This is a genomic window from Bradyrhizobium sp. 155, from assembly GCF_023101105.1.
Taxonomy (GTDB): Bacteria; Pseudomonadota; Alphaproteobacteria; order Rhizobiales; family Xanthobacteraceae; genus Bradyrhizobium; species Bradyrhizobium canariense_D.
Map to the genome: position 1 here is coordinate 5387452 of NZ_CP064704.1, position 57234 is coordinate 5444685.

The window sequence follows — 57234 nt, forward strand, 5'->3', positions numbered from 1 at the left end:
TGGCGCTGACTTCCTCCGGCTTCTCCTGCTGCGTCCAATGGCCGCTGTCGCGGACCAGATATTTTTCCAGATCGGGGATCAGCTTGTCCATGCCATCGGCGGAAGACGGCGGCAACACCGCGTCGTTCTCGGCCATGATCATCAGCGACGGCACGCGCACCGTATGATCGAGCCCTTCGGCGCGCATCCAGTTGCGGGACATATTGCGGTACCAGTTGATGCCGCCGGTGAAGCCCGTCCTGGTGAAATTGTCCACGAACACCTTTTTCTCTTCCGGCGACAGGATCGGCGTGCGAGGATCGTGCTTCGCATCGTAGCCCGCGATCATCTGCGGAAATGCCAGGTTCAGTCGCGGGGAGGCACCGACACCCGCGACGACTTCCTCCGCCGGAGCATCTGCCGGGCGCGCTACGGGCTTGCGCATGAAGGCATCGAAGGTCTGCTCGACGCGACTGCCAAAGATCTTGTCGGGCTCACGCGCGGGATCCTGGAACTGCACGATATACATCTTTTCGCCGAAGCGCGCGCGCAGGAGCTCGATCGGATCGGCCCAGGCGCGGTTGGTATGAGGCGTATTGATGCCGACCACGCCGGCGACCCGGTCGATGTGCCGGAGTGGCATCTGCCAGACGATAAAACCGCCCCAGTCATGGCCGACGAAGATCGCCTTGTCGATCTGAAGATGGTCGAGCAGGCCGATCAGATCGCCGGTCAGGTGCTCGATGTCGTAGTCCTCGACCGGCTCTGGCCGGTCGGTCGCGCCGTAGCCGCGCTGGTCCGGCGCGATCACGCGGATGCCGGCCTCGCTCAGCGCCTTGATCTGGTGGCGCCAGGAAAATGCGAGTTCGGGCCAGCCATGGCACAGCACCATCGGCGGCTTGTCTGTAACCGGGCCCGCCTCGTAATAGCCCATGCGGATTCCGTTCGTCTGTACGAACTTGAGCGGTGGCATTTCAATCATCGGAACATTCCTACTCAGCGGCGCCCTTGATGTCCGCCGCGGGCGAAGCATAGGCAGCCTCGAGCGCGGCGAATTCTTCCGGCAGCATGTCGCACATCACCTGCACGTGCGGAATGATGTTGGCGCCGACGATGAAGCCGAAATCGAGCTGGTCGCGATAGCTCTGCACGGTGATGTTGAGCGCCTGTCCGTGCGTCGAGATCGATACCGGGAAGATGTGCAACAGCTCCGCGCCCGCGGCGTAGAGCGTCTGCCGCGGCCCCGGCACGTTGGACACCGTAATGTTCGCAGCCGGCGGCAACACATTCGACAAGTCGGAGCGGCTGTAGAGCAGCGCCATGATCTGCACGACAATCGGCGCGCCCAGCATCGAGATATTGGAGATCTGCGGCATCAGAGCCCGCAGCGGATGCGACATCTCCTTGGACTTGGTCGATTGCGCGATAATGGCTTCCAGGCGTGCCTTGGGATCGTCGATGTTGGTTGCGATCGAGCAGATCATGCCGAACACCTGGTTGTTGGCGTCGGTGTTGCCCTCCTCGCGCAGCGAGATCGGTACGGCAGCGGTCAAGGACTTCGCCGGCAACGTTCCATGTTGCTGCAGGTAGCGCCGGACCACCCCGGAAGCGAGCGCCAGCACGACGTCGTTGAGTTTGCCGCCGGCCTGCTTGGCCAGCGCCTTGGATCGCGACAGCGAAATCGAGACACCGGCGAAGCTGCGCTCGGACGAGATCGATTTGTTGAGCATGGTCGGCGGCGAGACCATGCTGGCGAGGCTCTCGCGCGATTTTGGATCGGATATCTTGCCGAGCACGTCCGAGACGCTCTTGACCATGGTTGGGATGTTGCCGGCAAAGCGCACCGCACTCTCGATCTGGTACATCGCATTGTCGAACAGGATCGAACCGATATCGCTCTTGCCGGTGCGTGGCAGCTGCAGATTCTTCGCGGCCGCCGATGCATCGAGCGGCTGGGTGAAAAGCTGCTGGTAGGAATCGACCAGGTTCGCTGCGATGTCGCGCGGCTCCTGCCCGGGCTTCGCTCCCGCGGTCGGCGGATCGACCTTCCGCGGGATCGGCGAGATGTCGTAGATCATGTTGGTCAGCGCCGCACCGGCGCCGCCGTCGATGGCGGCATGATGCATCTTGGAATAGAGCCCGACCTCGTTGTCCTTCATGCCCTCGAACACGTAGAACTCCCAGAGCGGGCGGGCACGGTTCAAGAGCTTGGCGTGCATCCAGCCCACGATGCGTTCGAGCGTAGCGCGGTCGCGCGGCTGCGGCAGGCTGGCGCGGAAGATGTGACGGTCAATGTCGAACTGATCGTCCTCGATCCAGGAGGGATGATCGATATCGAGCGGCGCCTTCTCCAGCCGCGCTTTGAGGATCGGCGCGATGTGCAGGCGCGAGACGATCATCGCCTTGAAATCTTCGAAGAAGTCGCCCTTGTAGTCGTCCGGCAGACGAAAGATCGCCATGCTCCCGACATGCATCGGCATTTCCGGCGTTTCCAGATAGAGAAACGACGCGTCCAGCGATGACAGCTTCTTACCGTCAGCCATAGTTCCCTCCCGAGTATTTGACGGGCGCCTTAGGCGGCGCTTCTCGTCAGGCCGATACTGCCTGTTCCGGCGGGGCATATGCAATGGCAAACGGCCCTGCCCTGTCAAATGGCCAGAACTCTCCCTCCGGTTGCGCAAGGCGGTCCGCCACGGCCCACAGCGCCGCGGGATTCACCCCAAGCCCGATATGGCTCGCCAGGTGCACCTCGATGTTCTCGGCACGGTCGGAGGGACGCAGCAGGCAGGTCCGCCAGTTCACAATCCCGTCGGCGCGCGAATAGATCGACGTCGCCGGCACCGGAAGATCGCCGGCGATCGCCACGCGCAGCTCGGCGAAATCCTCGACACGCTCGCCGGACATCATCTCGTAGAGCCGCGTCGCATTGGTCGCCCGTATGTCATTGGCAAAAGGGCTGCCGAGCGTGATGGCATTGCGGACCATGTCGGGCGCCTGGAGCGCGAGATCGCGCGCATAGACGCCGCCGAGACTCCATCCGACCAGGCTGACCTTGCGGCCGCTCGCAGCATGGATTTCGGCTAGACGGGCGCGCAACGAATCCCGCATCCGTCCGAACCCGCCGAAATTTCGGCCCATCCGCCAGGCATGTGCCTCATAGCCAAGCTCGCTGAGATAGCGCCGCATCGGCGCCATCGAGAGATCGCTGGCGAGGAAGCCAGGCAGCGCCAGCACCGGATGGCCGTCGCCTTTTGGCGCCCGCATCAGGACCGGCGACAGCAGCAGGCTGGCGTTGAGTTCGAGCAACCCACGGGCTTCGGCGAGCAGCAAAGCAAGGCCCGGCGGACGAAGCCGGCCTGAGGTCTGCGGCCCGTCCGGACCGGGCGGCATTATTTCTTCTTATCGCCGCTGCGCGTGCCGCCGAGGCCGGCCATGGTGACGAACATGTCCTGAAATCGCTCGGCAAGCTTTGGATCGAAGGTGAACCAGCTCTGGATGAGCGATTCCGGCGAGACCTTGTCGATGTTGCTCAGAACCTGCTGCTGCAGCTTGTCCATGACCGCCGTCTGCATTGGTGCCAGGTCGGGCAATCCGATGAACTGACGGGCTTCGAGGGGGGTACAGTCGATTTCGATGTTAACTTTCATGTCCCCTCCAGATGAGATTCGAGCGGCCTACTGCAGTATCGCCGCGAGGCGGTGTACAACGCAAGCGACCTGAAGCCGGTGGCGGCGCTCCGGCTTCCCCGATCGGCGGATATGGTCAATCAAAATCGGCCGCGGCCGCGCCCGTCCTCCCGTCATGCCGGTCAGCATTGCTGCACAGCGGTGCAACTTGGCGCGTTCCTTGCTGGAATGGCGCTTGCACGGGTCGAGAACTCTGGGCAACATGGTTCGATCAGCCCCGCCGAACAATCAAAAATGACGGTGCGGGCGAGTGGAGAGGTCAAGAATGTCAGTCGGACGAAGTCTGTTTGCGGCGACGCTCGCCAGTATGCTTGCGTTGGCGGTCTCGCCGGCGTCGAGCCAGACGCTGCGCTACGCCAACCAGGGCGATCTCAAGTCGCTTGATCCGTATTCGCTGAACGAGTCCACCACGCACGCTCATCTCGGTCACGTCTATCAAGGCCTCACCGCGCGCGACAAGGACCTGAAGATCATCCCGGCGCTGGCTGAGAGCTGGGAGACACCGGAGCCGACCCGCTGGCGCTTCCATTTGCGCAAGGGCGTCAAATTTCATAACGGCGACCCCTTCACCGCCGACGACGTGCTGTTCTCCGCCGATCGCGTCCGCAACAAGAACTCGAACATGCAGACCCGGCTGGCGCCCAACGTCAAGGTCGTCAAGGTCGACGACTACACAGTCGATTTCGTCCTGCCCTCGCCCAATCCCATCCTAAATTCGTCGTGGGATGTCTGGTACATCATGGACAAGAAATGGGCTGAGGAGAACAAAGCGGTCGAGCCGACGCCGGTGTCCGCGACCTCTCCGAGCTATGCCTCGCTTCACGAGAACGGCACCGGTCCCTTCATCATCGAAAGCCATCAGCCCGGTGTGAAGACCGTGTTCAAGGCCAATCCCAACTACTGGGGCAAGATGGAAGGTAACCTGAAGGAGATTATCTTCACCCCGATCTCGTCCGATGCCACCCGCGTCGCCGCGCTGCTCTCGGGTGAAGTGGACGTGATCGAGCCGGTGCCGATCCAGGACATCTCCCGCGTCGATGCGAGCCCGAATGCCCAGGTGCTGAAGGCCCCTGAGTTGCGCACCATCTTCATCGGATTCGATCAGACGCGTGACGAGCTGCTCTACTCCAACATCAAGGGCAAGAACCCGTTCAAGGATGTCAAGGTCCGCGAAGCCTTCTACAAAGCCATCGACATCGAGCTGATCAAGACGCGGGTGATGCGCGGGCTGTCCACGCCCTCGGCGCTGATGATCGCTCCGGAATTGTTCGTGCTGTCCAAGGAGTTCACCCGGCCGAAGTTCGATCCAGATGGTGCCAAGAAGCTCCTGGCCGAGGCCGGGTACCCCGAAGGCTTCGAGGTCACCATGGATTGCCCGAACGATCGGTACGTCAACGACGCGGCGATCTGCCAGGCCGTCGTGGGCATGCTTGCCCGCATCGGCGTCAAGATCAATCTGCTGGCGCAGCCCAAGGCGCAATACTTCGCCAAGGTGTTGAAGCAGGGCGGCTATCAGACCTCGTTCTACATGCTGGGCTGGACGCCGAGCACGATGGACTCCCATAACGTGCTCTACGACATCATGGGCTGTCGCGACGATGCGAAATCATCGCGCGGCGAGGCCAATCTCGGCGGCTATTGCAACAAGGAATTCGACGCCATCACCGACAAGGTGCTGGTCGAAACCGAGACCACAAAGCGCAACCAGCTGATCAAGCAAGCGTATGAGATCAGCATCAAGGACTGGGCTTATATTCCGCTGCACCAGCAGGCGCTGGCCTGGGGCGTATCGAAAAAGGTCAACCTGCCGCAGCGCGCCGACAATCTGGTCATGTTCCACTGGGCGACCAAGAAGGAATAGCGTCAGTTGAACACAAGGTCCCGGCAGCGTCAGGCTACCGGGACCTTTCCTTTTTCGGCTGACAAAGACGTCGGCCAGACGCACACTCAAGGAAAGTGGAAGGCATGCTCGCTTTCACTCTTCGCCGGGCCGTTCAGGCCATCGGCGTCATGTTCGCCGTCGGCATCATCGCGTTCTCGATGTTCCGCTTCGCCGGCGACCCCATCAACCAGATCGTCTCGCTTGATACGCCGGCGGCCGAACGCGCCGCCCTGCGCAAGTCGCTGGGCCTCGATGATCCCGTGCCGGTGCAGTTCGTGCGCTATTTCGCCGATGCGGCGCAATTCAAGTTCGGCGTCTCCTATCAGTTCCGCCAGCCGGTCTCGACGCTGTTGATGGAGCGTATGCCGGCAACGCTGGAACTTGCGATCTGCGCGACCGTATTTGCAATGATCTCCGGCATCCTGATGGGCGTCTATTCGGCGCTCAGGCGCGACACCCTGCTCGCCAAATTATTCCAGGCGGTTTCGCTGATTGGCATCTCGCTGCCGACTTTCCTGATCGGCATCCTTCTGATCTACCTGTTCGCAGTGACGTTGGGCTGGTTGCCCTCGTTCGGCCGGGGCGAAGTCGTCAAGCTGGGTTGGTGGACCACGGGCCTGCTCACATTGTCGGGCCTGAAGGCGCTGATCATGCCCTCGATCACGCTCGGCCTGTTCCAGATGACCCTGATCATGCGGCTGGTGCGCGCGGAGATGCTGGAAGTGCTTCGGACAGATTATATCCGCTTTGCCCGCGCCCGCGGGCTGACAACCCGTGCCATTCATTTCGGCCACGCGCTGAAGAACACGCTGATTCCGGTGATCACGGTAGCCGGCCTGCAGTTTGGCTCGGTTATTGCATTTTCGATCATCACCGAAACCGTGTTCCAATGGCCCGGCATGGGACTTCTGTTCGTACAGGCCGTGCAAAACGTCGATATCCCGATTATGGCCGCCTACTTGCTGATGGTCTCACTGATTTTCGTCACCATCAATCTGGTGGTCGACATCCTCTACACCGTCGTCGATCCGCGCCTGCGCGCGACCGTCGGCCGCGCCACATAAGGCAGCCTGTATGTCCGAAGTGGTCGCCTCTCATCCCGACAAGCCGAGCACGCTGCCGACGCATGCCGCCCGCAGCTGGTTCAGTCGCGCACTCAACAGCGACATCTTCTATTCGTTTCGCCGATCCAAGCTGACCATGGTGGCGGCAGTCATTACCGTGCTGTTCTTCCTGCTCGCGATCTTTGCCTCCGCGCTCGCGGTGCAGGACCCGTTCGATCCGGCACAGCTCCAATTGATGAATTCCCGGATCTCACCGCTCTGGACCGCCGAGGGGCAGAGCCCGTTCCTGCTCGGCACCGACGAGCAGGGCCGCGACGTGTTCTCCGCCATTCTCTACGGGCTGCGCATCTCGCTCGCCGTCGGCGTGGCCGGCGTGATCTTCGCCGGCGCGCTCGGCATCGCGCTTGGCCTGGTCGCCGGCTATTTCGGGGGCGCGGTGGACGGCGTGATCATGCGGATCGCCGACGTGCAACTCACTTTTCCCGCCATCCTGATCGCGCTGCTGGTCAACGGCATCGCCAAATCGATCCTCGGCAACCGGCTGGATGCAACCAGCATGCTGGTGGTGCTGGTGATCTCGATTGGCCTGAGTTTCTGGGTCGGGTATGCCCGCACGGTGCGCGGTTCCGTGATGGTCGAGAAGAACAAGGATTACGTGGCGGCCGCGCAATTGATCGGCCTTCCCGCACCAAAGATCATGTTCCGCCATGTGCTGCCAAACACGATGGGTCCGATCCTGGTCATCGCCACGATCAACCTTGCGCTCGCCATCATCACCGAGGCAACGCTGTCCTTCCTTGGCGTCGGCCTGCCCGACACAATGCCCTCGCTCGGCACGTTGATCCGCATCGGCAACAACTACCTGTTCGCGGGCGAATGGTGGATCGTGGCCTTTCCTGGTATCGCGCTCGCTGCCTTGATCCTGTCGATCAACCTGCTCGGCGACTGGCTGCGCGACGCGCTCAACCCGAAGCTCCGATGAGCAACATTTCGATGGGCAAGACTCGGATGAGCAAGACTTGGATGAGCAAGACCTGGACAAGCATGATTCGGATGAGCAAAACCTGGATGAGAGCGTCTCGCTCATGACCGACCCCATCCTCTCCGTGCGTAATCTTCAGGTCGAGTTCGCCTCCCGCCGCGGCACGCTACGCGCCATCGATGGCGTCTCCTTCGACATCGCCAAGGGCGAGGTACTCGGCGTGGTCGGCGAATCCGGCGCCGGCAAGTCCGTGACGGGCTTGGCTGTGATCGGCCTGATCGATCCGCCGGGCCGCATCGCCGGCGGCGAGATTCGCCTTGCGGGCCTGCGCATCGACAATTTGCCGGCGGAGGAGCTGCGCCGTATCCGGGGAAAACGGATCGGCATGATCTTCCAGGACCCCCTCACCTCGCTCAATCCGCTCTACCGCGTCGGCGACCAGCTCATCGAGACGATCAGAACGCATCTGAACCTGTCCGAGACCGCCGCCCGCCGCCGAGCCATCGACCTGCTCGCCGAAGTTGGAATCCCGGCTCCGGAAAAGCGCATCGACGGCTATCCGCACGAATTCTCCGGCGGCATGCGCCAGCGCGTTGTGATTGCGCTCGCGATCTGCGCCGAACCGGAGCTGATCATCGCCGACGAGCCGACCACCGCGCTCGACGTTTCCGTGCAGGCGCAGATCATCTCGCTGATCAAGCGTCTCGGCCGCGATCATGGCACTGCGGTGATGCTGGTGACCCACGACATGGGCGTGATCGCCGAGACCTCCGACCGGGTCGCGGTGATGTATGCCGGCCGCGTCGCCGAGATCGGTCCGGTGCAGGACGTGGTCAGAAACCCGCTGCACCCCTACGCCAAGGGCCTGATGGGCGCGATCCCGACCCTTGCCGGCGACGACAAGCGTCTGGTGCAGATCCCCGGCTCCATGCCGCGCCTGTCGGCGATCCCGCGCGGCTGTTCGTTCAATCCGCGCTGCGCATTCGCATTCGACCGATGCCGCGTGGAGAGGCCGGAGCCGCTGCCGCGCGGCACGCAATCCGTCGCCTGCCATCTCTATGACGGCGTGCCGGCCGAGAGCGCGGCATGAGCACTCCCTTCGTCCAGGCCACGAATCTGCGCCGCGTCTTCGACGTCTCGAAACCCTGGCTCAACCGCATGCTCGAAGGCGGGCAGCTCGAATATCTCAAGGCCGTCGATGGCGTCACCTTCGATATCAGGAAGGGCGAGACCTTTGCACTGGTCGGCGAATCCGGCTCGGGCAAGACCACGGTGGCGCGGATGGTCGTCGGCTTGCTGCCGCCAAGCTCCGGCAACGTCTTGATCGACGGCATCTCAATGACCGATCCGCGGCAGGCCCAGGCGCGGCGGAAACTGCGCCGCCGCATCCAGATGATCTTTCAGGATCCCTATGCGAGCCTGAACCCACGCTTCCGAGTCGACGCCATCATCTCCGAGCCAATCCGCGCGTTCGACCTGATCGAGGGCGAGCGCGACATCCAGGCGCGGGTCGGAGAGCTTCTCACCCTCGTCGGGCTGCATCCCGACGACAGGTTGAAATTTCCGCACGAATTCTCGGGCGGCCAGCGCCAGCGCATCGCGATCGCGCGCGCGCTCGCCTCCGACGCCGAATTCATCGTCTGCGACGAGCCGACCTCCGCGCTTGACGTCTCCGTGCAGGCGCAGATCCTGAACCTGATGCGCGACCTCCAGGACAAGTTCGGCTTGACCTACATGTTCATCAGCCACAACCTCGCCGTCGTCCGCCACATGGCGAGCCGCGTCGGTGTGATGTATCTCGGCCGCATCGTCGAGATCGCGGAAGGGCGCGAGCTGTTTGCCCATCCGCGCATGCCCTATACCAAGATGCTGCTTGGCGCCGTGCCTGATCTTGCCATGAGCGGCCGCCAGCGCATCCCCGTGAAGGGCGAGATCCCGAACCCGATCAACCCGCCGTCCGGGTGCGCCTTTAATCCGCGCTGCCCGCTGGCGTTCGATCTCTGCCGCAGGGAAGCACCTGAATTGATCGACGGCGTCGCCTGCCACGCGGTCAACACCGCGCCGGTACCGGCGTGACGCGCGCGTGCCATGCAGCCTGCGCATTTGGCGGCGGCCTGGCCCTGTGATCAATTGCGCGCGCCGCAAATGAGGTAGTCCATGGCCAGCATCGTCAATCCCGATCCCTTCACGACACGCCCCGAGATCGAAGGCACCTTCGGGGTCGTTGCGACCACGCACTGGATCGCGACCGCTATCGGGATGGCCATTCTGGAAAAGGGCGGCAATGCCTTTGACGCCGGCGTCGCCACCGCTTTCACGCTCCAGGTGGTCGAGCCGCATCTGAACGGCCCCGGCGGCGACGTTCCGATCATCGTGCACGACGTGAAGCGCGGCCGCACCGAGGTGATCTGCGGCCAGGGCCCGGCACCGGCCCGCGCCACCATCGCGCATTACAAGAGCGAAGGCCTCGACATGGTGCCCGGCACCGGCCTGCTCGCGGCCTGCGTCCCCGGCACCTTCGAATCCTGGATGATGCTGCTCCGTGACTACGGCACGATGCGCGTGCGCGATGTGCTGGAGCCCGCGATCTCCTATGCGCGCGACGGCTATCCGCTGGTCGAGCGCGCCTGCGCCACGATCCAGACCGTCGAGCAATTATTCCGCACGCACTGGCCGACATCGGCCGCCGTCTATCTCCCGAACGGCGAAGTGCCAAAGCCCGGCACGCTCTTCACCAACAAGACACTTGCGGCGACCTATGCGCGAATCCTGAGCGAGGCCGAAAGCGGCGGCGGCGGCCGCGATGCCGAGATCGAGCGCGCACGCAAGGCTTGGTCGCAGGGCTTCGTCGCGGAAGCCATCGACAAATTCTGCCGGACGCAGGACGTGATGGACGTCAGCGGCTCGCCGCATCGCGGTGTGCTGTCGGCCGACGACATGGCGCGCTGGCAGCCGACGGTCGAGGCTCCGCTCACCTACGATTATGGCCGCTACACGGTCTGCAAGGCCGGGGTCTGGAGCCAGGGTCCCGTGACGCTGCAGCAACTCGCGCTGCTGAAGGGCTTTGCCCTCGATGGGCTCGATCCGACCGGACCGGAGTTCATCCATCTCCAGATCGAATGCGCAAAACTCGCCTTTGCCGATCGCGAAAAATTCTACGGCGACCCCAAGTTCAGCGAAATCCCGATCGCAACGCTGCTGTCAGATGCCTATAACGACGAACGTCGTAAGTTGGTTACCGAGAAAGCTTCGCTCGATCTCCGGCCCGGCACGGTCGAGGGCCTTGGCGGCGTGGTCAAGCTGCGCCGAGCTGAGGGCCAGCGCGAGGCCGTCGGCGCGCTCGGCGCCGGCGAGCCAACCGTGGGGCGCTTCGGCGAGGTGCGCGGCGACACCGTGCATTTCGACATCATTGACAAGGTCGGCAACATGGTGTCCTCGACGCCGTCGGGAGGCTGGCTGCAATCCTCGCCTGTCATTCCCGAGCTGGGTTTCTGCCTCGGCAGCCGCGCACAAATGTTCGATTTGGAGGAGAACCAACCGAGCTCGCTCGCGCCGGGCAAACGGCCCCGCACCACGCTGTCGCCGACCATGGCACTGCGCGACGGCGAGCCTTATCTCGCCTGGGGCTCGCCCGGCGGCGACCAGCAGGACCAGTGGATCACGCAGTTTTTCCTCCGACACGTCCACTGCAATCTCAATCTCCAGGAGTCGATCGACGCGCCGGCCTGGCATTCCGAGCATTTCCCGATCTCGTTCTGGCCCCGCACCGCGCGCCCCGGCGTGCTCGTGATCGAGAACCGCGTGCCGAAGGCGACGATCGAGAACCTGCGTGAGCGCGGACATATCGTCGAGGTCGGTCCGGACTGGTCCGAAGGCCGCCTCACCGCGGCCTCGCGCGTCGGTCCGCGCCGCCGCGCCGCCGCCAATCCGCGCGGCATGCAGGGCTACGCCGCAGGACGCTAAAGGCAGCACATGACCTGGTCGATCATCGCGCGCGATTCTGCTACCAGCCAGTTTGGCATCGCCGTTGCCACGCGCTTCTTCGCCGTCGGCGCGCGTGTCCCCTACATCGCGGCGGGCCTTGGCGCCATCGCGACGCAGGCTTTCGTCAATCCTTATTACGGTATCGACGGCGTCAAGCTGCTGCGTGAGGGCCTCAACGCGCACGACGTGCTGGCCGCCCTGCTCGCGACCGACGACGGCCGCGAGAGCCGCCAGATTCACATCATGGACGCCAGCGGCGCGATTGCCGCGCATACCGGGCGCGACTGCGTGGATTGGTGCGGGCACATTGCGGGCAGCGGTTTCTCGATCGCCGGCAACATGCTCGCGGGCGCCGACGTGCTCGACGAGACCGCAAAAACCTATATCGCCAATGACAGCCTGCCCTTCCCGCGCCGCCTGCTTGCCGCGCTGCGCGCGGGCGAGGCCGCTGGCGGCGACAAGCGCGGCAAGCAGTCCGCCGCGCTCCTGATCCACGGCGAGGAGGAATGGCCGGCGCTGGACCTGCGCGCCGACGATCATCCCGATCCGCTCGGCGAGCTCGAGCGGCTCGAGCGCGTCAGCCACGAACTCTGGGTCCACTTCCGCGTTTCCATGCCAACCCGGCAGAACCCTGCCGGCAACACCGATCGCAGCGTCATCGACGCCAGCATCGCCGCAGCGCGCGCAATACGCTCATGAACCCGAGCCCCCTCATCGAGATCAGCGATCTGCGCATTCATTTTCACGGCGACGACGGCCGCGTCACCCATGCGGTCGACAGCGTCGATCTCAGCGTCGCCAATGGCGCGACGCTCGGCCTCGTCGGCGAATCCGGCTGCGGCAAGAGCGTGACGTCGCTGGCGATCATGGGCCTGCTGCCGAAGCAGAGCGCGGAGATCTCCGGCGCGATCCGCTTCGACGGTTTCGACCTGCTTAAGACGTCGGACCAGACGTTGCGGGACCTCCGCGGCAACCGGCTCGCGATGATCTTTCAGGAGCCGATGACCTCGCTCAATCCGAGCTTCACCATCGGCGACCAGATCATCGAGACGATTTTGCGCCACCGCGGCGGTTCGCGCAGGAGTGCGCGCGAGCGGGCGATCGATCTGCTGCGTCGCGTCCACATCCCCTCGCCCGAGCGGCGGATCGACGAATATCCGCACAAGCTCTCCGGCGGCATGCGCCAGCGCGTCATGATCGCGATGGCGCTCGCCTGCGACCCGCGGCTGCTGATCGCGGACGAGCCGACCACCGCGCTCGATGTCACGCTGCAGGCGCAGATCCTGGAGCTGATGCGCGAATTGAAGGCGGCGAGCGGCGCTGCCATCATCCTGATCACCCACGATCTCGGCGTCGTCGCCGAAGTCTGCGACGAGGTCGCGGTGATGTATGCCGGCGAGATCGTCGAGCGCGCGCCGGTGGACGAGCTGTTCTCAGCGCCGCAGCATCCCTACACCGTCGGCCTGCTCGGCTCGATCCCGCGGCTTGACCATCGCGCCGACCAGCTCGCCACGATCGAGGGCATGGTCCCGAACATGATGCAGCCGCCCGCGGGATGCCGCTTCGCCGCACGCTGCCCCTTCGTGCTGGACGCCTGCACCAAGGCGCCGCCCCCGCTGCTCGAAGTCAGCCCCGGCCACCTCTCGCGCTGCCTGCGCGCCCCGCTCGAACGTCTGGTGTCGTGATGGCTCTGCTCGAGGTTCAGGGTCTGCTCAAGCATTTCGTCGCCGAGCGTTCGCTGTTCGGCCGGGCGCTGGCGCATGTCAAAGCCGTCGATGGCGTTTCCTTCTCGCTCGATGCCGGCAAGACGCTAGCGCTGGTCGGTGAATCCGGCTGCGGCAAATCCACCGTTAGCCGCCTGGTGCTGCGGCTGATCGAGCCGGATGCAGGCACGATCCGTTTCGAAGGCCGCGATCTGCTCTCGCTCGACGCCGGCGCACTGCGCGCCTTTCGCCGCGAGGCGCAGATCATCTTCCAGGACCCCTACGCCTCGCTCAATCCGCGCATGACCGTCGGCCAGATCCTGACCGAGCCGCTGGCGCTGCACAATCTGGTGCCGCCCGCCCGGCGGCGCGAACGCGTCGAGGAGATCCTGCGGCTGGTCGGGCTGGAGCCGCGGCTGGCGCGTCGTTACCCGCACGAGTTTTCCGGCGGCCAGCGCCAGCGTATCGCCATCGCCCGCGCGCTCGCGGTCGAGCCGAAACTGATCATCTGCGATGAGCCGGTCTCGGCGCTCGACGTCTCGATCCGCTCGCAGATCCTCAATCTGCTGCGCGAGCTGCAGGACCGGCTCGGGCTGGCCTACATTTTCGTCTCGCACGACCTCGCGGTGGTCAAGCACATCGCCGACCACGTGGCGGTGATGAATCTCGGCCAGATCGTCGAGACGGCGGCGGCGGACGCGCTGTTTGCCGCACCGCGTCATCCCTACAGCCGGGCTCTATTGTCCGCGATTCCCGTGCCTAAACCGCGGGCAAAGCGCAGCCGCATTGTGCTGCAGGGCGAAATCCCCAGCGCGCTCAATCCGCCGCCGGGATGCCGCTTCCACACCCGCTGCCCCTACGTGGTCGACCGTTGCCGCAACGAAATGCCTCAGCTCGTGCAGGATGGCATCGGACATGCAACGGCATGCCACCGAACGTCGGAACTGCCGTCGTCCGAGGCGATCGTCCCAACGGACGGCGGCTTCTCCCCGGTTCTCGAAAAATTGGTCGCCGCCTTCAGCGGCGGCCCGGAAGCAGTCCGCGGCAGCGGGGTTAGTTCATTGGGGACGAACCCGGCATAGCCGTAAAACAGAGGTTGAGAGCGATGAGTCCTATGCGTTTGGCACTCCTGGCGTCGGCATTGCTGACGTCGCTCGTAGGCGCGGCCCAAGCCCAGACCACACTTCGCATCGGCATCGCCGAGGATCCTGACATCCTCGATCCCAGCATCGGCCGCACCTATGTCGGCCGCATCGTGTTCTCCGCCTTCTGCGACAAGCTGTTCGACATCGACGAGAAGCTCAACATCGTGCCGCAGCTCGCGCTGTCGCATGAGACCTCGCCCGACGGCAAGGAGATGACTATCAAGCTCCGGCCCAACGTGAAATTCCACGACGGCGAGCCGCTCGACGCGGAAGCCGCAAAGTTCTCGATCGAGCGTCACATGACGCTGCCGACCTCGTTCCGCAAGTCCGAGCTCGCCAGCGTCGACCATGTCGAAATCGTAGACCCTCTGACCATCAAGCTGGTGCTTAAGACACCTTACTCCCCGCTGATCGCCCAGCTGACCGACCGCTCCGGCATGATGGTGTCGCCGAAGGCTGCCAAGGAGGCCGGCGACAAGTTCGGCCTGCATCCGGTCTGCGCCGGTCCCTACAAGTTCGTCGAGCGCGTGCAGCAGGACCGCATGGTCTTCGAAAAATTCGCCGACTATTGGAACAAGGACAACATCCATATCGACCGGGTGGTCTTCCTGCCGATCGTTGACGCCACGGTGCGCCTTGCCAACCTGAAGTCCGGCGGACTCGATCTGATCGAGCGCGTGCTCGCCACCGACATCAAGGACGTGCGTGCGGATTCGCGGCTCGTGCTGTCGACGGCACCGGAGCTCGGCTATTACGGCCTGACCGTCAATATCGGCAACGACAAAGCAAAGGGGCCGCTCAGCCAGTCGGCGAAAGTACGCCAAGCGCTCGATCTGTCGATCGATCGCGAAGCTCTCAACCAAGTTGTCTTTAACGGCGAGTTCACCCCAGGCAATCAATGGGTCAGCCCGACACATCCCTATTACCAGAAGGCGTTCCCGGTCCACGGCCGCGACGTCGCGAAGGCCAAGGCGCTGCTGAAGGAAGCGGGCATCACCTCGCCGGTGACCGTCGACTACATGATCCCCAAGGGCGCGGAGAACGAAGCGGTTGCCCAGGTGATCCAGTCGATGGCGGCGGAAGCGGGCTTCGACATCAAGATCCGCGCGGTCGAATTCGCGACCACCTTCAAGCAGGCCCAGGCCGGCGAGTTCCAGATCTTCCAGATCAACTGGAGCGGCCGCATCGATCCCGACGGCAACTCCTACATCTTCATGCGCAGCAAGGCACCGCAGAACGATGGCGTCTATTCGAACCCGGAAGCCGACAAGCTGATGGAAGACGGCCGGCTGACCGCCAAATTCGATGAGCGCAAGGCGATCTACGAAAAGCTGACCGGGATCGTGCTCAACGATTTGCCGATCATCTACATCTACCACCGCACGCTTCTGATTGCGCATACGACTAAACTCCAGGGCTATAAGCAGATGCCAGATGGCCTCGTGCGCGTGGTCGGGCTGAAGTTCAAGTGAGCGTGGCCTCGCCTGACACGCGGCCGGCGCCATGCTGAACTTCCTCGCCCGCCGCATCGCGCAGATCGTGCCGACACTGTTCTTCGTGTCGGTGCTGATCTTCTCGCTCCAGCAATTGTTGCCAGGTGATCCAGCGCTGGTGATGGCCGGTGAGGAGCGCGATCCCGCCGTGATCGAGCAGATCCGCCAGCAATACCGGCTCGATCAGCCGATCCCCGTGCAGTACGTTTATTGGCTCAAGGGCGTTCTATCAGGCAATTTCGGTGAATCGCTGCGCAACAAGATGCCGGTGCGCGAGCTGATCGCGCAGAAGCTGCCGGTGACGCTCCAGCTCGGCTCGATGGCAATGTTGATCGCGCTCTTGATCGGCATTCCCGCCGGCATCGTCTCCGCCGTGAAAAGGGGCACCGTCTGGGATTATGGTGCCAATTTGTTCGCGCTGTGGGGCATCTCGACGCCGAATTTCTGGCTCGGCATCATGCTGATCTTCCTGTTCTCGATCGAACTCGGCTGGCTGCCGGCGTCCGGCTACGTGCCGTTGACTGAGAACTGGCGCGCGAGCCTCGCCGCCACCATCATGCCGGCCTTCGTGCTCGGCAACGCAATTTCCGCGGTCCTAATGCGGCACACCCGGAGCGCCATGCTGCAGGTGCTGGAAAGCGACTATGTCCGCACCGCGCGCGCCAAGGGATTGTCCGAACGCTCGGTCATCCTCAAGCACGCCATGCGCAACGCACTCACGCCAATCATTACGCTCGGCGCGCTCGAGCTCGGCACGCTCTTGTCGGGCGCGGTTCTGACTGAGCAGATCTTCTCCATTCCGGGCTTCGGCAAACTGATCGTGGACGCCGTGTTCAACCGCGACTACGCGGTGGTACAGGGCGTCGTGCTGGTGACGGCGACGGTCTACATCACACTGAACCTGGTTGCCGATGTCGCCTACATCCTCGTCAATCCGCGGCTACGGGGCTAGACTCATGACTGATGCCGCCCTGCCCGCTGCTCCCATCGCGCAAGCTGACGAGCTGGACAGCCCGGCGCGTCGCGCCCGGCGGCGCCTGTTCAAACGCAAGGCCGCAGTGTTCGGACTTGTCATGATCAGTTTGTTCGTCGGCTTCGCGGCTCTCGCGCCGCTCGTCGTTCCCTACGATCCCATCGCGACGAGCTGGAGCCTGGTTCGCAAGCCGCCCACGGCGGCGCACTGGTTCGGCACCGACGAGCTCGGTCGCGACATCCTGAGCCGCGTCGTCTACGGCGCCCGCGCCTCGCTGCTCGCCGGCCTCACCTCGGTGGCGATCGCTCTGGGCGTCGGCGTTCCGCTCGGCCTGCTTGCCGGCTATCGCGGCGGCTTCGTCGATGCACTGATCAGCCGGATGACTGACGCGATGCTGGCCTGCCCATTCCTGATCCTGGCGATCGCACTCGCCGCATTCCTCGGTCCGAGCCTTGGCAACGCCATGATCGCGATCGGCATCTCGGCAACCCCGATTTTCATCCGCCTGACCCGCGGCCAGGTGCTGGTTGTCAAGGCTGAGGACTTTGTCGAGGCGGCGCGCGCGCTCGGCAATCCGCCGTGGCGGATCGCGTTCTCGCACATCCTGCCGAACATCCTGCCGGCACTGCTAGTGCAGGCGACGCTGTCGATTGCGGCCGCCATTATCGCCGAAGCCGCGCTGTCCTTCCTTGGCCTCGGCCAGCAGCCGCCGGCGCCATCCTGGGGCAGCATGCTCAACGCAGCGCAGCGCTTCCTGACCCAGGCGCCGTGGATGGCGATCTGGCCGGGGCTTGCGATCTTCCTCGTGGTGCTGTCGCTGAACCTGCTCGGCGACGGCCTGCGCGACGCGCTCGATCCACGCCAGCGCTAGATCACGACCTCGCGCATCACGCGGCGGCAATCCATCTCGTATTCGAGATCGACCACCGGCGGCCGGGCATAGTGCCAGGTCAGGCCGGACCGCAACGCCCCGCGGCGGACGAGTTCGTCGACCAGCGCGTGGTGGAAGTTGTGCACGGAATAGGCCTGCACGCCGGTCGTGTCCTTCCAGCCGAAGCCGAAGGCCGTCATCCTGTTCTCCATCTGGGACGTCGTCGTGAAGCGCACCTTCTCGCGAAGGCCTTCCGGGCTGAGGTCGCGGTAGCGCACGGTGCGCTCGACATAGGTCCCGCCGCCCTCGCGCGCCTCGGCGCCGCCGGAAATCACGAAGCTCGGCGTCTTCGAGCTTGTCGGCCGCGTGAAGGAGAACGCGTAGAACGACGGCTCGGCCGGTGGATCGATCTCTGGACAGACATTGCTGCGCGCCACCGGATTTGTGGTGCCGTCGAAGATGCCCCATTCGGACAACGTCTTCACATAGTGCAGGTTGAACGCGCGAAAACCTTCTTCGCTGAAGGCCGCGGGCGAGCGCAGTTCGCAAGCGCAGAAGGCCGTCAGCGGCCGCCCCGCCTCCTGGATATGCTTCGCGGCAAGCGCAAAGCCTTCTGCGAGCGGCACCAGCCGGTCGAAGCGGACGCGCTCGATCTCATAGCCATCGTCTGCGGCCGCACCGGCCGAATACTGGAATACGGACGGAATGAAACGGTAGTTGCCGGCGGAGAATTCACCAACCATGTCGGACTCCTATTCCAGTTGCATGCGAATGCCCTTGTCGCCGTTAAGCAGGCGCTTCAGGTGAAAGCCGGCCAGGGAATCGCCGGCATGCATGCCGACCAGCGCCGCGAAGGCAGGCATGGCGGCGGCATCACCGGCTTCCATCTTGGCAAAAGCTTCGGAATACAGCGCCGTTTCCGGCGCAGCGAATTGGGCCGGCGTCAGCGGCTCGAACGCGCGCAACGCTTCGCTGCGTCCGCGCAGCATCAGCTCCCCGACGGGACGACCTCGAAAATTCTCAGCCGCCTCGGCGATGCCGGCACTGACGCAAATCCGCGTGCCCAGATGCTTGTTCGCGGCTTCCAGTCGCGCCGCGATGTTGATGGAGTCGCCATACGCGGTGTAGTCGAAAAACCGGTTGCCGCCGAAATTTCCGACCAGTGCCGGCCCGGCGTGAATGCCGATGCGGGTGGTGCCGAAATTCACCCCTCTCGGCTTCCAGCGCGCGGAAAAATCCTCCGCCCAGGCGTCGAGCTCGTGCGCGCAGGCAACCGCACGCGTCGCATAATCGGGCTGATCTCCGGGCGCATTGAAGAGCACCTGGATTGCATCGCCGATGATCTTGGCAACCGTCCCCTCATGCGTGAAGACGATTTCGGTCATGCCGCCGACATATTCGTTGAGAAGCGCGCCCAGCGTCTCCGGCGGCGCACTCTCGACCAGCGAGGTGAAGCCCGTTATATCCGTGAAGATGGTCGCGATATCGCGCCACTGCACTTCGATTCCCTCGCTCTCACCGCCGGCCGCCAGACGCTTGGCGAGCTCGGGCGAGAAATGACGCGAGAGCGCGGCGTGAGCGCGCTCGGCTTCCGTCTGGCGGCGCCGCACCTCCCGCAGCATCTCGATATGGCGGATGGTCTTCTCGATCGTCATCTCCAGGTCGGCGAAATCGATCGGTTTGGTCAGAAAGTCGAACGCGCCGCGGTTCATCGCAGTGCGAATGTTGCTCATATCGCCATAGGCCGACAAGATGATGGTGGACTTCTTGTCGTCCGCTTCCTGGAGCTTCGCCAGCAGCGACAACCCATCCATCCTTGGCATGTTGATGTCGGAGACCACCATGTCGACATGCGGATTCTGCTCGAGCGATTGCAACGCCTCGACGCCGTCTCGCGCGAACATGATGGTCACCGACCCATCGCGAATCTGCTTGCGGAATTTTTGCAGGACCAACGCCTCGAGATCCGGCTCGTCGTCGACGAAGAGGATGGTCGCGGTCATGCGGCTTTCTCGAGCCTTGTGTCGATTTCCTGCCGCAGCAGCGCGAAATCGATCGGCTTGGTGAGGAGTGCGACCGCGCCGCGCTCGATCGCCTTCCGGCGCGTCTCGGCGTCGCCATAGGCGGTGATCATGATGACGGGAACGTCCGGATGCGCAAGACGCACCTTCGGCAGCATGTCGAGCCCGCTCATGCCGGGCATGTTGATGTCGGACAAAATCAGGATCAACGAGGGATCGCGCACCTCGGCGGCGAGCTTCAGCGCATCGGGTGCCGACGACGCGAATTCCATCTGGAAGCGGCCGGCGCGCAAATCGCGCCGAAACTGCTGCCGGAACAGCGCCTCGACGTCGGGCTCGTCATCGACGACCAGGATGTAAACGTTCAAGTCTTGCCTCCGGAAGTGCCGTCCGCCGCCATTACGCGCGGCAGGGTGATGATGAATTCGGTGAATACGCCTGGTGCGGTGTTCACGTCGATCGTGCCGCCGTGCTGTTTCACCACGATGTCATGGCTCATGGAAAGGCCGAGCCCGGTGCCCTCGCCAGCCGGCTTGGTGGTGAAGAAGGGATTGAACATCTTCTCCTTCACCTCGGACGGGATCCCGGTGCCGTTGTCGCGAATGCGGATTTCGACCCTGTCGCCGAGCGTTCTGGTTGCTGCGCGCAGGGTGGGCTCGAAGGCGTCTGCGGCGCTCTCCTTGCGCTGGGCAGTGGCGTAGAAGCCATTCGAGATCAGATTGAGGACGACTCGCGTAATTTCCTGCGGATAGATATCGACCATGCCTGCGGCGGGGTCGAAGCCGCGCTCTATCGTGACGTTGAAGCCAGGCTTCTCGGCTCGCGCGCCGTGATAGGCGAGGTTGAGGCTTTCCTCGACGATGGCATTGATGTCCGCCGGACGGCGCTCTCCGGAGCCCTCGCGCGAATGCAGGAGCATGTTCCTGACGATGGAATCGGCGCGCTTGCCGTGCTGCACCACCTTTTCGAGGTTGCTCCTGAGCATGCCAGTCAGCTCGTCGACCTCCGCCTTCGTCTTGCCGTCGAGCGAGGCCGCCTGCAGCGCCTCGTTGAGCTCGTCGATCAACTCGGTCGACACCGCCGAGAAATTGTTGACGAAATTGAGTGGGTTCTTGATCTCGTGCGCGATTCCCGCCGTGAGCTGGCCGAGCGACGCGAGCTTCTCGGTCTGGACCAGGCGGTCCTGCGCGGTGCGAAGATCGTCGAGGGATTGCGACAGCTCCGTCGTGCGCTTGCGCAATTCGTTCAGCAGTCGCGTATTCTCGATGGCGATGACGGCTTGCTTCGTGAAGTTCTCAACCAACGCGATTTGCTTGTCGGTGAACGGCCGGACCTCCTTGCGATAAACCGCGACGGTTCCGATCAGCTCGCTTTCCCTCATCATGGGCACGATTACGATCGTACGGGCGCCGGCGACGTCTGAGATTCCACGAATGGTCGGACCTCCGGCAAGATAGGCCGGAGTTTGTTGCACATCGTGAACGTGGACGACTTGACGTGTTCTGACGACCACGGCAAGCGCGCTCTCCGGATGGGGACGGATCGCCATATCTTTCCGCGAAGCCGCGAACGCAGGCGGCACATTGTAGTCCGCAGCAATTGTGAAATTCTCTCCATCCCACAAATTCATGACGCCGAAACTCGCGCCACAGACTCGTGTGGCATTCTCGAGCATCTTGTGGAACACCGGTGCGAGTTCGCCCGGAGACGAACTGATGACCTGCAACACTTCCGACGTCGCCGTCTGCTGCTCGAGCGACTCGGTCAACTCGGCGGTTCTCACCTCGACCTTCTTCTCCAGGTCCGCATAGGATTCCTGCAGGCGCTCGCCCATGTCATTGAACTGGTCCGCGAGCCCCTCCAGTTCGTCTCCGGTTCGGATCGAGATGCGCTGGGAGAAATCGCCACTGCCGATGCGCTCGGCACCGCTGCGCAGCGCCTGGATCGGCCCGACCATGCGGCGCGCGAGGAATATCCCGGCAAGCACCGCGAAGATCGACGCCGCGAGCAGCACGAATGCAAGCCGTTCCAACGCGGCATAGAGCGTCGCATAGGCCTCCTCGACCGGGAGCTCGACGAACATGGTCCAGTGCAGCGGCGCGATCGGGGCCGACGCGGTCAGCACCGTCTGTCCCTGGAGATTGCGCGCTTCGGAAAGCGGGTCGAACGCGGCGCTGCCTCCGGCAAGCGCGGCGCGCACCTGGGTGAGACCAGACATGTCGGTGTTGCGCAGGACCAGGCTGATATCGGGGTGCGCGATCAGGCGTCCCTCCGGACCCACCACGTAGGCGTGTCCGTGCTCGCCGACCTTGATCTGGGACACGACGTCCCAGATCAGCTTGAGATTGACCTCCGCGATACTGACGCCGGCATCCTTGCGCGACCCAGCCTGCGCCAGGGTCATATACGGCTCGGACTCCCTGCGGAAATAGACCGGACCGTAATAGACCTTGTGCGCGACCGCCTCGGTAAACTTCGGATCCTCCGACAGGTCGATCCCGCTGTCGGTCGCGTCCATGGCAAGCCGCGAGACCCGCAGCCGCTCCTTGCCGGTCGCATCGACCTGCGCGAGCTCGGTGACCGCAGGGACCTGGCGCAGCAGCCGCAGCGCATCGAAGCGGCGCTGCTCGAGCGAGCCCGCCGACCAGGGCAGCTGCGTGGTCCAGCCGAGCTGGCTCTCGATCTCCTTGACGAACTGACCGATCTTGGCAGCGGCCGCCTCGGCCTGTTCATGCTGAACCCGGATCAGCGCGGCCTTGTGCTCGCGATAATAAAAGACGACCTCGAACAGGCCGTTGGCCAGCAGCGCGATCGCGACGACGGCCACGAACAACGCGACATATTTGGTGAACAGCCGCGTCCTGATCCCCTGCCCCGGCATCGTACCGGACGCGACGCCATCCCCCGCGGCGCTCGGCAGCGTCCGTGCTTGCGGGGTGTCGGGATGGAGGGGAAGGCTCATCCCGCTGAACCTAGCAAGAAGACCGGACCTTGTCTCTCGCGAGCGCGGGAAAGCCTGATGGCAGCCGGGCCCCCGAGGCAAATAGAAAAGGGCGGCAGCGGATTGGCCGCTGCCGCCCTCGGGTTCGCTTTATCGGCGGCCTCAGGTCGGCCGCAGCGCCTTGGCGTTGAGGTCGAGGTCGTTGACCTGCTTGTTCCGCTCGGAATCGGCCGCCGCGCGATGGTCGGTCGCCAGCACCACGTAGACCGCCGGCAACACGAACAGCGTGAACAACGTGCCGATCGACATGCCGGCCACGACCACCAGACCGATCGAGAAGCGGCTGGCGGCCCCTGCGCCGGTCGCGGTCAGGAGCGGGATCAGGCCCGTCACCATCGCGGCCGTGGTCATGAGGATCGGCCGCAGACGAATACGGGCCGACATTTCGATGGCGGAGCGGCGATCGAGCCGCTCGTTGATCTGGAGCTCGTTGGCGAACTCCACCATCAGGATGCCGTGCTTGGTGATCAGGCCCACCAAGGTCAGCAGGCCGACCTGGGTGTAGATGTTCATGGTCGCCACGCCGAAGAACAGCGGGATCAGTGCGCCAACGATCGCCATTGGCACCGAGATCATGATGACCAGCGGATCGCGCAAGCTCTCGAACTGCGCCGCCAGTACCAGGAAGATGATGATCAGCGCGAAGCCGAAGGTGATCGCGAGCTGGTTGCCTTCCTGCACATACTGTCTGCTGTCAGCCAGATAAGCATGGCTGAAGCCTTGCGGCAGGTTTTTGGCCTCGCTCTCGAGGAAGTCGACCGCCGCACCGACGGTCACGCCGGGCATCGGCACGGCCGAGAAGGTCGCTGAATTGAGCTGATTGTAATGTGTCAGCGAATTCGGCTCGGTCTTGGTCTCGATCGACACAACCGTCGAGAGCGGAAGCTGCTGGCCGGTATTGGTGGTCACGTAGTAGCCGGCGAGCGATTCCGGCGAGAGCCGCTGGCCGCGCGGCACCTGCGGGATAACTTGATAGGAACGGCCCTCGAGGTTGAAGCGGTTGATGTAGTTGCCGCCGAGCAGCACCGCGAGCGTGCTGCCGAGGTTCTGCATGTTGACGCCGAGATCCTGCGCCTTGGTGCGGTTGATCGTCACCTTCACGTTCGGCTGGTTGTAGGCAAGATCACTGTCGGAGACGATGAACATTCCGCTCTTGCGGGCGGCGGCCTTCAGCTTCTCCATCTGTTCGTAGACAGTCTGGAAGCTGGCGGTGGAGTTGATCACCATCTGCACCGGGAGGCCGCCCGGACCGCCCGGCAGCGGCGGCAGGTTGAAAGCGAACGCCTGCACGCCCTCGATCTTGGAAAGCTCGGCTTGCACCAGCGACTTCAGCTGGATCGACGAGCGCTTGCGCTCCTCCCAGGGCTTGAGCAGCATGCCGGCGATACCGCCCTGCGGGCCGTTGATGCCGTTCAGCACGAAGCGCAGATCGGTCTCGGGGAATTTCTGGAATTCCTTGTCGAGCTTCTCGCCGTAAAAATCGACATAGTCGATATTGGCGTATTTCGGCGCCTTGGTCACCGCGAACACGATACCCTGGTCTTCCTCAGGCGCCAGCTCCTTCGACGTGTGCATGTAAAGGAAGCCGACGAGCCCGAGGATGGTCACCGCAAACAGGCCGGTGATGGCCTTGTAGTCGAGCGAGCGGTCGAGCCTGCGCCCGTACCACCGCGTCAGCGCGCCAAACACCTTGTTGACGAACTTGGCGAAGCGCCCCTCTTCCGTGTTCTTCAGCAGCACCGAGCACATCATCGGTGAGAGCGTCAGCGCGATCACGCCGGACACGATCACCGAGCCCGCAAGTGTGAAGGCGAATTCGCGGAACAGCGAGCCGGTCAGACCGCCGAGGAAACCGATCGGAGCGTACACGGCTGCGAGCGTGATGGTCATCGAGACGACGGGACCCACGATTTCGCGCGCGCCTTCCAGCGACGCCTGGACCGGCGTTTTCCCTTCCTCCAGATGACGATGGATGTTTTCCACCACGACGATGGCGTCGTCGACCACGAGGCCGATCGCCAGCACCATCGCGAGCAGGGTCAACAGGTTGAAGCTGAAGCCCAGCGCCAGCATCAGCGTGCAGACGCCGATCATCGACAACGGGATGGTGACAACGGGAATGATGACCGAACGGAACGACGCCAGGAACAGGAAGATCACCACGATCACGATGATCACGGCTTCACCCAGTGTCTTCTCGACCTCGTCGATCGAGGATTGGATGAACTTGGTCGAATCGTAGGCGACCTTCATCTTCATCGACGGTGGCAGATTGCGCTCCAGCTCGGGGAATAGCGCCCGCACGCCCTTGACCAGCGTCAGCGGGTTGCCCTGCGGCGTTGCCTGCACACCGATGAAGATGGCGTGCTCGCCGTTGAAGGCGACGCTCGCGTCCGTGCTTTGGGCCGCAAGTTCGACGGTGGCGATGTCCTCCATCCGCACGAAGCCGCCGTCCTTGGCCTTGACGATCATCTTCTTGAACTGGTTGACGTCGGTCAGGCCCGTATTGGTCGATACGTTCGAGACGATGAGATAACCCTTGGTCTGCCCCGCCGCTGACTGGAAGTTGTTGGCGGTGATCGCGGTCGCGACATCCGCAGGCGACACGTTGCGGCCGGCCATCTTGAGAGGATCAAGCCACAGCCGCATCGCAAAGGTCTGGCCGCCGAGAATGTCGGCGGAGGCGACGCCGTCGACGGTCGACAGCACCGGTTGCACAACGCGCGTCAGGTAGTCGGAGATCGCCGAGCCCGACAGCTCTTCGGACGAGAATCCGAGATACATCACGGCCGTGGTCTGGCCCGTGGTCTTGGTGACGATGGGATCGTTGGATTCCTTCGGAATCAGGTATTTGACCGAGTTCGTCTTGGCCAGAACTTCGGTCAGCGCCTGGTTCGGATCGAAGTTCAGCTTGATGTAGACCTGGATCGTCGAGGTGCCGAGCACCGAGGACGAGGTGATGTAATCAACACCTTCGGCGGAGGCGACCGCCTGCTCGATCGGCGTGGTGATGAAGCCCTGGATCAGGTCCGCGGACGCGCCCGGATAGACGGTCGTGATGTTGATGACCGTGTTCGACAGCTTCGGATATTGCCGGATCGGCAGCGTCGTCGCCGCGCGCAGGCCGATCAGCAGGATCAGCAGGCTGACGACGACCGACAGGACCGGGCGTTTGATGAAAATATCAGTAAAGCGCATCGCGGCGATCTCGATTTCTTTGACTTGCAAAGCGCATGACCCGGCCGTGCCGGATCATGCTGCAACGTGTACGATGTCAGTAGCGCGGCGGCTGCGCCGGGATCTGCGGAGCCGGGTCGGTCGAAATCGACACCGCCGCGCCCGATTGCAGCTTGAGCTGGCCGACGGCGACGACCTTGTCGCCCGGCTTCACGCCCTTGACGATTTCGACGCGGCCTTCGACCCGGTTGCCGGTCTGCACGAAAGTGCGCACCGCGCTCAGGCTGGTCTTGCCGTCGGCTTCCTTCTTCTCGGTGATCACGAACACCGAGTCGCCGTACAGCGTGTAGTCGACCGCCGTCTCCGGCACGGTGACTACGGCCGGCTTGTCCGGCAGCACCACCGTGGTGGTCACGAACATGCCGGGCTTCAGGATCTTCTCCGGATTAGCGATGGTCGCCTGCACGCGGATGTTACGGGTGTCGGTCGAGATCTGCGGCTCGATCGTGGTGATCTTGGCGTCGAAGGTGCGGCCGGGATAGGCGTCGACCTTCAGCCGGACCGGTTGACCGACCTTGAGGCTGCCCGAGTCCTTTTCCGTCACCGTGAAATTGGCCCACAGCTCCGACAGATCCGTCAGCGAAACGATGGCCGTGCCGGCGGTCAGATACTGGCCGACCTCGACCTTGCGGACGCCGAGATCGCCGGAGAACGGCGCGCGGACCAGCTTCTGCGAGATCAACGCTTCGGTCTTGGCGATACCCGCCTGCGCCTGATCGTACGCGGCCTGCGCGGTGTCGACGGTTGCCTGCGGCCCGAACTGGCGCGACGCCAGTTGCTTGGCGCGATCGAGCGACAGCTGTGCGACGGTGGCCTGCGCCTTGTAATTGGCGAGGTCGCCCTGCTCCGGCGCGTCGAACATCTGCACGAGCGGTGTGCCGGCCTCGACATGCGTGCCCGGCTCGAACTTGATCTCGGTGACACGGCCGTTGACGTCGGCGCTGACGTCGACCTGGTGCACGGCGGCGAGACCACCGACGGCGGTCAACAGGTTCGGCACCACCTCGGACTTCGCCTCGGCGGCGCTGACCGCGACCGGCGGCGGCTTGTTGTTGGCGAAGAACTGCTTGATCATCTGGCCGCGGAAATAATTGAACCAGACGAGGCCACCGACGAGCACGGCCAGAAGCGTGCCGACGACGATGAACCAGAGCACCGGCCGGACCGGACGCTTGGGAGCCTTGTTGTCGATCGGTTCGCCCGAAATCTTGTGTTCGGTCACGATGTTCATGTCATGCACTTTCTGCAATCGCCGTCTTGCCCGCACAACCGGCCTGATCGCGGCCCAAATGCGAAACAATTGCGGCGTCGTTAAGTCCGATACCCCTCAGGAGAAACTCACAGAGCTGCCGCTCGAGGTCGTTCGCCTTGCCGTAAGCGAGACACGGCGTGGCCGGCAGCCTGGTCAGCGCAGCCGTCATCACGGTGTGATGCGCAAACCAGAACAGGTTGAGCGGTTCGCCGTTGTATGGCCGCGCGTCCCCCGCGGCAACCGCACGCTCGAGCGAGGCGACGAAGGCCGCCCCGATCAGCGCCTCGATCTTGGCATATAGCAACCGGGCAAATTCGCCATCCTCCAAATGACTCGTGGTCATCAGTCGCAGGCGCTGGGCCTCTTCCTGGTCAGGGCCATCGGCGATGTGCATGAAATGCCCGACCATGCCGCGGATCACTTCGACCAACGTAGCGGTCGACGGCTCACGTTCGAGCAGCTCCATGAGCGCCGGGTCCGCCTCGCATTCATCGCTGAGAATTTCGGCGTAAAGCGCGGCCTTGGACGGGAAATGCTTGAACAGTAGCGCTTCGGAAATGGCAGCGGCGGCCGCCACGCTCTTGGTCGTGGTGCCGGTATAGCCGTGTCGGGCAAAGCAACGCTTTGCGGCGCCGAGGATCAATTGACGCCTCAGGTCGCTCGTCATACGCAATGAGCTCATGCTAGTGAGTAAGCACTCACCCACGCAAAAGTCAAGCCGAATGGTGCGATGCAACCTACAAGAATCGTCTCTTAGAGGTATCCCAAGTTCTAAATCGGGCGGAAGCCGAGGTCGCCGCGGATCCGGTTGAGAATGTAAGTCCCATCCCGGCTGGGCAAAATCCGCTCCAGATTGGCGCTGTCGATCTTCACATTGGCAAAGCGCGGCCCGACCGTGACGTCGTGGACGGCTTTGGCGAAGGCCTCCACCTCGGCCATGGTCGTCACAGACCGGCTATCCCCGATGCCGCAGGCCCGGGCGACGCCGACCAGGTCGGCGGCCGCGGCCGTGTGGCTGGTCTGACCGCCGGTCTCACCATAGGCCTCGTTGTCGAGCACCGCGATCGAGAGATTGGACGGCTTTTGCAGACCGATAGTGGCAAGGCTGCCCATGCCCATCAGCATCTCGCCGTCGCCGGTGATGACCAGCACCGGCAATTTTGGCTGCGCCAGAGCGAGGCCCAACCCGATCATCGCCGCCCCGCCCATGCCGCCCCAGAGGTAGAAATTGCGCGCATGATCGCCGGCCGCGCACATGTCGTTGGTGGAGGCGCCGAGGCCGCCGATCGCAACCACGTCCTTGCGGTCCGCGAGAAGCGTGGACACCACCTGACGGCGGTCGAGGAGATTGGCCTTGCTCATTTGGTGAAAACCTTGGCGCCGATCAGGCGCTGCGACAGCAGGACGGCGGTGGGTGTGAGCGCGTTATAGGCCTGCGCGGCCGCCGCCTCTAACACGGCCGGCACCTCGGCTGCGTTAGACGCCCGCAGCACCTTGACACCCGAGAGCTCGAACACGCCCTGCGTGGTCGATCCCATCGGCACCTGCCATGGATTGAACTCGCCCCACTCGCCACGCATCGTCACCAGCGTGAGGAAGGGAAAGCGCAGGATCGGGATCAGCGAGAGCATGTTAATGCAATTGCCGACCCCGCTCGACTGCATCAACAGCACGCCGCGCTGGCCCCCCGTCCAGGCGCCGGCGAGAAGCGCCACGCCCTCCTCCTCCGTCGTGAGCGGAATGCCGCGCATCGTGGACGATGCCAGCACGCGCTGGATCAGCTTTGAATGGCCGGCGTCGGGCACGTAGGGCACCTGCCGAACGTCGAAGCGTTGCAAGGTCGCGAAAATATCGTCGGGCCAATGAGTGCTGGACTCGGCGGCCGTGTCGGCAGCGTCAGCGCGGGCGTGCATTTTCCTGTCCGGTCGGCTTGCAAATCGCGGCTCGACTGTAGACGGTGAACCGAGCCGCTCAAAAGAGCGAATACAGCATATCGGACTCAACCGGCGAGTATGGCGGCATGAACGCAAGTGCGAATGAACTGGCGGCCAGTTTCGATCTGGAACAGCTGACGGCGGAATTCTACCACAATCCCTACCCGACCTATCGTGCACTGCGGGAGAACGAGCCGGTCAAGCGCCTGCGCAACGGCACCGTGTTCCTGACCCGCTATGACGACCTCGTTACGACCTACAAGAACACAAAATCGTTCAGCTCGGACAAGAAGCGCGAGTTCGCGCCGAAATACGGCGACACCCCGCTCTACGAGCACCACACCACGAGCCTCGTCTTCAACGATCCGCCGGCGCATACCCGCGTGCGGCGTCTGATCATGGGCGCGCTGTCGCCGCGCGCGATCGCGGGGATGGAGCCTGACATCATCAAGCTGGTCGACGGCTTGCTTGACGCCATTGCCGCCAAAGGTGATTGCGAGCTGATCGAGGACTTCGCCGCCTCGATCCCGATCGAGGTGATCGGCAATCTGCTTGACGTGCCCCATGACGAGCGCGCGCCGCTGCGCGACTGGTCGCTGGCGATCCTGGGCGCCCTCGAACCGGTGGTGTCGCCTGAAGTGGCTGCCCGCGGCAACAAGGCGGTGACGGACTTCCTCGCCTACCTCCGAACGCTGGTCGCGCGCCGGCGCGAAAGGCCCGGCACCCCCGAGCGCGACGTGCTGACGCGCCTGATACAGGGTGAAGACAACGGCGAGCGGCTGACCGAGAAGGAGCTGCTGCACAACTGCATCTTCCTGCTCAATGCCGGCCACGAGACCACCACCAACCTGATCGGCAACGGCCTCGTGGCGCTCGACCGGAACCCGGATCAGAAGCGGCGGCTGATCGACAATCCTGAGCTGATCAAGACTGCGGTCGAAGAGATGCTGCGCTACGAGAGCTCGAACCAGCTCGGCAACCGCATGACCACGGAGCGGGTCGAACTCGGCGGCGTCATGCTCGAAGCCGGCACATCCATCACGCTCTGTATCGGCGCTGCCAACCGTGACCCCGCACAGTTTCCGGACCCGGAGAGATTCGACATCGCGCGCACGCCGAACCGGCATCTCGCCTTCGCCACCGGCGCGCATCAATGCGCCGGCATGGCGCTGGCACGATTGGAAGGCGCCATCGCGGTCTCGCGCTTCTTGGCGCGCTTCCCGAACTATGCCGTGAGCGGACAGCCGGTCAGGGGCGGACGGGTGCGGTTCCGCGGCTTTTTGAGCGTGCCCTGCGCGATCGGCTGAGGCATCAAAACAAAAAATCGCGAAAACAACCCCATGCACAGTAGAAGGTTACCGGCGCGGGATGGGCCAGCGATTCCGCGCAACCATTTGACATCCCAGGCCATCGGCGCCGCCGCGCGCAACAATTGCCGGAAGGCCTAAACCACCGTCTTGTGCCGCGCGATGCAGGTTTGCAGCACCTCGTCCAACGGTTTACCCCACCAGTCGTTGGAGAAGATTTCGATCTCCGAATAGCCGGCAAAGCCCTGCGCTTCGACCGCTGCGCGCACCGATTTGATGTCGATCACGCCGTCGCCCATCATCCCGCGGTCGTTGAGAATGTCCCTGGTCGGCACCAGCCAGTCGCAGACATGGAAGGCGAGCAGGCGATCTCGGCCGGCGCGCGCGATCTGCCCCATCAGCTCCGGATCCCACCAGATGTGATAGACGTCCAGCGCGACGCCGAGCATGCCGCTGCGATCAGGGTCGAGCCGGTCGCAGATGTCGAGCGCCTGCTTCGTCGTGTTGACGCAGGCGCGGTCGGCCGCATAGGCCGGATGCAGCGGCTCGATCGCCAGCGGCAGCTTGGCCTGTTTGGCGTAGTCGAGCATTTCGGCGAGCGCTTCCTCGACCTGCGTCCGCGCGCCGGCGATGTCCTTCGACGCCTCGCTGCCCGGCCGCGAATATTGCGGCAGGCCGCCGACGACGAGCACGACGCAGGGGGCGCCCAGTGCCTTGGCTTCATCGACGCAGCGCCGGTTGTCGTCTCGCACCTCGCCGCGGCGCGCTGCGTCGGAGGTGAACATGCCGCCACGGCAATAGCCCGATAGGTCGAGACCGGCATCGCGCACCGCACGCGCGGCACGATCGAGGCCGACGGTTGCGACCTGGTCGCGCCAGGGGTCGATGGCGCGGATACCGTGCCTGGCACAGGCGTCGATGATCTCGACGAGATCACCCTGTTTCCGGATTGTCGCCGTGTTGAGCGACAGCCAACGATGGTCGGACGAGAAATCACGCATCAGGATTCGATTCCGTGCGTTGAGAGCACCGCCTGCATCCGCCGCGTCGCCAGCTCCGGATCGGCGAGCAGTCCGGCCTTGTCGGCCAGCCGGAACAGTTCGGCCAGATGCAGCGTCGAGCGCGTGCTCTCCTGCCCGCCGACCATGGTGAAGTGGTCCTGGTGGCCGTTGAGATAGGCCATGAAAACCACGCCGGTCTTGTAGAACCGCGTCGGCGCCTTGAAGATGTGCCGCGACAGCGGCACCGTCGGCCCCAGCACGTCGTGGAAGCCGGCTTCGTCACCCGCTGCCAGGCGCGACAAGGCGTAGGACGCCGCCGGCGCGATCGCGTCAAAAATGCCGAGCAGCGCGTGCGAAAAGCCTTCGACGTCGCCGGCGATCAGCTCCGCATAATTGAAATCGTCGCCCGTATACATCTTGATGCGCTTGTCGAGACGACGGCGCATGTCGATCTCGCGCTGCTTGTCGAGCAGCGATACCTTGACACCGTCGACCTTGGCGGCGTTGCCGTTGATGATGGCGACCGCAATATCCATCGCCTTGTCGAGATCGTTGGTGCCCCAATATCCCGTCAGCGCCGGATCGAACATGTCGCCGAGCCAGTGGATGATCACGGGCTCGCGAACCTGCGACAGCACGCGATCATAGACCTTTGCGTAATCGTCGGCATTACGGCCAAGCTTCGCCAGCGCGCGCGACGCCATCAAGATGATGCGGCCGCCGACCTTCTCGACCGCCGATGTCTGCTCCTCATAGGCGCGGATCACGTCGTCCATATTTCTGGCGTCCTCCACCGCGAGATGGTCGGTGCCCGCTCCGGAAAACACCAGCGCGTTGCGACGCTTGGCGGCAGACACCGAGCGCGTGATCAGCTCCAGCGAGGTCGGCCAGTCCAGCCCCATGCCGCGTTGCGCGGTGTCCATGGCTTCCGCAACGCCAAGCCCGAGGTCCCAGACGTGCTCGCGGAAGGCGATAGTCTTGTCCCAGTCGACAGCGGCGGAGAGCCACGGGTCGTTGTCGGCAAAGGGATCGGTCACGGTATGGACGGCCGAGAACGCGATGCGGCTCAGCGGCCCCTCGAGCTTTGCCGGAAACGTTCGCGAGGCCGCGAGCCGGTAGGTCTCGATCGAGCGATCGGCTTTCGGCAGCTTGAGCGACAGGGACGACGTTGACGGAACGGGCTTGGGCTGGACGGGCTTGTTCATTATTCCCTCCTCAGACCTTAATCGGCGCGACGTCGATCCAGCGCCGCTCCTTCCAGCTCTTCAGCGCGCATTCGGCGAGCTGCACGCCCTTGACGCCTTCGAGCAGCGTGAACTTGTAGGGCGCATCCTCGTAGACGTGGCGGATGAACATCTCCCACTGCTCCTTGAAGCCGTTGTCGTAGGTGACGTTGTCAGGCAGCTTCTGCCAGTCGCCGTAGAAATCGTGCAGCCGCTTCTCGTCGGGATTCCATACCGGCCGGGGCGTCGCCTGCCGCGCCTGGATCATGCAGTCGGAAAGGCCGGCGACGGCCGAGCCCAGCGTGCCGTCGACCTGGAAGGTGACGAGATCGTCGCGATAGACGCGCGTCACCCAGGACATGTTGATGTGGGCGATGGCGCCGCCCTTGAGCTGGAACGTGGCATAGGCGGAGTCGTCGGCGGTCGCCTTGTACTTCTTGCCCTGCTCGTCGAAACGCTCGGGGATGTCGGTGTTGCCGATGCAGCTCACGCTCTCGACCTCGCCAAAGAGATTGTCGAGCACGTAGCGCCAGTGGCAAACCATGTCGAGGATGATGCCGCCGCCGTCCTCGTCGCGGTAATTCCATGACGGCCGCTGCGCCTCCTGCCAGCCGCCTTCGAACACCCAATAGCCGAACTCGCCGCGCACCGAGAGGATGCGACCGAAGAAGCCGGAGTCGCGCAGGAAGGCGATCTTCTTCAGGCCGGGCAGGAACAGCTTGTCCTGCACCGTGCCGTGCTTGATGCCCTTGGAATTGGCGAGCTTGACGACCTCGAGCGCCGCCTCGAAGTTCGTCGCGATCGGCTTCTCGCAATAGACGTGCTTGCCGGCATTGATGGCCTGGGTCAGCAGCCCGGGGCGCGCCTGCGTGGTCGCGGCGTCGAAGAACATGGTGTCGTTCTTGTCGGCAAGGGCCGCATCGAGATCGGTGGTCCAGCGCGTGATGTTGTAGCGCTTGGCGAGCCCCTCGACCTTCTCGGCGCTGCGGCCGACCAGGATCGGGTCCGGCATCACGCGGTCGCCGTTCTTCAAGCGGACGCCGCCCTGCTCGCGGATCGCAACGATCGAGCGGATCAGATGCTGGTTGAGGCCCATGCGGCCGGTGACGCCGTTCATGATGAGGCCAAGGCGTTGGGTGGTCATACCGATTGCTCCTGCAGTGATTTGGGCTGTTCGAGCGGGCGTAGCGCCGACCAGTCCGGATGGACCGACGTCGCAAATCCCGTTGTGCGAAGCGATCCCGTCAGGAGATCGCCGTCGTGAATGGAGAGACGGACGCCCTGCCCCGCATCGGCGTAGAGATCGGGGTGCGCGGCGGCGAACGCCTGAGCCTCCGCGGCGGGCGTGTCACCGAAGCCGTCGACGTAGTGATGGCCGTTGCGTTCGGCATGGGTGATGCCGATGAAGGCGCCCAGCGCAAGGTCCTGCTGCACGGCGAGGCCGGCTTGGCAGGTGAGGTCCTCACCGGTCACGAAAAATCTTTCGCCGGCCGGGCTCCATTTCGCCGCGCGCGTCGCGTTGACGATGGACTTGTAAAGCCCTTTGCAGGATTTGGAGGAGATGCCGCAATAGCCGAGCGCCCGTGCCGCGGGAAACGCGTCGTAGGAATCGTCGGCTTCGTCGATGATGAAGCCGCGCGCAGCTAGCGAGCCGAGCGGCGACTGCCTCGTGACATCGCGCGGCATCGGCTGCTCGACATAGAGCAGCCTGGATGAAATCGATCGCAGCGCGGGATCATGGTCGAGCCGGTCGATCAGTGCCTGCAACGCCGCGAGATCGGCATATTGCTCGTTGGCATCGAGCGTCACCTTGTAGTCACGCTCCAGCGCATCGAGCTCCTTGCCAATGCGCGCCAGCCGCGCTGTATCGGCGATGGGGTCCCCCGACAGCTTCAGCTTGAAGTACCTTGCACCGGCATTTTTGCGGGTATCCGCAACCCCGCCATCGCCTTCAACAGTGTCATCGAGGCCGACGGTATGCCTGATGGCAACGCGCGACAGCGGTTTCCGGCCAGATAGGAACGTCGTGAGATCCGTTGCTTTCAGGTCGGGCGAAAGCCGCGCATCGATGCCGGCGATGTTGCCGACCATGCCGTCGAAAAAATTGGTCTCGGCGGCGCGGAGCAGCGCATCGAGGATCGCTTTGTCGATTTCCGCGGGGCCGTAAGCCGCAGCAAGTGCCGGAATGTTCTTTTTCGCACAGGTCGCGACCTGGGCACCGATGCACGAGGCATGCAGATCGAATGCCGTGAGAAATCCGGTTCGCGCGAGATAAAGCCCCCGCGCGATCTCCAGCGAGCGGCGCAAATCATCCACGGTCTGCGCCGGCGACAGCTCCGGCCGCTTGTCGAACCATTTCGGCACCAGCAGCTCGGCGCTGGCTCCGATGGCACTTCCCCTGCCTTCAACCTCGATCTCGACCCGCACGAACAGCTGCGGTGTCGCATGGATGGTGATCGCGCCGAAGCGGAACGGCCGCGCGAAATGCACGGGGCGTTCGAAGAAGGTGATGTCTCGCAGCTTCAGGCGCGGCGCCATGGTTTAGTCCAGCGTCCCTTGCGAGAAAAAATGCTTGCGGATCCGCTGCACCAGCTCCGTGAAAACAGGATCGGCCATCACGTCGAGCGAACGGGGCCGCGGCAGCGGCACGTCGTAGATCGCGGCGACCGCGCCGGGCCGCTCGGTCATGACCAGTACGCGATCAGCGAGGAACACGGCTTCGGGGATCGAATGCGTGATCAGCAGCACCGTCTTCCTGGTTTCGCGCTGGATCCGCATCAGCTCGACATTCATGCGCTCGCGCGTCAGCGCATCAAGAGCGCCGAACGGCTCGTCCATCAGCATGATCCGGGGATCATGCACCAGGGCGCGGCAGATCGAGGCGCGCTGCTGCATGCCGCCGGAGAGCTGCCACGGCAGCTTCTTCTCGAAACCTTCGAGCCCAACCAGCTTCAACAGCGCCTTGGCGCGGTCGAGATATGTCTGCCGCGGCAGCCGCTTCATGTCGATCGGCAGCATCACGTTGGACAGGATGTTGCGCCATGGCAGCAGCAGCGCGTTCTGAAATACGATGCCGACATTGCCATGCGGCGCTGTCACTTTCTCGCCCTCGACCAGGATCTCGCCCGTCGTCGGCGGCAGCAATCCCGAGATCAGCTTGAGCAGCGTGGACTTGCCGCAGCCGGATGGGCCGACCACGACGAAGAACTCGCCGTCATTGATGTGGAAGTCGAGCGGCCGCAACGACGGCACATCGCCGTCGCGCGTCCGGTAGGTCTTCGACACGCCGGACAGCTTGATTCCCGACGCATCGCCGGCAGCCCGGTCGCTCACCAGTCTCAGATGCGCGGCCGGTTGCAGGGTTTCACTCATGGTTGTCGCAGGTTTCACGAGCCACTCTTCGGCAGATAGTCATTGGTATAGAACGCCTTCGGGTTCTCCTTGGCCTTGGCATCGAGCCCGCCATATTCGACCATCAGATTGACCGAGTCCGTCATGTTCTGGTCGGTGACCTGGAACGGCCGCTTGCTCTTGGTCTCGGGCGTCCGGTAGAGCGGAATGGTCAGCTCAAATCCTTGCGTCAGCGTGTCGATCTTGCCGCCCTTTGGGTTGGCATCGAGGATCGACTGCGCCGCGGCCTTCGGCTCCTTCTCGGCGGCCTCGACCGCCTTGGTCGTCGCCGACATGAAGCGGCGGACGAGGTCGGCATTGGCTTTCACATAATCAGTGTTGGCGATGATACCCGAGGAGACCATGTTGATGCCGTAGTCGGCGAACTTGATCGGATAGACGTCCTTGCCGGTGGCGTCCTTGATCTTCATGGACTGGTCCATGACATAGCCGAGCAAGAGATCAGCCTGGCCGTTGATGACCGCGTTGAGCTTGGTCTGGCCGTCGCCCGCCACCGTCTGGAAGTCGCTTTCCTTGAGGCCGGTCTTCTTCAGGAACAACGGCCAGATCTGGGTCATGGAATCGGCTGGCGTGATCGCCACCGTCTTGCCCTTGATATCCTCGGGCTTCCTGATGTTCTTGTCGACGAAACCCATCGCGGACATCGGGCTGGTCTGGAGCAGCACGCCGGTCGCGACCACCGGGGCGCCCTTGATCGCGGCGCGCATCATGGTGGGCACGTCGACATAGCCGAAATCGGCGGTCTTGGCGGCCACCGCCTGCGTGGTCGCAGCCGAGCCGCGGCCTTCCTGGATCTCGAGGTCGATGCCTTCGGCGGCGTAGATGCCCTTGGCCTTGCCGTAATAAAACGGCGCGTGCTCGCCATAGACGTACCAGTTGAGCATCAGCACGACCTTGTCGGCTGCTTGCGCCGGCATGGCTGCGAACACCATCAGCGCCGCCGAGACAGCTCCTATCCACCGCTTCATCGTCACTCTCCCTTATCGTTGTTGCGCCGGCCTTTGGCGGCCGTTCGTTGCTTTGGTTGCTGTTAAGAGGCGAAAATCACGTCCTCGCGCTGGCTGACATGCCAGGGAATGACCAGCTTCTCGATCCGGTCCACGATCCAGAACAGGATGACGCCGAGCAGCGCCAGGATCACGAGCGCTGCGAACATCGTGGGCAGGTCGAAGGTGCCGATCGAGCGCTGCATCACATAGCCGATGCCGGAATTGGAGCCGACGAACTCGCCGACGACGGCGCCGACCACGGCGAGCGTCACTGACACTTTGAGGCCGGAGAAGATCGCGGGCAGCGCATGCGGCAGGTTCACCGCGCAAAACACCTGGAAGCGGCTGCCCTGCATGGCGCGGGCGAGATCGACCATATCTGGATCGACCGATTTGAAGCCCTGCACGGCGGAGACCACCACCGGAAAGAAGCCGAGCAGGAACGCCGAAATCACTTTCGGAATGATGCCGAAGCCAAACCAGACTACGAACAGCGGCGCGATCGCGATCTTCGGCACGGATTGCGAGAACACCAGCAGCGGATAGACGTAGCTCTCCACCGTCTTGGAGCCCGCGATCAGCATCGCGATGGGGATGCCAAACAACGCCGAGAGCGCGAAACCGCAGACGGTGGCATAAGTCGTCGGCCAGGACTGGCGCAACAGTTCCGGCCAATCGGTGCGCAGCACCGCAATGACATCGCCCGGCGACGGGATCTGGTAGGCGGGAATCTTGAACAGCCGGATGGCGAGATCCCAGGCCACGACGATGAACACCAGGAACAAAAACGGCCGAATCCAGGCCGCATTCAGCATCTTGGACACCGCACTCTGCGGCTTCAGCTCAGCCACGTCTCACTCCCGGCAGTCTTGTTCGTTGGGCGAGAAATTAACCCGTTGGGTAAATACTGTCCAGCGGTTTTCCTGTGACGTTTTGGGCGGGTTCCGGGTGGCTTGAGGGACGCGTCGGCAGCGCCACGTCTTCGGTGTCATTCCCCGCGAAGGCGGGGAATCCAGTACGCCGCGACCCGTCGGCTCAACCAAAACCGTCTCGGAGTACTGGATCGTCCGGTCAAGCCGGACGATGACGGCTGAGTTCGGAGAAGCGCCGATAATCCATCGAGCTGTAGCGAGTTACACCGCTAAACCGTCTGCGCCACCGCAGCGCGCGACTTCGGCGCCTTCGTCATAGCTAACAGTGCGGCCGACTGCCCCGTCAGCGCTGCCAGCACGAGGCCGACCATGTGGTCCAGCCGCTCGTCCTTGGCGTCCTTGGCCAGCAAATCGCGACCGAAGATCACGCTAAGCGTCGCCGAGTTCGACAGATAGAAGAAGCAGAGTCCCGCGATCGAGATGTAGAGCTGGACAGGATCGACCGCGACCTTGAAGTCGCCGCCGGACACACCGCGCCGCACCACGGTGCCGATCATCTCGACGAAGGGCGAGTGCATCGACTTCACCTTGGTCGATTTCTTGAGATGCTTTGCGCGCGCGAGATTCTCGGTCTGGAGCAGCGACAGGAATTCGGGATTGCGCAGGAAATAATTCCAGGTGAACTCAATCAGGCGGCGGATGGCCTCGGGCGGATCGAGATGTTCGAGATCGAGCCCGCGCTCCTCGCTGCGGATCTTGTCATAGGCGCCTTCGAGCACCGCGAGATAGAGCTCGTCCTTGTTGCCGACGTGATAATACAGCATCCGCTTGTTGGCGCCGGCGTTGGCCGCGATGCGGTCGACGCGCGCACCGGCAAGCCCGTGCGCCGAGAATTCCTGCTTGGCGGCTTCGAGAATGCGCAGCCGCATCCCCTCGGGATCGCGCTGCCATTTCAGAGTTCGCTTTGCCGCTGCTTTCGCCAAACCGGTTGCTCGCTGGGTGCTATCAGGATGCCGTGTAACACGCGCTCGGCCCGCCGCATAGTTTCGTCATTGCGAGCGTAGCGACCCAATCCAGACTGCCACCACGGAGGCAGTCTGGGTTGCTTCGTCGCAAGAGCTCCTCGCAATGACGAGGGGAGGACTGAACCTCAATCCACCGGCTTCGACGAGCGCTCCAGCAGGACCGTCTGGGTGCCGCAGGTGCCGGTCCGCACCCTCATCACCCGCGTGCCCGGCTTGCGGCCGTTGCGCACGTCGCTGACGTCGAGGCCGGCGGCAATCAGGCGGGCGCGCGTGGCGTCGATATCGGCCACCCGCCAGCTCAGGCCCCAGAGGCGGTCATGCAGGGAATCGCCGCCCGCAACGGGGCGGCGCACCACCTCGACGACGAGATCGCCGCAGCGGAAGAACATCAGCTGGCCCCAATCCTGGTGCGAGCGGTCAAGCGCCAGATCGAGCCCGAGCCGCGCGCCATAGAGCGCGGCGGCGCGATCGGAGTCTTCGGTCGTGATCACGACGTGGTCGAGCGCATCGATCGGCGCGATATCGGTCGCCGGCGAAAGCGGACGCTCATCAGCCAGTTCGAGGAAGAACATGCGCACGCCGCGCGTGAGCTCCGTGGCGGCGCGCGTCCGCTTCCAGTGCAGGACCGCACCGCTCTCCGCATCGCTGCTTTCGACCTCGGCGACCGGATCCGGCTTGAGCGCCACCCGCTCCAGCCGCCGGTGCATTTTTCTCATGTCCGCGACACGAAAGCACAGGCTGGCGAGCACGCCTTCCTGGTCATCGAGCAGCGCGCGCATGCGGTCGGCGGCCACGCTGAAGCCGTTCGGCGCCATCAATTCGATCGTCATGTTCGCAAGAGTGAACAACACCCGGTCGGCGCCCTCGCCCGAGTTCTGCCAGGCCGGCGCGCGCCCGAGCAGCGTCTGATAGGCCGCCTTGGCCGCACCGATATCCCTGACCAGTGCGACGACGTGATCGAGGCCGGTGATCATGCTTCCCCCTGTTGAGCGGCCCGGAACCGTGGACCGAGAGACGGCGTTTGTCCGGGCTTGGCATTACCCGGTGATGGTCGTATTCCGGCCGCATGCCGACCTCAAGCACTCCCAGCGGCGGTTTTGCGAATAATTTCAGCGGTCCCGCGACGGAACCGGTGTTACAGTAAGCACGCCGGCCGGGACCACAAAGCGCATCACGGACAAGCAATGCAGGCTCTCTTCATCGGACAGACCTATATCGACGTCGTCTTCATCACCGACCACATGCCGACCGGCGACGAGAAGCACGTGGCCTCCGACTACGCGGTTTCCTTCGGCGGCAATGCGGTGACCGCGGCGTTCTGCTGCGCCAAGCTCGGCATCGTGCCCGATCTGATCGCCACCGCGGCCAATGACTGGCTCGGCCGCATGTTCATGGACATGTGCGCGAAATATGCGATTTCGCTCCATGGGCGGAAGGTCAATCAGTCCTCGCTGTCCTTCATCATGCCCAAGGACGGCAAGCGCGCCATCGTCCGCTGCCGCGACGACGACCACATCCATCCCTTCCCGATGCTCAATCTCGGCGGCTGCCGCGCGCTGCATGTCGACGGCCATCAGCCCGATGCCGCGATCCACTACGCAAAAGTCTGCCGCGAGGCCGGCATCTTGACCTCGCTCGACGGTGGCGGCCTGCGCACCAACACGCATGAGCTATTGGAATTCATCGACGTCGCGATCGTCGCCGAGCGCCTGTGCGAGCAGATGGATCTCACGCCGGAAAAGATGCTGGACTATCTCAAGAGCCGCGGCTGCAAGATCGGCGGCATCACCATGGGCGAGAAGGGCCTGCTCTGGTACGACGAGACCGGAACGGTGCAGGTGATGCCGGCGATGCCGATTCCGCGCGAGCGCGTGATCGACACCAACGGCGCCGGCGACGTCTTCCATGGCGCCTATGTCTATTCCTATCTCGCCCATCCCGGCAAAAGCTGGCGCGAGCATTTCGATTTTGCCCGGGCAGCCTCGACCTTCAAGATCCAGCGTCTTGGCAACGAAGCTGGCCTGCCGACTCTTGTCGACATCGCCAAGGTCAGGCACGAGTTCGAGGTTAGGGTCTAGCGCTCGCAGGGGTCTCTCATGGGGCGCGTCTTCGTCGCCGGCAGCATCAACATGGATGTGGTGGCGACAGCCGATCGCCATCCCAGGGTCGGCGAGACCGTCGCCGGCAAGCAGGTGCTGTATTTTCCGGGCGGCAAGGGCGCCAACCAGGCGGTGGCGGCGTCGCGGCTTGGCGCGCGGACCACGCTGATCGGCCGGCTGGGCAAGGATTCGTTCGGCGGTGAGCTGAGGACGTTCCTCGGCGCGCAAGGCATCGATCTCGGCGCGATCCGAGAGACGGCCGAGGCGCACACAGGCACGGCCATCATCACGGTGGCGGAGGCCGACAACACCATCGTCGTCATTCCCGGCAGCAATGCGCTTGTCGGCGTCGATGACGTCGCGGCCGTCCCGCTAGCCAAGGGCGACGTCGCGGTCAGCCAATTCGAGATCCCGCTGCCGACGATCGCCGCGTTCTTCCGGCGGGCTCGCGACATTGGCGCCACGACGCTGCTCAATCCGGCTCCGGCACAAACCATGTCGAGCGAATTGCTCGCGCTGATCGACATCCTCGTGCTGAACGAGACCGAGCTCGGCCTCCTCGCCGGCGTGGAGTTGTCCGACAGTGACGAGGCCGCGCGCATCCTCGACGTCGCACGAAAACTTCAGGCGCGCGAGGACCAGACCATCTGCGTGACCCTCGGCAAGCGTGGCGTGCTGGCGCTCGCGGGACGCGAGGAGATTTCGGTGCAAGGCCGCGTGGTGAAGGCGGTCGACACCACGGGCGCAGGCGATTGTTTTGTGGGAGCACTCGCGGCGCAACTCGCCGACGGCGTCGACTTGCGCGCAGCACTCGCCTTCGCCAATGCCGCCGCCTCGATCTCCGTGCAGCGCATGGGCGCGGGGCCGTCGATGCCGACGGCCGCGGAAGTCGCCGCCGTCCTCAATGCGAACTGATCACGCCAAGCGCGCCCTTCAGGTCGAAACTTTCGTCGGCGGCATGCTCCGGCGTGATCGAGCGATCCAGGCCGAACAGGCGGCGGCCGAACATGTGGTCGCCGGCACGGTTGATCGATTCGATGCCGAGCAGATTGTCGCCCTTGTAGCAGAACGCCGAGAATGCCTTCCTGGTGGGATCGCCGCGCAGGACGACGCGATCGTAGCCGGTGGTGAGGCCCGCGATCTGGAGCTTGTCCTCGCCCTGGTCGCTCCAGAACCAGGGATGGCTGTCATAGGCCTTGCGGTCGCCGGTCAGCCGCGCCGCGAGGCAGCGCGCGTGATCGGTGGCATTCTGCACCGATTCCAGCCGCTGCGATCCGCCGAAGCGCGGGCTGTTGAACAGCGCGCAATCGCCGATCGCCGAGATATCAGGATCGGCCGTCGAGAGATATTCGTCGACGATGATCCCGGCCGCGACCGGCAGCCCCGCCTCCGCCGCAAGCTCGATGTTCGGCAGCACGCCGACGCCGACCACGACAAGATCCGCCGGCAAATGCCTTCCGTCGCTCAAGGAGACGCCGGTGACCTTGCCGTCCTCCGCCTCGATCGCGGTTGCTTGCACGCCGAGGTGGATGCGGATGCCGGCCTCGCGATGCCGCGCCTGAAAATACTCCGACACCTCAGCCGTCACCGCGCGCGCCATCACGCGCGGGGCGAGTTCGAGCACGTCGACCTCTAGCCCCTTGATGCGCGCGGTGGCCGCGAATTCGAGGCCGATGAAGCCGGCGCCGATCACCACGACCCGCGTCTTTGACGGCATGATCTGCCGCAGCGCCTCGCTGTCGTCGAGGATGCGCAGATATTTCACGTCGGGAAGGTTCGCATTGGGCAGATCGAGCAGCCGGTTGCGGGCGCCGGTCGCCAGCACGAGGTGGCCGTAGGGCAGCGTCCTGCCCGAGGCGAGCAGCACCTTGCGCCCCGCACGGTCGATCGACACGGCGCGGCCCGCGACCAGCTCGATGCTCTGGTCCTGGTAGAATTTCTCCGGCCGGAACATCAGGCTCTCCGGCCCGGCGGTCCCCTTGATGTAAGCCTTGGACAAAGGCGGCCGCTGATAGGGCAGATGCGCCTCGTCGTTGATCAGGCAGATAGCAGCGGAAAATCCCGCCTGACGCAGCGATGCCGCCACCTGGTAGCCGCCATGGCCGGCACCGATAATGACCACCGGACCGTCCGTCATTGGACAGCCCATTTCCGCAAGACACGAGCGTCACCCATGTCGTCTCCTCTCGCGCTGATTTTGGCTTGCTTGCCCAGGAGGAGCCGGCGCTCGTGTCCGTCCCTGACGAAGGCAGGTCCATTTGAACCTATCGTTCCGGCTTGCGCAAGGGCGCCTGCCGGGGATTGTCACCCCTCGCCTTCTGCGATTTAGTCGCACGAACGACCTCATGCCGGGGATTTCAAGATGCCAGCTCCCGTCTCCCAGCCCGACGATCCCGCCTTGCTGCGGATCGACGGGCCGATCGCGACCATCACGCTCAACCGGCCCGCCGCGTTCAACTCGATCAATCTGGCGATTGCACAACAGCTCGAACAGCTCGCGGCTTACATTGAGGGCGCCGACGACATCAGGGTCGTGGTCCTCGAAGGCGAAGGCCGCGCCTTCTCGGCTGGCGGCGATCTGCAGACGATCGGCGCCGCCGCCGAAGCGGGCACGGTGACGCCGGTCGTCGGCGAGCTGTTGAAGCACTATCACGCCTTCATCGAGATCCTCCGGCGCATGCCGAAGGTCTCGCTGTCCAGCGTGCACGGCTCGGCGGCCGGCGCCGGCATGGGCCTCGCCTTCGTCACCGATCTCTGCATCGCCGCCGAGGATGCCAAATTCACGCCGGCCTATGCCAAGATCGGCGTCTCGCCGGATGGCGGATCTACGGTCGGCATCGTCAACACGGTCGGCTCCCGCCGCGCGCTGCAGATTTTCCTGGCCGAGGATAATTTTACCGCGCAGCAGGCCCATGAATGGGGTCTGGTTGCGAAGCTCGTTCCCGCCGCCGAGTTGAAGGCGGCAACGCGAACCCTCGCCGAGCGGCTGGCGCAGAACCCGCTCGCCGCGATTGCCGGCACCAAGTCGCTGGTCTACCAGGCCGCCACGACCCCGGTGAAGCAGCAGCTCGACGCCGAGGAGCACAAGATCATCATGGCGATGAACACTGCGGAGTTTCGAACCGCCGTGAAGAAATTCACCAGCAAGAGCAAGTAGCGTTCACTCGAGCAGGCTTACTTGGGACAGATATAGCCCGTGCCCGCCGGCGACTTGAAGCATCCGACCGATTCCGGCAGCACTTTCTGCGGCAGCCACAGCACCACACTCGGGAAATAGATCGCAAACGCGATCGTCCCGAGGAACACCAGATAGATCGGCAAAGCGGCGCGTAGCGCCTTTGCGAAACTGACGCCGACGAATTTCGAGGCCATCAGCAGCACCAAGCCGTAAGGCGGCGTGATCAGGCCGAAGGCGAGCGTGGCGATCAGCACCACGCCCATATGCACGGCGTTGATGTCGCCGGCTTCCGTCAGTGTGTTGACCAGCGGCATGAAAATGATGATGGTCGGCACCGGTTCGATGAAATCGCCGACCACCGTGAACAGCAGTACCATCAGCAGCATGATCAGATGCGGATCGTTGCCGGCGAGCGAGGTGATGACTTCGGCGATGTAGCTTGCACCGCGCAAATAGGCAAGCATCCAGCCGAACGCATTGGCGGCGCCGATCGTGATCAGCGGCAGCGAGAAGATCAGGCCGGCGAGACAGAAATCGTACGGAATCTTCCTGATATGCCCGCGGTTGAGCGCTGGGATCACGACGACGACAATCCAGACCACGGCGACGACACCGGCTTCCGTCGGCGTGAACCAGCCGGTCAGGATGCCCCCCAACAGGATCACCGGAATCATCAGCGGCAGCGCCGCATCGCCGGCCGCGAACACCACCTGCCGCAGCGGCGCGCGCGGCTTGCGCAGGCCGGACGGGCCGAAGAAATAGCAATAGATCATCAACCCGAAGCCGATCATCAGGCCCGGCACGACGCCTGCCATGAACAGGCCGGCGATCGAGACATTGCCGACGGCGCCATAGACCACCGCGGTGATGCTCGGCGGCACCAGCGCCGCGATGGTCGATGCGGATGCGATGATCGCGGCGATGAAGGCGGGCTCGTAACCCTCGCGCTTCATCGGGCCGCCCAGAGCGCGGCTCATCACGGCGACGTCGGCGGTGGTCGAACCCGACATTTCCGAGAAGAACATGCTGAAGACCACCACGACCTGCGACAGGCCACCTCTGATGTGCCCCACCAGCGACACCGAGAGGTTGGCTATCCGGACCACCACATTGGCCGAGCTCATGAGCTCGCCGACTAGCAGGAAAAAGGGGATCGCCAGCAGCGCCTCGGAATCGACGCCGTCGAAGATTTTCTGGATGATTGCGGCGAGCGAGACGTCCGACAGCAGCGCGCCGATGAAGACACCGGCCATCAGCGAGAACGGCACGGGCACGCCGAGATAGCCGAACGACAGGAAGCAGACCGTCATCAACGCCAGAACAAGGGGTGCGCTCACGGCTGCGCCCTCATCTGCGCGTCGGTGATAACAGGCGCCCCGTCATCCTCTTCGGGCGGCTCGGGGTGGTCAAAGCCGTTGCGCAGACCGTTGACGAGCTGCTCGATGGTGAACAGGCCGATCAGCACGCCCGACAGAGGGATGATCGCGTAGAGCGAGGCGATCGGCGTGCCCGACGGCAGGCGGAAACTGCCGAAGCCGCGAAGATAGTTCTGATAGCCGTACACGATCAGGCCGAAGGCGACGCCGAGCACCACGATCCGGATGATGACTTCGACGATCAGACGCGGCGTGCCGTGCATCGCCTCGGAGATCGCGGTGAGATAGAGGTGGTCGTTGCGCCGGGTCGCAGCCGCGGTCCCGACGAAGATCGCATAGATGAACAGCGTCGAGGTCACTTCCTGGAGCCACAGCCAGGGATGGCCGATGGTGCGGGTGACGATGTCGGCGGTCACCGATAGCGAGAAGCCGAAGCAGAGCACGCCGCAGAGGATCATCAGCGCAAGCTCGAGCCAATCGAGCCCGCGCCATTTGAGGTGACGATGGCGTTCCACCAGCAGTTTGTCGGCGATGGTCATCACTATCCCCGTCGTCCCGGCGAAAGCCGCGACCCATACCCCCAGCTGCGTGTGGCCAAAGCAAGCTGGCGGCTATCCTGCCCCAAGCTCCGCCGCGGCGTATGGGTCCCGGCTTTCGCCGGGACGACGCGGAGGCAACGGTACGCGGCCTAGTTGATCGAGCGGATCAAATCCTTGATCTTCTCGGCGTGCGGGCCGAGCTCCTTGGCGAGCTTGTCGAGATAGGGATCGGCGGTCGCCGTGAAGGTCTTCTTGTCGACGTTGTCGACGATCTTCACGCCCATCTTCTTCAGCTTCTCTGCCGCGGTGCGTTCGAGGTCGAAGGCCTTCTGCGGCTCCTTGGAGCTGACCTCGTTCCCCGCCGCCTGGACCCATCCCTTCTGCTCGGCCGACAGGCTCTGCCAGAGCTTGTCCGAGATGAACACCAGCGCGTTGTTGGCCTCGTGCTCGGTGATGTTCAGGACCGGCGCGACCTCGTAGTGCTTGTTGACGAGGTAGACGTTGATGCTGTTCTCGGCGACGTCGACGACGCCGGTCTGCAGGCTCGTGTAGACGCTGCCGAACGGCATGTGCACCGTCTGGGCGCCGTAGGCCGGGAACATGGTGTCCTCGGTCGCAGTCGCTTGCACCCGGATCTTCAGGCTCTTGATGTCAGCGACATTGTGGATCTCCTTCTTGGAGTACATGTGGCGCACGCCCTGCGATCCGGTCGCGATCACATGCAGGCCTTGCGTGGTCTCGTCGATCATGGTCTTGAGCGCCTCGAACACTTTTGGATCGGCCAGACCCTTGACCACGTGGTTCTCGTCGCGGAACAGGAAGTGCAACGACATCACGCCCGCTTGCGGTGCGATCGTCGCGGTGTTGGCCGAGGAGATGATCGAGAACTCGACGTCGCCCGCCTTCACGAGCTGGAGCACCTGCGGCTCCTGCCCGAGCTGCGCGCCCGGATATTGATCGATGATCATGGTGCCTTTGCTCAATTCCTTGAGCTTCTCGGCAAAAAGGTCGCCCGCGATGGAATAGCCGGTGTTGCGCGGCTGGTCGTAGGCGAAGCGATAATGCTTCACCTCCTGCGCCGATGCGCCCGTGACGAACAAGATCGCGGCCGTCGCCGCCAGCCGATGTAAGAATCTTGGCATGGATCGTGCAATCATCGTTGCCCCCTGTTTTAACGCCCGCCGCTTTAGCGGTCTGGGCTACGCTTCCGGGTGGTTGGTCACCCACTCTTAGTTTTCTGCTCAGCCTTCTTCCCAGTCCTCTGCATGAAATCGAAGTCGCAGCCCTCGTCGGCCTGCATGATGGTCTCGTTGAACAGCCACGCATAGCCGCGCCGCGCCTCATCCGGCGCAGCCGCGGGCTTCAATGCCGTACGCCGCCGTTCCAGCTCGGTAGCATCCACCAGAAGCTCGATGCTGCGCTTGGCGACGTCGAGCCGGATCATGTCGCCGTTCTTCACCAGCGCCAGCGGGCCGCCGACGGCGGATTCCGGCGTGATGTGCAGCACGATGGTGCCGAATGCGGTGCCGCTCATGCGCGCATCCGAAATGCGCACCATATCCTTGGTCCCAGCGCGCGCGAGCTTCTTCGGGATCGGCAGATAGCCCGCCTCCGGCATGCCTGGCGCGCCCTTGGGACCGGCGTTGCGCAACACCAGCACGTCATCGGCCGTGACGTCGAGATCGGGATCGTCAACCCGCAGCGTCATATCCTCGACGGATTCGAACACCACCGCACGGCCCATGTGTTGCAGCAGCTTTGGGCTCGCGGCGGATTGCTTGATGACCGCGCCGCGCGGCGCGAGATTACCGTGCAGCACGGCGAGGCCACCTTCCTTCTTGATCGGATTGTCGCGCGGACGGATCGCGTCCTGGCCGGGCACGTTTTCCGCGTTCGCCGCGATATCGCGCAGCGTCTGGCCGGTGATCGTCTTGGCATCGAGATCGATGAGATCGCCCAGCTGCGCCAGCAGTTTCGGCACGCCGCCGGCGTGATGGAAATGCTCCATATAGTGCTCGCCCGACGGCTTCAGATCGATCAGCACCGGCACCTCGCGGCCGATCTGGTCGAACACCCCGAGGTCGAGCCGGTGTGGCGAACGATGTGCCATCGCGGTCAAATGAATCAGGCCGTTGGTCGAGCCGCCGATCGCCTGCAGCACAACCTGCGCATTCTTGAAAGATGCCGGCGTCAGCAATTCGCTCGGCTTCGGCCCCTTGGTCTTGGCCATCTCGGCGGCCACCCTGCCGCTCGCCTCGGCAAGGCGAAAGCGCTCCGCATGCGGGGCGGGAATCGTCGCGCTCATCGGCAGCGACAGACCCATGGCCTCGATCATGCAGGCCATGGTGGAGGCCGTGCCCATCACCATGCAGGTGCCGACCGACGGCGCGAGGCGGCCATTGACCGCCTCGATCTCGACATCGTCCATTTCGCCGGCGCGATACTTGCCCCAGAGGCGACGGCAATCGGTGCAGGCACCCAGCACCTCGCCCTTGTGATGACCAACCACCATGGGGCCAACGGGGATGACCACCGTCGGCAGGTCGGCGCTGATTGCCGCCATCACCTGCGCAGGAAGAGTCTTGTCGCAGCCGCCGATGACGATCACCGAATCCATCGGCTGCGCGCGGATCATCTCCTCGGTGTCCATCGCCATCAGATTGCGCAGATACATCGAGGTCGGATGCGCAAAACTCTCCGCGATCGAGATCGTCGGGAACACGAACGGCATCGCGCCCGACAGCATCACGCCGCGCTTGGCGGCCTCGATGATCTGCGGGACGTTGCCGTGGCAGGGATTGTAGTCGCTATAGGTGTTGGTGATGCCGACAATCGGGCGCTCGAGCGCGTCGTCGGAATAGCCCATTGCCTTGATGAACGCCTTGCGCAGGAACAGCGAGAAGCCGGCATCGCCATAGCTCGTCAGCCCTTTGCGCAACCCACTCGTCATCATACCACTCCCGTCACAGGGTCATTGTCGTACAGCCTGCCCCTTGATTGTCAATAAGACAGACGTCAATCCTGCCATTTTCCGGATTGCGATACTGATAAACGACCGGATTATTGACAATCCGAGCCTTCCCTGCTCCACAGGGCGACCGGCCAAGCGCCGGGAGGCCGAGGGCATGTCCGACACTCACACAGCAGACGCCACGATGATCCGGCGCGACGATCCGGACGATATCGTCGCGCGGCTCGAGGAGGACATCATCTTCGGCCGACTCGCGCCAGGCGCGCGCCTCACGGAAGACGCGCTGATGTCGGCTTACGGCACCTCGCGCCACTTCGTTCGCCAGGCGCTTGTCGATGCGGAGCGCCGCGGCATCGTCCGCCGCGAGAAGAATGTCGGCGCCACCGTACGGTTCTATTCGGCCGAAGAGGTCCGGCAGATCTACGAGGTCCGGGAGATGCTGACCCGGCAGGCGGCGCTGATGATCCCCCTGCCCGCACAGCAAGGCCTGGTCGACGAGCTCTCTGCATTGCAGCGGCAATATTGCGCGAGAGCGGATTTGCAGGACCTGCGCGGTATCCACGAGGCCAACGACGCCTTCCACCTCGCGCTGTTCTCGGCCTGCGGCAATCCCTATCTGGTGCGCTCGCTGCAGGACTACATGAACCTGACCCTGCCGATGCGCGCCAAGAATCTCGCCGACAGCGACGGACTGGCACAATCGCGCCGCCAGCACGAGCTCATGATCGAGCTGTTGAAGGGCCGTGACAGCTGGGCGCTGGCGCAGCTCTGCGTCGATCATATGCAGTTCAGCAAGAAGGATTACCTGGCGCGGATTGGGGATGAGCGACCCGAACAGGAGAGCCCGCGTTCATAGATGGGAGACGTTCGCTTCTCGCGGTGGTGCAGTTCACGCGGTAAGGGCGCGCTGGATTGCCCGCAATTGCAGGCCGCACGAGCCCATTCGGGCAATAACGCCCGCAATCCACAACTTCCGGGGAACCTATGGTCGGCTTGGTACTTGGTCTTGCACCAATCCCCCACCATAGGAGCTGCCATGATTTGCCGTTTAGTCGGAGCCGCCGCTGTTGCCGTCGCCGTCCTGCTTCCCGTAACGACCCAGGCCCAGGGCGTTCCCGGAGGCGTCGAACGCGGTGCGCGGGATGGTGAGCGAGCGGCAGGGCCTGTCGGTGCAGTTGTGGGTGGCGTCGTCGGCGGCGTCGTTGGCGGCGTGGCGGGAGTCCTTGGTGTCGATCAACGTCCTCGCTTTCACTCCTACGTCGTCGAACAGCGGCGGCCCTCATATCAGTACCGCGAGGATGTGAGAGTCGGAGCGGTTCTTCCGGAAGAGGGCGTGACCTATTACGAGGTGCCGCCCGAGTACGGCGCCCGTGAGTATCGTTACACGGTGGTGAACGGTCGCACGGTTCTGGTCGAACCGCGAACCCACCGGATCGTTGAGATCGTCGAATAACAACCAAGGGCCGTCTTTCGAGACGGCCCTTTCGTTTGCGCAGATCTGAATCCCTCAAGTCCCGGTTCAGTACCGCCTCAGCAGACCGCGATCCACGCTGGCATCGCCATAGTCGGCGCAGGCTCTCTTCGGGTTTCTGATCAGATCGGTCCGGACGCGCCTGAACGTTTTGCCGGCAGCGTCGGACACTTCGGGGCGGAATTTACCCGGATCGGAGCTCTCGCCATCGCGGGCCTTGATGGCTGCAGCATAGGCGTCGATCATCGCCATCGCGGCATCCGTGCTGCCGAGAAGTCGGGCGCCGAGCTGTACACTGCCGGCACCATTGACCTCGTAGCCGACACATCGTTGTTCGAGCACCGCGGATGCGGTGACGAGCTGGTCGAGAAACGTCGCCTCGGCGTCGCCGAGCATCGCGGCTCGCGCCGGTCCCGACATGAACAGCGTGAGCAGTACGGCGGCTGGCAATTCGATTTTCATTGTCCTGACTCGCGCTGCCGCCGTTGAGCCGTGATCGAGGCACCGATTGCCGAATTGCGGTCTCGCAACATCGAGAGCCAGACGGCCAGAGCAACGTTGATCTGGATCAATGGCCGGAACGGCCAAAGCGAGGCTCAGGCCTTTGCGTCGCTCGCCCCGTGTGAATCGAGGCACCGCGCTGGGACGGACACTAAAACTGTTTGTCAAGCCATCGAAATTTCGCAGAGCCGGAAATAAATATGGGCCGGGCTCCGGCGCCACGTCGCGCGTCCTCCTCCACTCCCTCCCAAATGAAATGCCATGACCGAACAAACCCTGACGGAGCCGATCGCCGAGCGGCAAGCGCCATCCCGAGGCTTTTCGCGCTACCAGGCGATCCTCGTTGCGCTGCTGGCGCTGGTCCAGTTCACGATCATCATCGATTTCATGATCATGTCGCCGCTCGGCGCCATCATGATGCCGGCGCTCGATATTTCGGCCGCTCAGTTCGGCGTGGCGGTCTCGGCCTATGCGTTCAGCGCGGGGATTTCCGGTATCCTGGCGGCCGGCTTTGCCGACCGGTTTGATCGCAAGCGGCTGCTGTTGTTCTTCTACGCCGGCTTCACCCTTGGCACGATGCTGTGCGCGATCGCGCCCAACTATCATCTGTTGCTGCTGGGGCGGATCGTGACCGGCCTGTTCGGCGGCGTGATCGGCTCGGTCGTGCTCGCCATCGTCACCGATTTGTTCACGCTGCAATTGCGCGGCCGCGTCATGGGTTTCGTGCAAACCGCCTTCGCTGCAAGCCAGGTGCTGGGCATCCCGGCCGGTCTTTTCCTCGCCAACCAGTGGAACTGGCACGTCGCGTTCGGCGCGCTGGTCGGACTGTCGGTGATCGGGATGACCGCAGTGATGCTCCTGATGAAGCCGGTGAACGGCCATCTCGGGCTGAAGCAGGATCGAAATCCGTTCCGGCATCTGATCGCCACGGTCTCGCAGCCGCGTTATTGGATGGCGTTTTCGGTAACGACCCTGCTGGCGACCGGCGGCTACATGCTGATGCCGTTCGGCAGCGCCTACACCGTGCACAATCTCGGCATCGACATCGTGCATCTGCCGACGATCTATCTCGTCTCCGGCCTGTTCAGCATTGTCATCGGCCCGCTGGTGGGACGCGCGAGCGATGCCTTCGGCAAATACCCCACCTTCGTCTTCGGCAGCGCCATGTCCATCGTGATGGTGCTGATCTACACCCATCTCGGCGAGGTGAGCCTGACGGTCGCGATCCTGGTCAACGTCCTGATGTTCGTCGGCATCTTCTCCCGCATGATTCCTTCGCAGGCGTTGATTTCGGCAATCCCCGAGCCGGCGCAACGCGGCTCCTTCAGCGCGGTCGGCGCGTCGCTGCAACAGCTCTCCGGCGGGCTCGGCTCCGTGCTCGCCGCCGCACTCATCGCGCAGGACGCCGACGGTACGCTCCGGCATTTCGACCGGCTGGGATACGTCGTCGTGACGACGGCGGTGATTTCCCTGATCCTGATGTACTTTGTACAGAGGCCCATCGCGGTCCAGGCCGGCAAACGCGTTGTTTAGCGCGTCGATTCCGACGCCCTGGATTTGCGAATGCGCTCCTACCGCTTGGTCCAATCGATGATGCGACTTGTGTCGCCGTCGAACTCGTTGCTGCAGAACGCGCCGCCCTGATAGTGATCGCCGACCGGATCGGGCTTCAGCTTGGCCTGCTCGGCCATCGCATGTGCCACATGATCCTCGGAGCGCCCCGTCGGACGGTAACCGAACTCGTAGGCGCGGTGGTTGTCCCACCAGGCACGCTCGTTCAGGGACACGCCGTAGAAGATCTCGAAATGAATGTCGGGATGCTCGAGCCCGATCCGGCAGAGCTGCACCAGATCTTCCGGCTTCAGCCAGATCGAGATCCGGCGATGGTCCAGCGGCACGTCGCCGAAATTGCCAATGCGAAGGCAAGTCACCTTCAGGCCATGCTTGTCAGCATAGAGCGCGCCGACCGCTTCGCCGAATACCTTGCTGACGCCATAGCGGCCGTCGGGGCGCGGGGTCACGTCGGTGCCGATCTTGTGGTGGCGCGGATAGAATCCGACGGCATGGTTCGAGGAGGCGAACACCACGCGCTTGACGCCCTTGCGGTACGCGGCCTCGAACAAATTGTAGCCGCCGATGATGTTGGCCTGGAGGATGTCGTTCCAGGGACCTTCGACCGAATAGCCGCCGAAATGGATGATGCCGTCGACGCCCTCGCAGATCGCCTCGCACTGCGCCAGGTCAGAGAGGTCCGCAGCCTTGAATTGCTCGTTGGGGCCGAGATCGGCCGGCGCGCGGATGTCGCTGAGCAGCAGGTCCGGATAGATCGGCGGCAACAGTTTTCGCAGGCGCGTTCCGATCCCGCCCGAAGCTCCCGTCATCAAGATACGCGGCATGTCTTTCCTCGCCTTTGGCAACCAATTTGCGGTCACATGTCTCTAATGATAGCAGGATTGTCCAGAGGGAACGAAACGAGAGAACCGACATGAATGAGGCATCGTCCCATCCCCAGGAGCGGCCAGGCTGGCGGCCGGCGAGCTACTACCCCGATCCGGCGATAAAGGCACTCGATCCCCGCTTCGAAAAATACTGGCTGAAACTCTCGGCGGTGGAGCGGCTGACGACCGGCCTGCGCTGGGCCGAGGGTCCGGTGTGGTTCGGCGACGGGCGCTATCTCCTGTGCAGCGACATTCCGAACCAGCGCATCGTCAAATGGGAAGAGGAGACCGGTGCGGTCAGCGTGTTCCGCAAGCCCTCCAATTTCGCCAACGGCAACACCCGGGATCGCCAGGGTCGGCTCGTCACATGCGAGCATGGCGGGCGACGCGTCACCCGAACCGAATATGACGGCAGCATCACCGTGCTGATGGACTCGTTCGGCGGCAAGAAGCTCAACTCGCCGAACGACGTCGTGGTGAAGTCCGACGGCGCGGTTTGGTTCACCGATCCCACCTTCGGCCTGCTCGGCAATTACGAGGGCTACAAGGCCGAGCCCGAGATCGAGCCGAACGTCTACAGGTTCGATCCCACGACCGGCAAGGCGACCATCGTTGCCGAAGGCGTGCTCGGGCCCAACGGCCTGTGCTTCTCGCCGGACGAGAAAATCCTCTACGTCGTGGAATCACGCGGCGTGCCGAACCGGAAAATCCTCGCCTATGACGTCTCGCCTGACGGCACCACCATCTCCAACAAGCGCGTCCACATCGACGCCGGCCCGGGCACGCCGGACGGCATGCGCTGCGACATCGACGGCAATCTCTGGTGCGGCTGGGGCATGGGCGATCCCGAGCTCGACGGCGTCGTGGTGTTCGCGCCCGACGGCGTCATGATCGGCCGCATCGCGCTGCCCGAACGCTGCGCCAATCTCTGCTTCGGCGGCGTCAAGCGCAACCGCCTGTTCATGGCCGCGAGCCAGTCGATCTACGCGTTGTATGTGAACACGCAGGGCGCGGTCGGGGGATAGTCTTCCCAACTCTCTCCTCGTCATTGCGAGGAGCTCTTGCGACGAAGCAATCCAGACTGTCTCCGCAGAAAGATTTCTGGATTGCTTCGCTTCGCTCGCAATGACGAACAAACAAAAACGCCGGAGCAGTTGGCCGCTCCGGCGTCATGTTTACCCAGGCGCTAACGCCTACGCCGCGTTGAAGCCGGCGACGGCCTTCACTTCGAGGAAGTCCTCGAGGCCGTACTTGCCCCACTCGCGGCCGTTGCCGGACTGCTTGTAGCCGCCGAACGGCGCGGAGCGATCGTTGGGCACGCCCTGCAGATTGACGTTGCCGGCGCGGATCTGACGGCCGACGCGCTTGGCGTCCTCGACGGACGCGCCCGTGACGTAGCCCGCAAGCCCATAGGGCGTGTCGTTGGCGATGTGCACCGCCTCGGCTTCGTCCTTGGCGCCGATGATGGTCAACACCGGTCCGAAGATCTCTTCACGCGCAATCGTCATGTCGGGGGTGACGTCGGCGAAGATGGTCGGACGGACATAGAAGCCTTTGTTGACGCCCTCGGGCAGGCCCGGGCCGCCCGAGACGAGCGTTGCGCCCTCGTCGATGCCCTTCTTGATCAGGCCCTGGATCTTGTCCCACTGGCCGCGGTTGACCACGGGACCGATGGTGGTGCCTTCGGCGCGCGGATCGCCCGCCTTGGTCTTGTCGGCGACGGCCTTCGCGATCGCGGCGACTTCCTTCATCTTCGAGGCCGGCACGATCATGCGCGAGGGCGCGTTGCAGGACTGGCCGGAGTTGTTGAACATGTGCATCACGCCGCCGGTCACCGCCTTCGTGAGGTCGGCGCCTTCGAGGATGACGTTCGGCGACTTGCCGCCGAGCTCCTGGCTGACGCGCTTCACGGTCGGTGCCGCACGCTTGGCCACGTCGATGCCGGCGCGGGTCGAGCCGGTGAAGGAGATCATGTCGATATCGGGGTGCTCGCTCATGGCGGCGCCGACCTCGGGACCGAGACCGTTGACGAGGTTGAACACGCCCTTCGGCACGCCGGCTTCATGGAGGATTTCCGCGAAGATCAGCGCCGAGGTCGGGGTGAACTCCGATGGCTTCAGGATCATGGTGCAGCCGGCGGCGAGTGCGGGCGCGACCTTGCAGGCGATCTGGTTGAGCGGCCAGTTCCAGGGCGTGATCATGCCGACCACGCCGACCGGCTCGCGCAGCACCATGGCGGTGCCGACCGGTTCCTCGAAATGATAGTTCTTGAGCACGTCGAGCGTGGTCATGAGGTGGCCGAGGCCGGCGCCGGCCTGCAGCTTCTCCGCCATCGGCAGCGGCGCACCCATTTCGTCGGAGACGGCGGCGCCGATCTCCTTGAGACGGCCCTTGTAGATCTCGATGACCTTGGTGAGCAGCGCGACGCGCTCGTCACGGCTGGTCTGGGAGAACGTCACGAACGCGCGCTTGGCGGCGGCGACGGCTTTGTCAACGTCGGCCTTGGAGCCCAGCGCAACCTCGTACATCGCCTCTTCCGTCGCCGGATTGACCACGGCGGTGGACTTCTTGACGGCGGGATCGACCCAGGCGCCGTCGATGTAGAACTGCATGCGATTGACCATAGTGAACCTCTTCTTGGGGGCTTGGGGGGCGTTTCGGCAGGCATCCTTGCACGAAAGCGCCGGCAATTGAACCCGCCATGTGCGGGGCCAGCATTGCGGCGGACGGAGGTTATATGAGCCGATGGCGGAGGGGTGGCAAGGTCTCGATTGCCCTCGTCCTGGCCTAGTGCGCAATTGCGCACGGGGGCTAGGACGACGACGGAGAACTACACCGCCATCTTCCGATGCAACACCGGCGCGCCGGTGGTGAGGCTTTCGGCCGCATCGATGATGGCGTTGGCGTCGATGCCGTGGTGGCGGTAGAGGTCGGCGATGGTGCCGGTCTGGCCGAATTGCTCGACGCCGAGCGCCTCGACGCGATGGCCGCGGACGCTGCCGAGCCAGCCGAGCGCCGCCGGATGGCCGTCGATCACGGTCACGATGCCGCAGTCGCGCGGCAGCGGTGCTAGCAGTTTTTCGATGTGGCTGAGATGCTGCACGCCGCGCCGATCACGGCGCAATTTCCGTGCGGCGGTCCATCCCGCATGCAGACGATCTGCGGACGTGATCGCGAGCAGGCCGATGTCGCGCCGGCTCTCGCCGATGAAGCCGGTCGCTTCGATCGCTTCTGGCGCAACGGCGCCGGTATAGGCGATGACGGCTTCGGCATTGGGGCCCGGCTTGCGCAACCAATACGCGCCGTCGGTGATGCCCTGTGCGAGCTCGGGCGTCATGATCCGCTGCGCCTGCTCGATCGAGCGCGTCGAGAGCCGCAGATAGACCGAGCCGCCCTCACCCGGATCGCGCTGCATGTGATTGAAGCCCCACCCCATGATCACGGCGAGCTCGTCGACAAAGGCCGGCTCGAACGAGGCAAGGCCATCCTGCGCCATGCCGATCAAAGGGGTTGCGATCGACTGATGCGCGCCGCCTTCGGGCGCGAGCGTGATACCTGAGGGGGTCGCCGCCACCATGAAGCGCGCATCCTGGTAACAGGCATAGTTCAGCGCATCGAGACCGCGC

Annotated in this window: 51 protein-coding genes (2 of these 51 cut by a window edge); 20 read left to right on the forward strand and 31 right to left on the reverse strand. The window is 63.8% G+C overall.

All coding sequences use genetic code 11. The features are described from left to right. The 4 genes in view from IVA93_RS26160 to IVA93_RS26175 are tightly spaced (at most 46 nt apart) and all read right to left on the reverse strand, a layout consistent with a single transcriptional unit that may run on beyond the window. Positions 1–961 carry the 5' portion of an alpha/beta fold hydrolase gene (locus IVA93_RS26160; protein ID WP_085385882.1) on the reverse strand. It extends 35 nt beyond the left edge of the window, so the window shows 961 of its 996 coding nt (coding positions 1–961); it begins with the start codon at positions 959–961; its stop codon lies beyond the left edge, outside the window. A gap of 10 nt (positions 962–971) precedes the next feature. Then, positions 972–2522 (reverse strand): WS/DGAT/MGAT family O-acyltransferase, encoded by a 1551-nt coding sequence (locus IVA93_RS26165; RefSeq protein WP_085352151.1) that lies wholly within the window; start codon positions 2520–2522, stop codon positions 972–974. Positions 2523–2568: 46 nt separating this feature from the next. Continuing rightward, entirely contained in the window at positions 2569–3369 is an 801-nt protein-coding gene (locus IVA93_RS26170; RefSeq protein ID WP_018457034.1) for an esterase/lipase family protein, read from the reverse strand. Further along, a complete protein-coding gene (locus tag IVA93_RS26175) occupies positions 3369–3626 on the reverse strand; it encodes a DUF6489 family protein (protein WP_007593837.1) in 258 nt (85 codons plus the stop codon). The genes IVA93_RS26170 and IVA93_RS26175 overlap by 1 nt, the downstream gene beginning before the upstream one ends. 304 nt (positions 3627–3930) lie before the next feature. Here IVA93_RS26175 and IVA93_RS26180 point away from each other — a divergent pair, with 304 nt between their 5' ends. From IVA93_RS26180 to IVA93_RS26235, 12 genes are all read left to right on the forward strand, one after another. Continuing rightward, positions 3931–5526, forward strand: coding sequence for an ABC transporter substrate-binding protein (locus tag IVA93_RS26180; protein ID WP_085362291.1), 1596 nt, complete (start codon positions 3931–3933; stop codon positions 5524–5526). Between the two features lie 104 nt (positions 5527–5630). Further along, the gene (locus IVA93_RS26185; RefSeq protein ID WP_247789266.1) at positions 5631–6611 is read left to right on the forward strand and encodes an ABC transporter permease; all 981 of its coding nucleotides are present in this window, start codon (positions 5631–5633) and stop codon (positions 6609–6611) included. A 10-nt stretch (positions 6612–6621) separates the two neighbouring features. Beyond that, entirely contained in the window at positions 6622–7593 is a 972-nt protein-coding gene (locus IVA93_RS26190) for an ABC transporter permease (protein ID WP_018457036.1), read from the forward strand. Positions 7594–7696: 103 nt separating this feature from the next. Further along, positions 7697–8683, forward strand: a complete 987-nt coding sequence (locus IVA93_RS26195) for an ABC transporter ATP-binding protein (RefSeq protein ID WP_247363484.1) — start codon at positions 7697–7699, stop codon at positions 8681–8683. Further along, a complete protein-coding gene (locus IVA93_RS26200) occupies positions 8680–9669 on the forward strand; it encodes an ABC transporter ATP-binding protein (protein ID WP_247363485.1) in 990 nt (329 codons plus the stop codon). The genes IVA93_RS26195 and IVA93_RS26200 overlap by 4 nt, the downstream gene beginning before the upstream one ends. An 81-nt stretch (positions 9670–9750) precedes the next feature. Further along, positions 9751–11556 carry a gamma-glutamyltransferase family protein gene (locus tag IVA93_RS26205; RefSeq protein ID WP_085352149.1) on the forward strand — a complete coding sequence of 602 codons (1806 nt, stop codon included), beginning with the start codon at positions 9751–9753 and terminating at the stop codon, positions 11554–11556. A gap of 9 nt (positions 11557–11565) precedes the next feature. Beyond that, on the forward strand, positions 11566–12276 hold the full coding sequence (locus IVA93_RS26210; RefSeq protein WP_018457040.1) for a DUF1028 domain-containing protein: 711 nt from the start codon (positions 11566–11568) through the stop codon (positions 12274–12276). Continuing rightward, a complete protein-coding gene (locus IVA93_RS26215) occupies positions 12273–13262 on the forward strand; it encodes an ABC transporter ATP-binding protein (protein ID WP_018457041.1) in 990 nt (329 codons plus the stop codon). The genes IVA93_RS26210 and IVA93_RS26215 overlap by 4 nt, the downstream gene beginning before the upstream one ends. Next, positions 13262–14362 (forward strand): ABC transporter ATP-binding protein, encoded by a 1101-nt coding sequence (locus IVA93_RS26220; protein WP_018457042.1) that lies wholly within the window; start codon positions 13262–13264, stop codon positions 14360–14362. The genes IVA93_RS26215 and IVA93_RS26220 overlap by 1 nt, the downstream gene beginning before the upstream one ends. Positions 14363–14385: 23 nt before the next feature. Continuing rightward, complete coding sequence (locus IVA93_RS26225) at positions 14386–15897, forward strand: ABC transporter substrate-binding protein (RefSeq protein WP_026233287.1); 1512 nt, start codon at positions 14386–14388, stop codon at positions 15895–15897. Between the two features lie 31 nt (positions 15898–15928). Continuing rightward, on the forward strand, positions 15929–16870 hold the full coding sequence (locus IVA93_RS26230; protein ID WP_018457044.1) for an ABC transporter permease: 942 nt from the start codon (positions 15929–15931) through the stop codon (positions 16868–16870). A gap of 4 nt (positions 16871–16874) precedes the next feature. Then, positions 16875–17762 carry an ABC transporter permease gene (locus IVA93_RS26235; protein WP_247363486.1) on the forward strand — a complete coding sequence of 296 codons (888 nt, stop codon included), beginning with the start codon at positions 16875–16877 and terminating at the stop codon, positions 17760–17762. Here IVA93_RS26235 and cnbZ read toward each other — a convergent pair. From cnbZ to IVA93_RS26280, 9 genes are all read right to left on the reverse strand, one after another. Then, positions 17759–18505: a 2-amino-5-chloromuconate deaminase CnbZ gene (gene cnbZ / locus IVA93_RS26240; RefSeq protein ID WP_247363487.1), complete on the reverse strand. Its 747-nt coding sequence runs from the start codon at positions 18503–18505 to the stop codon at positions 17759–17761. The two genes, IVA93_RS26235 and cnbZ, sit on opposite strands and share 4 nt — an antisense overlap. Positions 18506–18514: 9 nt before the next feature. Further along, positions 18515–19765, reverse strand: a complete 1251-nt coding sequence (locus tag IVA93_RS26245; protein ID WP_018457047.1) for an adenylate/guanylate cyclase domain-containing protein — start codon at positions 19763–19765, stop codon at positions 18515–18517. After that, positions 19762–20151 (reverse strand): response regulator, encoded by a 390-nt coding sequence (locus tag IVA93_RS26250; protein ID WP_018457048.1) that lies wholly within the window; start codon positions 20149–20151, stop codon positions 19762–19764. The genes IVA93_RS26245 and IVA93_RS26250 overlap by 4 nt, the downstream gene beginning before the upstream one ends. Next, on the reverse strand, positions 20148–22745 hold the full coding sequence (locus tag IVA93_RS26255; RefSeq protein WP_026233288.1) for an ATP-binding protein: 2598 nt from the start codon (positions 22743–22745) through the stop codon (positions 20148–20150). Before IVA93_RS26255 ends, IVA93_RS26250 begins: the two co-directional genes overlap by 4 nt. Positions 22746–22886: 141 nt before the next feature. Continuing rightward, positions 22887–25982 (reverse strand): MexW/MexI family multidrug efflux RND transporter permease subunit, encoded by a 3096-nt coding sequence (locus IVA93_RS26260; protein WP_026233289.1) that lies wholly within the window; start codon positions 25980–25982, stop codon positions 22887–22889. Between the two features lie 76 nt (positions 25983–26058). Then, entirely contained in the window at positions 26059–27252 is a 1194-nt protein-coding gene (locus tag IVA93_RS26265; RefSeq protein WP_018457051.1) for an efflux RND transporter periplasmic adaptor subunit, read from the reverse strand. Between the two features lies 1 nt (position 27253). Further along, entirely contained in the window at positions 27254–27955 is a 702-nt protein-coding gene (locus IVA93_RS26270; protein ID WP_083926457.1) for a TetR/AcrR family transcriptional regulator, read from the reverse strand. A gap of 89 nt (positions 27956–28044) precedes the next feature. Beyond that, positions 28045–28635 (reverse strand): thiamine pyrophosphate-dependent enzyme, encoded by a 591-nt coding sequence (locus tag IVA93_RS26275; protein WP_018457053.1) that lies wholly within the window; start codon positions 28633–28635, stop codon positions 28045–28047. Then, entirely contained in the window at positions 28632–29186 is a 555-nt protein-coding gene (locus tag IVA93_RS26280; protein WP_018457054.1) for a sulfopyruvate decarboxylase, read from the reverse strand. The genes IVA93_RS26275 and IVA93_RS26280 overlap by 4 nt, the downstream gene beginning before the upstream one ends. Positions 29187–29293: 107 nt before the next feature. Between IVA93_RS26280 and IVA93_RS26285 the strand changes: the two genes are divergently transcribed. Beyond that, positions 29294–30514, forward strand: coding sequence for a cytochrome P450 (locus tag IVA93_RS26285; RefSeq protein ID WP_018457055.1), 1221 nt, complete (start codon positions 29294–29296; stop codon positions 30512–30514). A gap of 137 nt (positions 30515–30651) precedes the next feature. Here the strand turns inward: IVA93_RS26285 and IVA93_RS26290 are convergent, their stop codons facing one another. From IVA93_RS26290 to IVA93_RS26330, 9 genes are all read right to left on the reverse strand, one after another. Then, positions 30652–31515, reverse strand: coding sequence for a sugar phosphate isomerase/epimerase family protein (locus tag IVA93_RS26290; RefSeq protein ID WP_018457056.1), 864 nt, complete (start codon positions 31513–31515; stop codon positions 30652–30654). Further along, a complete protein-coding gene (locus tag IVA93_RS26295) occupies positions 31515–32720 on the reverse strand; it encodes a dihydrodipicolinate synthase family protein (RefSeq protein WP_018457057.1) in 1206 nt (401 codons plus the stop codon). Before IVA93_RS26295 ends, IVA93_RS26290 begins: the two co-directional genes overlap by 1 nt. A gap of 10 nt (positions 32721–32730) precedes the next feature. Further along, positions 32731–33882 carry a Gfo/Idh/MocA family protein gene (locus IVA93_RS26300; RefSeq protein WP_018457058.1) on the reverse strand — a complete coding sequence of 384 codons (1152 nt, stop codon included), beginning with the start codon at positions 33880–33882 and terminating at the stop codon, positions 32731–32733. Further along, the gene (locus IVA93_RS26305; RefSeq protein ID WP_085352141.1) at positions 33879–35276 is read right to left on the reverse strand and encodes an enolase-like domain-containing protein; all 1398 of its coding nucleotides are present in this window, start codon (positions 35274–35276) and stop codon (positions 33879–33881) included. The genes IVA93_RS26300 and IVA93_RS26305 overlap by 4 nt, the downstream gene beginning before the upstream one ends. Positions 35277–35279: 3 nt before the next feature. Beyond that, positions 35280–36110: an ABC transporter ATP-binding protein gene (locus tag IVA93_RS26310; protein WP_018457060.1), complete on the reverse strand. Its 831-nt coding sequence runs from the start codon at positions 36108–36110 to the stop codon at positions 35280–35282. 14 nt (positions 36111–36124) lie between these two features. Next, positions 36125–37117, reverse strand: coding sequence for an ABC transporter substrate-binding protein (locus tag IVA93_RS26315; RefSeq protein ID WP_026233291.1), 993 nt, complete (start codon positions 37115–37117; stop codon positions 36125–36127). Positions 37118–37179: 62 nt separating this feature from the next. Beyond that, positions 37180–37989 carry an ABC transporter permease gene (locus tag IVA93_RS26320; RefSeq protein ID WP_007593901.1) on the reverse strand — a complete coding sequence of 270 codons (810 nt, stop codon included), beginning with the start codon at positions 37987–37989 and terminating at the stop codon, positions 37180–37182. A 290-nt stretch (positions 37990–38279) separates the two neighbouring features. After that, positions 38280–38939, reverse strand: a complete 660-nt coding sequence (locus IVA93_RS26325; RefSeq protein WP_018457063.1) for a TetR/AcrR family transcriptional regulator — start codon at positions 38937–38939, stop codon at positions 38280–38282. Positions 38940–39160: 221 nt separating this feature from the next. Continuing rightward, a complete protein-coding gene (locus IVA93_RS26330; protein WP_247539563.1) occupies positions 39161–40009 on the reverse strand; it encodes a VOC family protein in 849 nt (282 codons plus the stop codon). A gap of 210 nt (positions 40010–40219) precedes the next feature. Between IVA93_RS26330 and IVA93_RS26335 the strand changes: the two genes are divergently transcribed. Then, positions 40220–41113 (forward strand): sugar kinase, encoded by an 894-nt coding sequence (locus IVA93_RS26335; RefSeq protein WP_007593904.1) that lies wholly within the window; start codon positions 40220–40222, stop codon positions 41111–41113. 18 nt (positions 41114–41131) lie between these two features. Further along, positions 41132–42049 (forward strand): ribokinase, encoded by a 918-nt coding sequence (locus IVA93_RS26340; protein ID WP_018457065.1) that lies wholly within the window; start codon positions 41132–41134, stop codon positions 42047–42049. Here the strand turns inward: IVA93_RS26340 and IVA93_RS26345 are convergent. After that, positions 42036–43271: an NAD(P)/FAD-dependent oxidoreductase gene (locus tag IVA93_RS26345; RefSeq protein ID WP_247368226.1), complete on the reverse strand. Its 1236-nt coding sequence runs from the start codon at positions 43269–43271 to the stop codon at positions 42036–42038. The two genes, IVA93_RS26340 and IVA93_RS26345, sit on opposite strands and share 14 nt — an antisense overlap. 225 nt (positions 43272–43496) lie before the next feature. Here IVA93_RS26345 and IVA93_RS26350 point away from each other — a divergent pair, with 225 nt between their 5' ends. Continuing rightward, a complete protein-coding gene (locus IVA93_RS26350; RefSeq protein WP_018457067.1) occupies positions 43497–44291 on the forward strand; it encodes an enoyl-CoA hydratase/isomerase family protein in 795 nt (264 codons plus the stop codon). Between the two features lie 17 nt (positions 44292–44308). Here the strand turns inward: IVA93_RS26350 and IVA93_RS26355 are convergent, their stop codons facing one another. From IVA93_RS26355 to IVA93_RS26370, 4 genes are all read right to left on the reverse strand, one after another. Then, positions 44309–45649 carry a TRAP transporter large permease gene (locus tag IVA93_RS26355; protein WP_026233292.1) on the reverse strand — a complete coding sequence of 447 codons (1341 nt, stop codon included), beginning with the start codon at positions 45647–45649 and terminating at the stop codon, positions 44309–44311. Next, entirely contained in the window at positions 45646–46227 is a 582-nt protein-coding gene (locus tag IVA93_RS26360; RefSeq protein WP_018457069.1) for a TRAP transporter small permease, read from the reverse strand. The genes IVA93_RS26355 and IVA93_RS26360 overlap by 4 nt, the downstream gene beginning before the upstream one ends. Positions 46228–46376: 149 nt before the next feature. Continuing rightward, positions 46377–47384 carry a TRAP transporter substrate-binding protein gene (locus IVA93_RS26365; protein ID WP_026233293.1) on the reverse strand — a complete coding sequence of 336 codons (1008 nt, stop codon included), beginning with the start codon at positions 47382–47384 and terminating at the stop codon, positions 46377–46379. 62 nt (positions 47385–47446) lie between these two features. Beyond that, complete coding sequence (locus tag IVA93_RS26370) at positions 47447–49177, reverse strand: IlvD/Edd family dehydratase (RefSeq protein WP_039799978.1); 1731 nt, start codon at positions 49175–49177, stop codon at positions 47447–47449. A gap of 175 nt (positions 49178–49352) precedes the next feature. On the opposite strand from IVA93_RS26370, the gene IVA93_RS26375 reads away from it, so the two are divergent. Then, positions 49353–50054, forward strand: a complete 702-nt coding sequence (locus IVA93_RS26375; protein ID WP_026233294.1) for a GntR family transcriptional regulator — start codon at positions 49353–49355, stop codon at positions 50052–50054. A gap of 180 nt (positions 50055–50234) precedes the next feature. Beyond that, positions 50235–50651 carry a DUF1236 domain-containing protein gene (locus tag IVA93_RS26380; RefSeq protein WP_026233295.1) on the forward strand — a complete coding sequence of 139 codons (417 nt, stop codon included), beginning with the start codon at positions 50235–50237 and terminating at the stop codon, positions 50649–50651. Between the two features lie 66 nt (positions 50652–50717). Here IVA93_RS26380 and IVA93_RS26385 read toward each other — a convergent pair whose 3' ends face one another. Further along, the gene (locus tag IVA93_RS26385) at positions 50718–51131 is read right to left on the reverse strand and encodes a hypothetical protein (RefSeq protein ID WP_018457074.1); all 414 of its coding nucleotides are present in this window, start codon (positions 51129–51131) and stop codon (positions 50718–50720) included. A 300-nt stretch (positions 51132–51431) separates the two neighbouring features. Here IVA93_RS26385 and IVA93_RS26390 point away from each other — a divergent pair, with 300 nt between their 5' ends. Further along, positions 51432–52703 carry an MFS transporter gene (locus IVA93_RS26390; protein WP_018457075.1) on the forward strand — a complete coding sequence of 424 codons (1272 nt, stop codon included), beginning with the start codon at positions 51432–51434 and terminating at the stop codon, positions 52701–52703. Between the two features lie 38 nt (positions 52704–52741). On the opposite strand, the gene IVA93_RS26395 is transcribed toward IVA93_RS26390, so the two are convergent. Beyond that, positions 52742–53566, reverse strand: coding sequence for an NAD-dependent epimerase/dehydratase family protein (locus IVA93_RS26395; protein WP_018457076.1), 825 nt, complete (start codon positions 53564–53566; stop codon positions 52742–52744). A gap of 89 nt (positions 53567–53655) precedes the next feature. Here IVA93_RS26395 and IVA93_RS26400 point away from each other — a divergent pair, with 89 nt between their 5' ends. Next, positions 53656–54633: an SMP-30/gluconolactonase/LRE family protein gene (locus tag IVA93_RS26400; RefSeq protein ID WP_018457077.1), complete on the forward strand. Its 978-nt coding sequence runs from the start codon at positions 53656–53658 to the stop codon at positions 54631–54633. A 168-nt stretch (positions 54634–54801) separates the two neighbouring features. Here IVA93_RS26400 and IVA93_RS26405 read toward each other — a convergent pair whose 3' ends face one another. Together IVA93_RS26405 and IVA93_RS26410 are read right to left on the reverse strand one after the other, a co-directional pair. Continuing rightward, positions 54802–56232, reverse strand: coding sequence for an aldehyde dehydrogenase family protein (locus IVA93_RS26405; protein WP_018457078.1), 1431 nt, complete (start codon positions 56230–56232; stop codon positions 54802–54804). A 206-nt stretch (positions 56233–56438) separates the two neighbouring features. Further along, a protein-coding gene (locus tag IVA93_RS26410; RefSeq protein ID WP_018457079.1) for a thiamine pyrophosphate-binding protein crosses the window boundary here: on the reverse strand, positions 56439–57234 show its 3' portion. Its footprint extends 1568 nt past the window's final position; the window shows 796 of its 2364 coding nt (coding positions 1569–2364); the start codon falls outside the window, past its right edge; its stop codon occupies positions 56439–56441.

Bases quoted from the DNA above. Each gene is read 5' to 3' on its own strand.
- IVA93_RS26165 (WP_085352151.1), bottom strand. From the start codon at position 2,522: ATGGCTGACGGTAAGAAGCTGTCATCGCTGGACGCGTCGTTTCTCTAT.
- IVA93_RS26170 (WP_018457034.1), bottom strand. From the start codon at position 3,369: ATGCCGCCCGGTCCGGACGGGCCGCAGACCTCAGGCCGGCTTCGTCCG.
- IVA93_RS26175 (WP_007593837.1), bottom strand. From the start codon at position 3,626: ATGAAAGTTAACATCGAAATCGACTGTACCCCCCTCGAAGCCCGTCAG.
- IVA93_RS26180 (WP_085362291.1), top strand. From the start codon at position 3,931: ATGTCAGTCGGACGAAGTCTGTTTGCGGCGACGCTCGCCAGTATGCTT.
- IVA93_RS26185 (WP_247789266.1), top strand. From the start codon at position 5,631: ATGCTCGCTTTCACTCTTCGCCGGGCCGTTCAGGCCATCGGCGTCATG.
- IVA93_RS26190 (WP_018457036.1), top strand. From the start codon at position 6,622: ATGTCCGAAGTGGTCGCCTCTCATCCCGACAAGCCGAGCACGCTGCCG.
- IVA93_RS26195 (WP_247363484.1), top strand. From the start codon at position 7,697: ATGACCGACCCCATCCTCTCCGTGCGTAATCTTCAGGTCGAGTTCGCC.
- IVA93_RS26200 (WP_247363485.1), top strand. From the start codon at position 8,680: ATGAGCACTCCCTTCGTCCAGGCCACGAATCTGCGCCGCGTCTTCGAC.
- IVA93_RS26205 (WP_085352149.1), top strand. From the start codon at position 9,751: ATGGCCAGCATCGTCAATCCCGATCCCTTCACGACACGCCCCGAGATC.
- IVA93_RS26210 (WP_018457040.1), top strand. From the start codon at position 11,566: ATGACCTGGTCGATCATCGCGCGCGATTCTGCTACCAGCCAGTTTGGC.
- IVA93_RS26215 (WP_018457041.1), top strand. From the start codon at position 12,273: ATGAACCCGAGCCCCCTCATCGAGATCAGCGATCTGCGCATTCATTTT.
- IVA93_RS26220 (WP_018457042.1), top strand. From the start codon at position 13,262: ATGGCTCTGCTCGAGGTTCAGGGTCTGCTCAAGCATTTCGTCGCCGAG.
- IVA93_RS26225 (WP_026233287.1), top strand. From the start codon at position 14,386: ATGAGTCCTATGCGTTTGGCACTCCTGGCGTCGGCATTGCTGACGTCG.
- IVA93_RS26230 (WP_018457044.1), top strand. From the start codon at position 15,929: ATGCTGAACTTCCTCGCCCGCCGCATCGCGCAGATCGTGCCGACACTG.
- IVA93_RS26235 (WP_247363486.1), top strand. From the start codon at position 16,875: ATGACTGATGCCGCCCTGCCCGCTGCTCCCATCGCGCAAGCTGACGAG.
- cnbZ (WP_247363487.1), bottom strand. From the start codon at position 18,505: ATGGTTGGTGAATTCTCCGCCGGCAACTACCGTTTCATTCCGTCCGTA.
- IVA93_RS26245 (WP_018457047.1), bottom strand. From the start codon at position 19,765: ATGACCGCGACCATCCTCTTCGTCGACGACGAGCCGGATCTCGAGGCG.
- IVA93_RS26255 (WP_026233288.1), bottom strand. From the start codon at position 22,745: ATGAGCCTTCCCCTCCATCCCGACACCCCGCAAGCACGGACGCTGCCG.
- IVA93_RS26260 (WP_026233289.1), bottom strand. From the start codon at position 25,982: ATGCGCTTTACTGATATTTTCATCAAACGCCCGGTCCTGTCGGTCGTC.
- IVA93_RS26265 (WP_018457051.1), bottom strand. From the start codon at position 27,252: ATGAACATCGTGACCGAACACAAGATTTCGGGCGAACCGATCGACAAC.
- IVA93_RS26270 (WP_083926457.1), bottom strand. From the start codon at position 27,955: ATGAGCTCATTGCGTATGACGAGCGACCTGAGGCGTCAATTGATCCTC.
- IVA93_RS26275 (WP_018457053.1), bottom strand. From the start codon at position 28,635: ATGAGCAAGGCCAATCTCCTCGACCGCCGTCAGGTGGTGTCCACGCTT.
- IVA93_RS26280 (WP_018457054.1), bottom strand. From the start codon at position 29,186: ATGCACGCCCGCGCTGACGCTGCCGACACGGCCGCCGAGTCCAGCACT.
- IVA93_RS26285 (WP_018457055.1), top strand. From the start codon at position 29,294: ATGAACGCAAGTGCGAATGAACTGGCGGCCAGTTTCGATCTGGAACAG.
- IVA93_RS26290 (WP_018457056.1), bottom strand. From the start codon at position 31,515: ATGCGTGATTTCTCGTCCGACCATCGTTGGCTGTCGCTCAACACGGCG.
- IVA93_RS26295 (WP_018457057.1), bottom strand. From the start codon at position 32,720: ATGAACAAGCCCGTCCAGCCCAAGCCCGTTCCGTCAACGTCGTCCCTG.
- IVA93_RS26300 (WP_018457058.1), bottom strand. From the start codon at position 33,882: ATGACCACCCAACGCCTTGGCCTCATCATGAACGGCGTCACCGGCCGC.
- IVA93_RS26305 (WP_085352141.1), bottom strand. From the start codon at position 35,276: ATGGCGCCGCGCCTGAAGCTGCGAGACATCACCTTCTTCGAACGCCCC.
- IVA93_RS26310 (WP_018457060.1), bottom strand. From the start codon at position 36,110: ATGAGTGAAACCCTGCAACCGGCCGCGCATCTGAGACTGGTGAGCGAC.
- IVA93_RS26315 (WP_026233291.1), bottom strand. From the start codon at position 37,117: ATGAAGCGGTGGATAGGAGCTGTCTCGGCGGCGCTGATGGTGTTCGCA.
- IVA93_RS26325 (WP_018457063.1), bottom strand. From the start codon at position 38,939: ATGCGGCTGCGCATTCTCGAAGCCGCCAAGCAGGAATTCTCGGCGCAC.
- IVA93_RS26330 (WP_247539563.1), bottom strand. From the start codon at position 40,009: ATGATCACCGGCCTCGATCACGTCGTCGCACTGGTCAGGGATATCGGT.
- IVA93_RS26335 (WP_007593904.1), top strand. From the start codon at position 40,220: ATGCAGGCTCTCTTCATCGGACAGACCTATATCGACGTCGTCTTCATC.
- IVA93_RS26340 (WP_018457065.1), top strand. From the start codon at position 41,132: ATGGGGCGCGTCTTCGTCGCCGGCAGCATCAACATGGATGTGGTGGCG.
- IVA93_RS26345 (WP_247368226.1), bottom strand. From the start codon at position 43,271: ATGACGGACGGTCCGGTGGTCATTATCGGTGCCGGCCATGGCGGCTAC.
- IVA93_RS26350 (WP_018457067.1), top strand. From the start codon at position 43,497: ATGCCAGCTCCCGTCTCCCAGCCCGACGATCCCGCCTTGCTGCGGATC.
- IVA93_RS26360 (WP_018457069.1), bottom strand. From the start codon at position 46,227: ATGACCATCGCCGACAAACTGCTGGTGGAACGCCATCGTCACCTCAAA.
- IVA93_RS26365 (WP_026233293.1), bottom strand. From the start codon at position 47,384: ATGATTGCACGATCCATGCCAAGATTCTTACATCGGCTGGCGGCGACG.
- IVA93_RS26370 (WP_039799978.1), bottom strand. From the start codon at position 49,177: ATGACGAGTGGGTTGCGCAAAGGGCTGACGAGCTATGGCGATGCCGGC.
- IVA93_RS26375 (WP_026233294.1), top strand. From the start codon at position 49,353: ATGTCCGACACTCACACAGCAGACGCCACGATGATCCGGCGCGACGAT.
- IVA93_RS26380 (WP_026233295.1), top strand. From the start codon at position 50,235: ATGATTTGCCGTTTAGTCGGAGCCGCCGCTGTTGCCGTCGCCGTCCTG.
- IVA93_RS26385 (WP_018457074.1), bottom strand. From the start codon at position 51,131: ATGAAAATCGAATTGCCAGCCGCCGTACTGCTCACGCTGTTCATGTCG.
- IVA93_RS26390 (WP_018457075.1), top strand. From the start codon at position 51,432: ATGACCGAACAAACCCTGACGGAGCCGATCGCCGAGCGGCAAGCGCCA.
- IVA93_RS26395 (WP_018457076.1), bottom strand. From the start codon at position 53,566: ATGCCGCGTATCTTGATGACGGGAGCTTCGGGCGGGATCGGAACGCGC.
- IVA93_RS26400 (WP_018457077.1), top strand. From the start codon at position 53,656: ATGAATGAGGCATCGTCCCATCCCCAGGAGCGGCCAGGCTGGCGGCCG.
- IVA93_RS26405 (WP_018457078.1), bottom strand. From the start codon at position 56,232: ATGGTCAATCGCATGCAGTTCTACATCGACGGCGCCTGGGTCGATCCC.